The 57,066-nt window shown below is 58.5% G+C and carries 54 protein-coding genes (2 of these 54 only partly in view); 28 read left to right on the top strand and 26 right to left on the bottom strand.

Annotated features, from left to right (window positions below; genetic code table 11):
• A protein-coding gene (locus tag JJB09_RS08250) for a DUF4159 domain-containing protein (protein WP_425523697.1) crosses the window boundary here: on the top strand, positions 1 to 1,276 show its end. Its footprint begins 1,511 nt before the window's first position; 1,276 of the gene's 2,787 nt are visible here — the last part of the coding sequence; its start codon lies beyond the left edge, outside the window; it ends in the stop codon at positions 1,274 to 1,276.
• 1 nt (position 1,277) lies between these two features.
• Positions 1,278 to 3,347: a hypothetical protein gene (locus JJB09_RS08255; RefSeq protein ID WP_201655921.1), complete on the top strand. Its 2,070-nt coding sequence runs from the start codon at positions 1,278 to 1,280 to the stop codon at positions 3,345 to 3,347.
• Positions 3,348 to 3,419: 72 nt separating this feature from the next.
• Here JJB09_RS08255 and JJB09_RS08260 read toward each other — a convergent pair whose 3' ends face one another.
• Positions 3,420 to 3,959 carry a GNAT family N-acetyltransferase gene (locus JJB09_RS08260; protein ID WP_201655923.1) on the bottom strand — a complete coding sequence of 180 codons (540 nt, stop codon included), beginning with the start codon at positions 3,957 to 3,959 and terminating at the stop codon, positions 3,420 to 3,422.
• A gap of 250 nt (positions 3,960 to 4,209) precedes the next feature.
• On the opposite strand from JJB09_RS08260, the gene JJB09_RS08265 reads away from it, so the two are divergent.
• Positions 4,210 to 5,163, top strand: a complete 954-nt coding sequence (locus JJB09_RS08265) for a glutathione S-transferase family protein (protein WP_201655926.1) — start codon at positions 4,210 to 4,212, stop codon at positions 5,161 to 5,163.
• Positions 5,164 to 5,397: 234 nt separating this feature from the next.
• Positions 5,398 to 7,104, top strand: a complete 1,707-nt coding sequence (locus JJB09_RS08270) for a methyl-accepting chemotaxis protein (RefSeq protein WP_201655929.1) — start codon at positions 5,398 to 5,400, stop codon at positions 7,102 to 7,104.
• An 11-nt stretch (positions 7,105 to 7,115) separates the two neighbouring features.
• Here the strand turns inward: JJB09_RS08270 and JJB09_RS08275 are convergent, their stop codons facing one another.
• On the bottom strand, positions 7,116 to 7,607 hold the full coding sequence (locus JJB09_RS08275) for an NUDIX domain-containing protein (RefSeq protein ID WP_201655932.1): 492 nt from the start codon (positions 7,605 to 7,607) through the stop codon (positions 7,116 to 7,118).
• A 41-nt stretch (positions 7,608 to 7,648) separates the two neighbouring features.
• Here JJB09_RS08275 and JJB09_RS08280 point away from each other — a divergent pair, with 41 nt between their 5' ends.
• On the top strand, positions 7,649 to 8,560 hold the full coding sequence (locus JJB09_RS08280) for a metallophosphoesterase family protein (protein WP_201656799.1): 912 nt from the start codon (positions 7,649 to 7,651) through the stop codon (positions 8,558 to 8,560).
• Here the strand turns inward: JJB09_RS08280 and JJB09_RS08285 are convergent.
• Genes JJB09_RS08285 through JJB09_RS08300 form a run of 4 tightly spaced genes read right to left on the bottom strand, consistent with a single transcriptional unit; the run spans position 8,541 to position 12,214 of the window.
• On the bottom strand, positions 8,541 to 9,677 hold the full coding sequence (locus tag JJB09_RS08285) for an ABC transporter permease (RefSeq protein ID WP_201655935.1): 1,137 nt from the start codon (positions 9,675 to 9,677) through the stop codon (positions 8,541 to 8,543). The two genes, JJB09_RS08280 and JJB09_RS08285, sit on opposite strands and share 20 nt — an antisense overlap.
• Positions 9,674 to 10,591, bottom strand: coding sequence for an ABC transporter ATP-binding protein (locus JJB09_RS08290; protein ID WP_201655938.1), 918 nt, complete (start codon positions 10,589 to 10,591; stop codon positions 9,674 to 9,676). Before JJB09_RS08290 ends, JJB09_RS08285 begins: the two co-directional genes overlap by 4 nt.
• Positions 10,588 to 11,541, bottom strand: coding sequence for an HlyD family secretion protein (locus tag JJB09_RS08295; RefSeq protein WP_201655941.1), 954 nt, complete (start codon positions 11,539 to 11,541; stop codon positions 10,588 to 10,590). Before JJB09_RS08295 ends, JJB09_RS08290 begins: the two co-directional genes overlap by 4 nt.
• A 16-nt stretch (positions 11,542 to 11,557) precedes the next feature.
• A complete protein-coding gene (locus JJB09_RS08300) occupies positions 11,558 to 12,214 on the bottom strand; it encodes a CerR family C-terminal domain-containing protein (RefSeq protein WP_201655943.1) in 657 nt (218 codons plus the stop codon).
• 184 nt (positions 12,215 to 12,398) lie between these two features.
• On the opposite strand from JJB09_RS08300, the gene JJB09_RS08305 reads away from it, so the two are divergent.
• From JJB09_RS08305 to JJB09_RS08325, 5 genes are all read left to right on the top strand, one after another.
• Positions 12,399 to 13,004 (top strand): tetratricopeptide repeat protein, encoded by a 606-nt coding sequence (locus tag JJB09_RS08305; RefSeq protein ID WP_201655946.1) that lies wholly within the window; start codon positions 12,399 to 12,401, stop codon positions 13,002 to 13,004.
• 207 nt (positions 13,005 to 13,211) lie between these two features.
• Complete coding sequence (locus JJB09_RS08310) at positions 13,212 to 13,730, top strand: RNA polymerase sigma factor (RefSeq protein WP_201655949.1); 519 nt, start codon at positions 13,212 to 13,214, stop codon at positions 13,728 to 13,730.
• Positions 13,727 to 14,626: an anti-sigma factor family protein gene (locus JJB09_RS08315; RefSeq protein WP_201655952.1), complete on the top strand. Its 900-nt coding sequence runs from the start codon at positions 13,727 to 13,729 to the stop codon at positions 14,624 to 14,626. Before JJB09_RS08310 ends, JJB09_RS08315 begins: the two co-directional genes overlap by 4 nt.
• A 123-nt stretch (positions 14,627 to 14,749) precedes the next feature.
• Entirely contained in the window at positions 14,750 to 15,232 is a 483-nt protein-coding gene (locus JJB09_RS08320) for a CYTH domain-containing protein (RefSeq protein WP_201655955.1), read from the top strand.
• On the top strand, positions 15,222 to 16,124 hold the full coding sequence (locus JJB09_RS08325; protein WP_201655958.1) for a CHAD domain-containing protein: 903 nt from the start codon (positions 15,222 to 15,224) through the stop codon (positions 16,122 to 16,124). The genes JJB09_RS08320 and JJB09_RS08325 overlap by 11 nt, the downstream gene beginning before the upstream one ends.
• A 48-nt stretch (positions 16,125 to 16,172) precedes the next feature.
• Here JJB09_RS08325 and leuA read toward each other — a convergent pair whose 3' ends face one another.
• The 4 genes from leuA to JJB09_RS08345 form a co-directional block, all read right to left on the bottom strand.
• Positions 16,173 to 17,882: a 2-isopropylmalate synthase gene (gene leuA, locus JJB09_RS08330; RefSeq protein ID WP_201655961.1), complete on the bottom strand. Its 1,710-nt coding sequence runs from the start codon at positions 17,880 to 17,882 to the stop codon at positions 16,173 to 16,175.
• Positions 17,883 to 18,226: 344 nt separating this feature from the next.
• Positions 18,227 to 19,426 carry a benzoate/H(+) symporter BenE family transporter gene (locus tag JJB09_RS08335; RefSeq protein WP_201655964.1) on the bottom strand — a complete coding sequence of 400 codons (1,200 nt, stop codon included), beginning with the start codon at positions 19,424 to 19,426 and terminating at the stop codon, positions 18,227 to 18,229.
• An 86-nt stretch (positions 19,427 to 19,512) separates the two neighbouring features.
• Complete coding sequence (locus JJB09_RS08340) at positions 19,513 to 20,415, bottom strand: alpha/beta hydrolase family protein (protein WP_246748623.1); 903 nt, start codon at positions 20,413 to 20,415, stop codon at positions 19,513 to 19,515.
• A gap of 263 nt (positions 20,416 to 20,678) precedes the next feature.
• Complete coding sequence (locus JJB09_RS08345) at positions 20,679 to 21,266, bottom strand: ATP-dependent Clp protease proteolytic subunit (RefSeq protein ID WP_201655967.1); 588 nt, start codon at positions 21,264 to 21,266, stop codon at positions 20,679 to 20,681.
• A gap of 292 nt (positions 21,267 to 21,558) precedes the next feature.
• On the opposite strand from JJB09_RS08345, the gene JJB09_RS08350 reads away from it, so the two are divergent.
• Positions 21,559 to 22,128, top strand: a complete 570-nt coding sequence (locus JJB09_RS08350) for a HupE/UreJ family protein (RefSeq protein ID WP_201655970.1) — start codon at positions 21,559 to 21,561, stop codon at positions 22,126 to 22,128.
• A 47-nt stretch (positions 22,129 to 22,175) separates the two neighbouring features.
• Here JJB09_RS08350 and queF read toward each other — a convergent pair whose 3' ends face one another.
• From queF to JJB09_RS26605, 4 genes are all read right to left on the bottom strand, one after another.
• The gene (gene queF, locus JJB09_RS08355) at positions 22,176 to 22,640 is read right to left on the bottom strand and encodes a preQ(1) synthase (RefSeq protein ID WP_201656805.1); all 465 of its coding nucleotides are present in this window, start codon (positions 22,638 to 22,640) and stop codon (positions 22,176 to 22,178) included.
• 26 nt (positions 22,641 to 22,666) lie between these two features.
• Positions 22,667 to 23,569 carry a cation diffusion facilitator family transporter gene (locus JJB09_RS08360; protein ID WP_246748624.1) on the bottom strand — a complete coding sequence of 301 codons (903 nt, stop codon included), beginning with the start codon at positions 23,567 to 23,569 and terminating at the stop codon, positions 22,667 to 22,669.
• A gap of 157 nt (positions 23,570 to 23,726) precedes the next feature.
• Complete coding sequence (locus JJB09_RS08365; RefSeq protein ID WP_201655976.1) at positions 23,727 to 25,916, bottom strand: anthranilate synthase; 2,190 nt, start codon at positions 25,914 to 25,916, stop codon at positions 23,727 to 23,729.
• 255 nt (positions 25,917 to 26,171) lie between these two features.
• A complete protein-coding gene (locus JJB09_RS26605; RefSeq protein ID WP_246748625.1) occupies positions 26,172 to 27,833 on the bottom strand; it encodes a M10 family metallopeptidase C-terminal domain-containing protein in 1,662 nt (553 codons plus the stop codon).
• Between the two features lie 193 nt (positions 27,834 to 28,026).
• On the opposite strand from JJB09_RS26605, the gene JJB09_RS08375 reads away from it, so the two are divergent.
• Entirely contained in the window at positions 28,027 to 28,788 is a 762-nt protein-coding gene (locus tag JJB09_RS08375) for an extensin-like domain-containing protein (RefSeq protein WP_201656811.1), read from the top strand.
• An 82-nt stretch (positions 28,789 to 28,870) separates the two neighbouring features.
• Here the strand turns inward: JJB09_RS08375 and JJB09_RS08380 are convergent, their stop codons facing one another.
• The 3 genes from JJB09_RS08380 to JJB09_RS08390 all read right to left on the bottom strand — a co-directional run bounded on the left by JJB09_RS08380 (position 28,871) and on the right by JJB09_RS08390 (position 32,641).
• Positions 28,871 to 30,550, bottom strand: coding sequence for a formate--tetrahydrofolate ligase (locus tag JJB09_RS08380; RefSeq protein ID WP_201655980.1), 1,680 nt, complete (start codon positions 30,548 to 30,550; stop codon positions 28,871 to 28,873).
• 169 nt (positions 30,551 to 30,719) lie between these two features.
• Positions 30,720 to 31,649: a bestrophin family protein gene (locus JJB09_RS08385; RefSeq protein ID WP_201655983.1), complete on the bottom strand. Its 930-nt coding sequence runs from the start codon at positions 31,647 to 31,649 to the stop codon at positions 30,720 to 30,722.
• A gap of 95 nt (positions 31,650 to 31,744) precedes the next feature.
• A complete protein-coding gene (locus tag JJB09_RS08390; protein WP_201655986.1) occupies positions 31,745 to 32,641 on the bottom strand; it encodes a COG3904 family protein in 897 nt (298 codons plus the stop codon).
• Positions 32,642 to 32,887: 246 nt separating this feature from the next.
• Here JJB09_RS08390 and JJB09_RS08395 point away from each other — a divergent pair, with 246 nt between their 5' ends.
• Complete coding sequence (locus JJB09_RS08395; protein WP_201655989.1) at positions 32,888 to 33,418, top strand: TIGR00645 family protein; 531 nt, start codon at positions 32,888 to 32,890, stop codon at positions 33,416 to 33,418.
• Positions 33,419 to 33,883: 465 nt separating this feature from the next.
• Complete coding sequence (locus JJB09_RS08400; protein WP_201655992.1) at positions 33,884 to 34,693, top strand: helix-turn-helix transcriptional regulator; 810 nt, start codon at positions 33,884 to 33,886, stop codon at positions 34,691 to 34,693.
• Between the two features lie 65 nt (positions 34,694 to 34,758).
• Here JJB09_RS08400 and JJB09_RS08405 read toward each other — a convergent pair whose 3' ends face one another.
• The 5 genes from JJB09_RS08405 to JJB09_RS08425 all read right to left on the bottom strand — a co-directional run bounded on the left by JJB09_RS08405 (position 34,759) and on the right by JJB09_RS08425 (position 38,929).
• The gene (locus tag JJB09_RS08405; RefSeq protein ID WP_201655995.1) at positions 34,759 to 35,076 is read right to left on the bottom strand and encodes an ArsR/SmtB family transcription factor; all 318 of its coding nucleotides are present in this window, start codon (positions 35,074 to 35,076) and stop codon (positions 34,759 to 34,761) included.
• 112 nt (positions 35,077 to 35,188) lie between these two features.
• On the bottom strand, positions 35,189 to 35,938 hold the full coding sequence (locus JJB09_RS08410) for a HugZ family pyridoxamine 5'-phosphate oxidase (RefSeq protein ID WP_201655998.1): 750 nt from the start codon (positions 35,936 to 35,938) through the stop codon (positions 35,189 to 35,191).
• A 56-nt stretch (positions 35,939 to 35,994) separates the two neighbouring features.
• A complete protein-coding gene (gene choV, locus JJB09_RS08415; RefSeq protein WP_201656001.1) occupies positions 35,995 to 37,029 on the bottom strand; it encodes a choline ABC transporter ATP-binding protein in 1,035 nt (344 codons plus the stop codon).
• Complete coding sequence (gene choW, locus JJB09_RS08420; RefSeq protein ID WP_201656004.1) at positions 37,026 to 37,901, bottom strand: choline ABC transporter permease subunit; 876 nt, start codon at positions 37,899 to 37,901, stop codon at positions 37,026 to 37,028. Before choW ends, choV begins: the two co-directional genes overlap by 4 nt.
• A 77-nt stretch (positions 37,902 to 37,978) precedes the next feature.
• Positions 37,979 to 38,929, bottom strand: coding sequence for a choline ABC transporter substrate-binding protein (locus tag JJB09_RS08425; RefSeq protein WP_425523698.1), 951 nt, complete (start codon positions 38,927 to 38,929; stop codon positions 37,979 to 37,981).
• Positions 38,930 to 39,148: 219 nt separating this feature from the next.
• Here JJB09_RS08425 and JJB09_RS08430 point away from each other — a divergent pair, with 219 nt between their 5' ends.
• The 12 genes from JJB09_RS08430 to JJB09_RS08480 all read left to right on the top strand — a co-directional run bounded on the left by JJB09_RS08430 (position 39,149) and on the right by JJB09_RS08480 (position 51,184).
• Entirely contained in the window at positions 39,149 to 39,535 is a 387-nt protein-coding gene (locus JJB09_RS08430) for a c-type cytochrome (RefSeq protein ID WP_201656007.1), read from the top strand.
• Positions 39,536 to 39,772: 237 nt separating this feature from the next.
• On the top strand, positions 39,773 to 40,861 hold the full coding sequence (locus tag JJB09_RS08435; protein WP_201656010.1) for a coiled-coil domain-containing protein: 1,089 nt from the start codon (positions 39,773 to 39,775) through the stop codon (positions 40,859 to 40,861).
• A gap of 69 nt (positions 40,862 to 40,930) precedes the next feature.
• Complete coding sequence (locus tag JJB09_RS08440) at positions 40,931 to 41,815, top strand: prohibitin family protein (protein ID WP_201656012.1); 885 nt, start codon at positions 40,931 to 40,933, stop codon at positions 41,813 to 41,815.
• A gap of 14 nt (positions 41,816 to 41,829) precedes the next feature.
• Positions 41,830 to 42,975, top strand: coding sequence for a hypothetical protein (locus JJB09_RS08445; protein ID WP_201656015.1), 1,146 nt, complete (start codon positions 41,830 to 41,832; stop codon positions 42,973 to 42,975).
• Between the two features lie 257 nt (positions 42,976 to 43,232).
• Complete coding sequence (locus tag JJB09_RS08450) at positions 43,233 to 45,149, top strand: AAA family ATPase (protein ID WP_201656018.1); 1,917 nt, start codon at positions 43,233 to 43,235, stop codon at positions 45,147 to 45,149.
• A 66-nt stretch (positions 45,150 to 45,215) separates the two neighbouring features.
• A complete protein-coding gene (gene relB / locus JJB09_RS08455; RefSeq protein WP_201656021.1) occupies positions 45,216 to 45,449 on the top strand; it encodes a type II toxin-antitoxin system RelB family antitoxin in 234 nt (77 codons plus the stop codon).
• Positions 45,433 to 45,654 (top strand): type II toxin-antitoxin system RelE family toxin, encoded by a 222-nt coding sequence (locus JJB09_RS08460; protein WP_343229006.1) that lies wholly within the window; start codon positions 45,433 to 45,435, stop codon positions 45,652 to 45,654. The genes relB and JJB09_RS08460 overlap by 17 nt, the downstream gene beginning before the upstream one ends.
• Positions 45,627 to 45,701, top strand: a complete 75-nt coding sequence (locus JJB09_RS27030; protein WP_343229005.1) for a type II toxin-antitoxin system RelE family toxin — start codon at positions 45,627 to 45,629, stop codon at positions 45,699 to 45,701. Before JJB09_RS08460 ends, JJB09_RS27030 begins: the two co-directional genes overlap by 28 nt.
• Before the next feature lie 12 nt (positions 45,702 to 45,713).
• Positions 45,714 to 47,003 carry a DUF6638 family protein gene (locus JJB09_RS08465; RefSeq protein ID WP_201656024.1) on the top strand — a complete coding sequence of 430 codons (1,290 nt, stop codon included), beginning with the start codon at positions 45,714 to 45,716 and terminating at the stop codon, positions 47,001 to 47,003.
• 2 nt (positions 47,004 to 47,005) lie between these two features.
• Positions 47,006 to 48,127, top strand: a complete 1,122-nt coding sequence (locus JJB09_RS08470; protein ID WP_201656027.1) for a DUF2333 family protein — start codon at positions 47,006 to 47,008, stop codon at positions 48,125 to 48,127.
• Positions 48,128 to 48,506: 379 nt separating this feature from the next.
• Complete coding sequence (gene aptA / locus JJB09_RS08475; protein WP_201656030.1) at positions 48,507 to 49,835, top strand: omega-aminotransferase AptA; 1,329 nt, start codon at positions 48,507 to 48,509, stop codon at positions 49,833 to 49,835.
• Positions 49,836 to 50,077: 242 nt separating this feature from the next.
• Positions 50,078 to 51,184 carry an ABC transporter substrate-binding protein gene (locus tag JJB09_RS08480; protein ID WP_201656034.1) on the top strand — a complete coding sequence of 369 codons (1,107 nt, stop codon included), beginning with the start codon at positions 50,078 to 50,080 and terminating at the stop codon, positions 51,182 to 51,184.
• A 65-nt stretch (positions 51,185 to 51,249) separates the two neighbouring features.
• Here the strand turns inward: JJB09_RS08480 and JJB09_RS08485 are convergent, their stop codons facing one another.
• The 4 genes from JJB09_RS08485 to JJB09_RS08500 all read right to left on the bottom strand — a co-directional run bounded on the left by JJB09_RS08485 (position 51,250) and on the right by JJB09_RS08500 (position 54,866).
• Complete coding sequence (locus JJB09_RS08485; RefSeq protein WP_201656037.1) at positions 51,250 to 52,779, bottom strand: hypothetical protein; 1,530 nt, start codon at positions 52,777 to 52,779, stop codon at positions 51,250 to 51,252.
• A gap of 95 nt (positions 52,780 to 52,874) precedes the next feature.
• The gene (locus tag JJB09_RS08490; RefSeq protein WP_201656040.1) at positions 52,875 to 53,237 is read right to left on the bottom strand and encodes a hypothetical protein; all 363 of its coding nucleotides are present in this window, start codon (positions 53,235 to 53,237) and stop codon (positions 52,875 to 52,877) included.
• Positions 53,218 to 54,306, bottom strand: a complete 1,089-nt coding sequence (locus JJB09_RS08495) for a toxic anion resistance protein (protein ID WP_246748626.1) — start codon at positions 54,304 to 54,306, stop codon at positions 53,218 to 53,220. The genes JJB09_RS08490 and JJB09_RS08495 overlap by 20 nt, the downstream gene beginning before the upstream one ends.
• Positions 54,303 to 54,866: a hypothetical protein gene (locus JJB09_RS08500; protein WP_201656042.1), complete on the bottom strand. Its 564-nt coding sequence runs from the start codon at positions 54,864 to 54,866 to the stop codon at positions 54,303 to 54,305. Before JJB09_RS08500 ends, JJB09_RS08495 begins: the two co-directional genes overlap by 4 nt.
• A 430-nt stretch (positions 54,867 to 55,296) precedes the next feature.
• On the opposite strand from JJB09_RS08500, the gene JJB09_RS08505 reads away from it, so the two are divergent.
• Together JJB09_RS08505 and JJB09_RS08510 are read left to right on the top strand one after the other, a co-directional pair.
• Positions 55,297 to 56,325, top strand: coding sequence for a CorA family divalent cation transporter (locus tag JJB09_RS08505; RefSeq protein ID WP_201656045.1), 1,029 nt, complete (start codon positions 55,297 to 55,299; stop codon positions 56,323 to 56,325).
• A gap of 166 nt (positions 56,326 to 56,491) precedes the next feature.
• Positions 56,492 to 57,066, top strand: partial view of an adenylate/guanylate cyclase domain-containing protein gene (locus JJB09_RS08510; protein ID WP_201656048.1) — the 5' end (the start) only. Its footprint extends 652 nt past the window's final position; the window shows 575 of its 1,227 coding nt (coding positions 1–575); the start codon lies at positions 56,492 to 56,494; its stop codon lies beyond the right edge, outside the window.

Here is a 57,066-nt window from a genome sequence, read left to right on the forward strand (position 1 = left end):
CAACCTTCCGTTGTCGGGCGATTTCGTCGAGATGCTGCGCCGGATCGTGCAGATGTCGCACAGCGCATCCGGTACAGCATTGAACGCGGACGGCAAAGCTGTGCTCGCGCCCTACCGACTGCTGACCGCAGATGGCCAGCTGACGACGGAAAAGGGCCTCGCCAAGCCGATTGAAACGGCGTCCCGGCCAAAGATTTCCAGCGCCAACCCGCCCGGCCTCTATGGCAGCGAAGACGGTTTCGAAGCGCTGAACCTTTTCGACGAGACCGCAAAGCTGGAGCCATTGGCAATACCGGCTGATGTCCCCTTTGCACTGAGCGGCTTTGCCGGCGACGGCAGTCTTTCGCTGAAACCATGGCTGCTTTCCATAGCCTTGGCCCTCGCACTGCTCGATACGATCATCATGCTGTTTCTTGGAGGCGCATTTGCGCGCCGCGGTGCAACCGCCGCAGCAATGCTGGCCGTCGCCATCTTTATGGGAGGCATAGACGCGCCTCCTGCTCGTGCTGACGACACCCGTCCAGGCGATGCGCAATTGATGGCTCGCCTCGACAAGACCCATCTCGCCTATGTCATTACTGGCGAGGCAGAGGTGGACAGGATCTCGGAGCGTGGACTGACAGGCCTTTCCGACTACCTCTACTACCGCACCACACTCGAACCGGGGGCGCCGGTGGGTGTCGACATCGCCAGGGACGAACTGGCGGTCTTCCCGATTCTCTATTGGCCGGTGACGGCAACCGCTCCCATGCCTTCCGAAGAGACGATCAGCCGCGTCGACGCCTATATGCGCTCCGGTGGCACTGTGCTGTTTGACACCCGCGATCAGGTCTCGGCGATCACCGCAACCGGCAATGTCAGTCCAAATACCGAACGGCTGCGGACCATTCTCGCCGGCATAGACATTCCCTCGCTGGAGCCTGTGCCTTCGGACCACGTATTGACCAAGGCCTTCTACCTGCTGAAATCCTATCCGGGCCGCTATGCCGGCAGCCCTCTCTGGGTCGAGGCGCAGGCGCGCGGCAAGGCCGACCCGAACCGGCCTGCGCGCGCTGGCGACGGCGTGACGCCGGTGCTGATCACGGGCAACGATTTCGCCGGCGCCTGGGCGATAGACGGCATGGGCGCGCCTTTGCTGCCGCTGGTGCCACCCGACGAAAACCAGCGCGAAATGGCATACAGAACCGGTGTCAACATCATGATGTACATGCTGACGGGCAACTACAAGGCTGACCAGGTGCATGTGCCGGCGTTGCTGGAACGGTTGGGCCAGTGAGATGACACTGATTTTCGAACCACTTCTCCCGCTCTTTCTGATCGCCATACTGGCAGCGATCGCCCTGACACTGTCGGCCTTCGGGCTTTATCGACGCCAGCGCGGCGCGGTGTTGCGGGCAATTGCGCTACTGTTGCTGGTCGGTGCGCTTGCCAATCCGGTTTTTCACAGCGAGGAACGCGAAGCCTTGTCGACTGTGGTGGCGATCGCCGCCGACCGCAGCCACAGCCAGGAGGTCGGCCCGCGCAGGGAGCAGACCGACAAGGCCATCGCCGCACTCAAGGATGCACTCGGCCGCTACAAGGGTATCGAGACCCGCGTCATCGACGCAAGCGCCCTTCAGACCACGGACACACCGTGGACCCGGATCTTCTCCAGCCTTGCCAGCGCGCTCGAGGACGTGCCGCCATCACGCATCGGCGCAGTCATCGCCGTTACCGACGGCCAGGTGCACGACGTGCCTGAAGACGGCAAGGTCAAGGGCATCGACGCGCCTGTCCATGGATTGATCACCGGTCATGAAGGCGAATTCGACCGCCGGATCCAGATAGTCAAGGCGCCGCGCTTCGGCATCGTCGGCCGCGATCTCGAAATGTCGCTCCGTGTCGTGGACGATGGTGGCCAGCAGGCCGCACCGGCCGAAATCACCATCAGGATCAATGGCGAAATCGTCAACCGCCTGGATACGGCCCCTGGCGTGACCCGGACGGCACGTTTCCGGCTGGCGCGCGCTGGCAGCAACATCGTGGAAATCTCCGTCGCCGAAATCGATGACGAGGTTACCGGCATCAACAACCGTGTCGTCCAGACCATCGACGGGATTCGTGAAAATCTCCGCGTGCTGCTGGTGTCGGGCGAGCCCCATGCCGGCGAACGCGCCTGGCGAAACCTGCTGAAATCCGATGCCTCGGTGGACCTGGTTCACTTCACCATTCTCAGGCCACCGGAAAAGCAGGACGGCACGCCGATCAACGAGCTTTCGCTGATCGCCTTTCCCACCCGCGAACTGTTCGTCGAAAAGATCAAGGACTTCGACCTGATCATCTTCGACCGATACCAGCACCGGGGCGTGCTGCCGATCCTCTATTACGACAACATCGCGCAGTATGTGCGCGAAGGTGGAGCGCTGCTGCTTGTCTCCGGCCCGGAACATGCAGGCAGCGAATCGCTCGCCTATACGCCGCTCGAATCCGTTCTGCCAGCCAGCCCCACCGGCAGCATGAACGAGAAGGCATTCTTTCCCCGACTCTCCGAGGTTGGGGCAAAACATCCGGTCACGCGCGGCCTGCAAGGCGCCCAAAGCGAGCCGCCGCACTGGGGACGCTGGTTCCGCTCGGTCGGCGTCAGGGCGCCCGAAGGCAATGTCGTCATGGATGGGCCGGACGAGTCGCCGCTGCTGGTGCTGTCGCATAATGGCGAAGGCCGCGTGGCCATGCTGCTATCGGACAATGGCTGGCTCTGGGCACGTGGTTTCGAGGGCGGCGGCCCGCATGTCGACCTCTATCGACGTATCGCCCACTGGCTAATGAAGGAGCCGGCGCTGGAGGAAGAGGCGCTGACGGCGCGATCGCTCGGCCGCGAAATCGAGATCACCCGCCAGACCCTGGGCAAGACCGCCGAGAAGGCGATCGTCAGGAAGCCGGACGGAACGATTGCTGAGGTGACGCTTACACCCTCAGAGCCCGGATTGTTCCGCGGCACGCTGAAGACGACCGCCAACGGCCTGTACGAAGTCTCCAACGACGATTTCTCGACCCTCGTTCATGTCGGCGCTGTCGATGCGCCGGAGTTCCGCGAGATGGTTTCGACCACCGAGAAGCTCGCGCCCGTCGCCAAAGCCACCAAGGGCGTTGTGAAACGGCTGGACGACGGAAACGGCGGCATCACCTTGCCCCAGATCCTCACCGTGCGCGGACAGGTGCGGCTGGACGATCCGGACCGCATGGTCATCCGGATGACGGACGAGACCGCACTGAAGGGCATCTCTTCGCTGCCGCTGTTCTCCGGTCTGCTTGGCCTTGGACTGCTGCTGCTCGCGATTGCTTCGACGTGGTGGCGCGAAGGGCGATAACGTCGTGGGTCTGGCCATACGACGGTCCCTGCCCGAGCACGCCGGAAATAGCCCGTCCGGCATGGTCAGATTTCAGGCAACCGCCTTGGCCGTGGCCATCATCTCGCCGTCGCACTTGCGCCAGCCGATTTTGCCCTTGAGCCGCGCATGGACGCCGTCTGCATAGGGCACCACAAGCACCCGCCCCGGATCGACCGGCGCTGGAAACACCAGTGCGCCATAGGAGACCCGTTCAAAACCGAGCTGCATGTAATAGGGCGGATCGCCAACAAGAATGGTGGCTTCCGAGCCATGCCTGCGCGCCGCTTCCACCGCGATCCGAACAAGCTCGCGACCGATGCCCATGTTCTTGTGCGACGGCCGGACCGCCAGCGGACCCAACAGGTGTCCCTTGACGCCACCGGCAAGCACCGGCGTCATCCGCACCGATGCAATGGTCTCGCCCCGGTCAGCGCAGATAAAGGACAACGAAGCGTCATGCGGACCCTGCTCGCGAATACGCGCTGCTGCCCGCGCAAAACGGCCTGGCCCGAAGGCTTCTTCATTGATGAGTTCGATAGCGGCGTCATGCGACGCGTCTTCCGTCAGGTAGACAAGATCATGCTTTTTCATGGAAAGGACACGCAATTTTCGACTGACAATAACGATGATGCCGGCGCGCGTTCAGCGGCTGGCGAAAAAGCTTCATCGTGGTCGTCGTAGCAATGTCATGCCTGGAAAGGCCCCATCGTTTATTAGGTGAAAGCGCGATAGCAGGAAAATTCTTGTTCGCCAAGTCCTAAAACGCACTGTTCAACAAATCGGCTCTCGTAAAAGCCCCGGCTGACTGCGACATTAGCAGCAATTCAAAAGGAGAATTTTCATGGGGCTGTTGGTTGACGGCGTCTGGCATGACGTTTGGTACGATACGAAGACATCGGACGGGCAATTCGTTCGCGCGGCGTCGCAATTCCGCAACTTCATCACGCCGGATGGATCGGCCGGCCCTACCGGCAAGGCGGGCTTCAAGGCCGAGAGTGGTCGTTATCACCTCTATGTTTCCTACGCCTGCCCCTGGGCGCACCGGACCCTGATCTTCCGCATTCTCAAGGGGCTGGCGGACCACATTTCCGTTTCTGTCGTCCATCCGCTGATGCTCGAAAAAGGCTGGGTCTTCCACGAGGAGAACGGCGCTACGCCCGATCACCTGTTTGGCTCTGCCACACTTGCCGATATCTATCTGCGCGCCGACCCCACCTATTCCGGCCGCGTAACCGTACCCGTGCTCTGGGACAAGCATACCGGCACCATCGTTTCCAATGAATCGGCTGAAATCATCCGCATGTTCAATTCCGCTTTCGACGGCCTGACCGGCAATGAACTGGACTTCTATCCCGAAGACCTGCGAAACGAGATCGATGAGCTGAACAGCTATATCTACGACTCCGTCAACAATGGCGTCTACAAGTGCGGCTTCGCAACCAGCCAGGCAGCTTACGAGCGGAGCTTCGACTCTCTGTTTGCAGCGCTCGACAAGCTCGAAAGACGGCTGGAGGGTCACAGATACCTGGTCGGCGACCGACTGACTGAAGCGGACTGGCGCCTGTTTACGACACTCATCCGTTTCGATGCCGTCTATGTCGGCCATTTCAAATGCAACAGGCAGCGCATCGTCGACTACCGGAATCTACAGCGCTATCTGAACGAGCTTTACTTGATGCCGGGCATCAGAAAGACGGTAAACTTCGATCATATCAAGCGGCACTATTATGGTAGCCACAAGACAATAAATCCGAATGGCATCGTACCGCTGGGGCCGCAACTCAATATCGGATAATTTACGGCTTCGCCCCGCAATTTTGAGTATTCTCCGAAGAAGCCGACCGAGAGCTTTTCGATTTCGTTCGTATTTTCCTTTCTTGAAGCAAGGCAAAATGAAACGAAAGCCCACTCAACTATCTAAAATTGCTGTAACTTCAGAATGTTATGATAAACTTTCATTAACAGAGCAGGCGTAGAATCCGCCTCCAGCACCGATAAAACAATTCGTTTCGGTAGCCTGGGGGCAAATATGGCAATACTGGGTTTTGGCAGTCATGATGCGTCAAGTGAAATGGAAGCTATCGGCGCTTCGCAAGCAGTAATCAAATTCACCTTGGAAGGCATTATTCTCGACGCGAACGCAAATTTCTGCCAGGCGCTGGGCTATGATCTCAAGGAAATAGTCGGCAAGCATCATTCGATGTTCGTCGACCCAGACTATGCCAAGAGCCAGGAGTATCGTGACTTCTGGGCGAACCTGAAGTCCGGCAAGTTCGACCGCCGCCAATACAAGCGGTTTGGCAAAGGCGGCAAAATGCTCTGGATCGAGGCTTCCTACAATCCGGTGCTCAAGAACGGCAAGCCGGTGAAGGTGATCAAGATCGCCACCGACATTACCGAAGCCAAGCACCAGGCCTTGGAAGACGCCAGCAAGTTGGACGCGATTTCCCGCTCTCAGGCGGTCATCGAATTCACGCCCGCGGGCATTATCCTGAATGCAAACGATAATTTCTGCGGTGCATTGGGCTACGGCCGCGATGAGATCGTCGGCAAGCATCATTCCATGTTCTGCGATCGCGATTATGTGAAGACCGAGGACTACCGCATCTTCTGGCAGCGGCTGGCCAATGGCGAGTTCTTTTCCAACGAGTATGTGCGCTTCAGCAAGACCGGCGCAGCAGTGTGGATCCAGGCAGCCTACAATCCTATTTTCGACGACGCCGGTAAGGTCACCAAGGTGGTGAAATTTGCCACCGACGTCAGCCAGCGCATGAACGCCGTCGACAAGCTCGGTAGCGCAATTTCGCAAATCGCCCATGGCAATCTCACAGCCAGCATCGACCAGCCGCTGGTGCCGAGCATGGAGAAAATCCGCAACGATTTCAACGCGGCGGCAGCCAAATTGCGTTCTACGGTGCAAGGCATTCTCGAGAATGCCGGTGTGATCTCCAACAACGCCCAGCATCTGCAGGACGCATCGGGCACAATTGCCAAGCGCACCGAACAACAGGCAGCCTCGGTTGAGGAAACGGCCGCAGCGCTCGAGGAAGTCACCACCACGGTTGCCGATTCATCGCAGCGTGCCGTCGAAGCCGGCCAACTGGTCGTCGCCACAAGGATTGCGGCGGAAAAATCGGGGCAAGTTGTCCAGACCGCGATCCAGGCAATGGAGCGGATCGAGAACTCCTCCAAGGAAATCAGCAACATTATCGGCGTCATCGATGAAATCGCCTTCCAGACCAATCTGCTGGCGCTGAATGCTGGCGTGGAGGCGGCCCGCGCTGGCGAATCCGGCAAGGGCTTTGCCGTCGTCGCCCAGGAAGTACGTGAACTCGCACAGCGTTCGGCGAAGGCGGCAAAGGAGATCAAGGCGCTGATCAACATCTCCTCGCAGCAGGTCGATACCGGGGTGACGCTCGTCAACCAGACCGGTGTCGCACTCACCGAAATCGTCGGCCAGGTGGCGCGCATCGATCATAACGTATCGGCTATCGTCGATGCGGCCAAGCAACAGGCGATCGGCTTGAAGGAGATCAACAGCGCGGTCAACCTCATCGATCAGGGCACGCAGCAGAATGCGGCCATGGTCGAGGAGTCCAATGCGGCCAGCGACACGCTCGCCAATGAAGTCCAGTCGCTGATCGATCAGCTGCGGCAGTTCCAGGTTGACAACGATCTGGACCATCATGGCGGAACGCACAGTCGGCATGCACCGCGCCTCAGCGTGGTGCATTGACCATCAGGCGTTTACCAGAGTTCGTCATAATCTGCGGCGCCTGAAAGCTCCTTCAGGCGCCGCAGCGTTGCCGACGTTGTTCCCGCCGGCAGCGCATCGAGCGCAAAGAAGCCGCTTTCGACGATCTCCCTATCCCTGAGGCGCGGCGCGGTCTGCCGCACCCTGCAACGGAAGAACACCACGTGGTCGCGCTTGGAAGTTCGGCTGTTGAAATAGACATGAATGAGTTCGGCCGGTGCGGTCAGTTCGAGGTTGCCCTCCTCGCGCAGTTCTTTCTTCAATGCCTGCCTGACGGTTTCGCCCCGCTCGACACCGCCGCCGGGCATGTGCCAGCCGGGGATGTAGGAATGCCTGACGAGGAAAATCCGTCCCTGATCATCAAAGCAGGCAGCGCGCACGCCAATGGTCATGCCCTTGATGAAAAAATAGGCCGTATGGGCGACGCGCGTAAGGATCCGATACCTGAGCGCACTCATTTCAGGAGGCGTGACTTCATCGCTCATCGCTATTGCCCCACTCCTGCGGAAACCCTATGCTGCGGGGAATGTTTACGCTTGCCCACATTTCCGATGTTCATCTCGGACCTCTCCCCGACATTTCGTTTGGCGAATTGCTATCGAAACGCATCACCGGATATGTGAACTGGCAGCGCAACCGGCGCAAGCACCTTTTTGGCAACACACTGGAATTGCTGGTGGAAGATCTCTACGCCAGGGTGCCCGATCATCTCGCCATAACCGGCGACCTCGTCAATCTTGCGGCAAGCATCGAAATCGATGCAGCTGCAGCCTGGCTTCGGTCGCTCGGCAAGCCGCACGACATCTCCGTCGTGCCCGGCAATCACGATGCCTATGTCCCGAATGCGATCGACGAAGCCGTATTCAAGTGGAACTCCTGGATGAGTGGCGACGAGATGGGAGAGGGAGACCGTCGCTTCCCCTTCCTCAGAATCCGCGGCAAGATTGCCCTGATCGGTCTTTCCACCGCCACAGCCACGCCTCCCTTCATGGCATCGGGGTACTTCGGCAGCAACCAGGCCCGCCGCTTCGCCAACATTCTCAAGCAGACCGGCGATGCGGGGCTCTTCCGCGTGGTGATGATCCATCATCCGCCGATCCGCGGCGCCACCGCGAACTACAAGCGCATGATGGGCATCCGCCGCTTCGGTGCAGCTGTTCATATCGGTGGAGCCGAGCTGGTGCTGCATGGCCACACGCATCTCAATACCGTCAACTGGCTGCGCGGCCCGACCGATGCGCCGATCCCTGTCGTGGGCATCGCCTCGGCTAGTCAGGGCCAGGGCGGCAGGAAGCCTCCCGCCGCCTATAATCTCTTCCATATCGATGGCGAGAAGGGCAGCTGGTCGATCAAGCGCGAGCGCTACCAGTTGACCGGCGATGGTTCGGCATTCCTGCTCGACGAGACCAGCGCCTTGATCAATCCAGCGTTCGCCTGAACCGCAGGAGAGCCAACCCGGCATAGGCGAGGATGAAGACGATCAGCATCGTGACTTCGAAAGAGATCGCCTGCCAGTCCGAGCCCTTCAACATCACTGCCCGTATAATCCTGAGGAAATGGGTCAGCGGAAACAGTTCGCCCAGCCATTGCGCCCATTCGGGCATGCCGCGATATGGAAACATGAACCCGGAAAGCAGCAGTGACGGCAGAAAGAAGAAGAACGTAAGCTGCATCGCCTGCATTTGCGAACTTGCCAGCGTCGAAATCGTATAACCGAGCAACACCAGGGCCAGCACGAAGGCCAGAACCGCGCCGATCAGCAATGTCATCGAGCCGGCAAACGGAACGTGGAAAACGACCTTCGAAGCGACCAGCACCACCATCACCTGTACCGCCCCCACTCCGAGATAGGGCAGGATCTTGCCAAGCATGATCTCGAAAGGGCTCACCGGCATCGCCAGCAGATTTTCCATGGTGCCACGCTCGATCTCACGCGTCAGCGCCATCGATGTCATCATTACCATGGTCATCTGCAGGATGACGCCGAGCAAGCCCGGCACGATGTTGTACTGGGTAATGCCCTCGGGATTGTATCGTCGTTGCACGACGACCTCGAGCGCGTTGCGAGCCGCTTCCTCCGACTGAATCTCGGCGCTCTGCTCACGCAGCAGCGCCTGGCTGGCGACCGTCGCAAGCGTCGAGATCGCACCGGACGCGACGGATGGATCTGTCGCATCCGCCTCGATCAGAATCTGGGGGTGGTCGCCGCGATCGACCCGGCGGGCGAAATCCGAAGGAATCGTCACGACGAACGAAACCTGCCCGCTCTGGATCAGATGCTCGGCCATCTCCGCGCTTGTTCCCGCTGACACGAAGCGGTAGTAGCCGGTCAGCTCCAGTGCCGAAACCATCGCACGCACGTAGTGGTCGGACGACGAGGTAACCAGGGCTGCCGGCAATCCCTTCGGGTCGTTGTTGATCGCAAAGCCGAACAGCAGCAACTGCATCAGCGGCACGCCGAGCATCATCGCGAAGGTGATGCGGTCTCTTCGCATCTGGATGAATTCCTTGGCGAGCAAGGCAAACAGCCGCGAAGGGGACAGGATACGGTTCATGACATGTTGTCCTTGGACGCGCTCATGAACTGGATGAAGACATCTTCCAGACTCGTCTCGCCTTCTTCAATCGTAAGACCCGGCCGTTGCCGATAGGGGCGGAGTACCTCTTCAAGCTGCTCCCTGTCGCGGCCGACAACATGCAACTGTGCGCCGAAGGACGCTACCTGATCGATACCCTCGCGGGCGCGCAATTCCGCGGCGATGTCGCTCAGCCCCTCCCCGTCAACCACATAAGTGTGTAGGCCAGCATCGCGCACGACGTCTTCAACCGTCCCGCTTGCCAGCAGTTTGCCATAGGAGATGTAGTGGATCCTGTGGCACCGCTCGGCTTCGTCCATGTAGTGGGTGGAAACCAGTACTGTCAGGCCACGGGCAGCAAGGCGATGGATCTCATCCCAGAATTCCCGGCGCGCCTTGGGGTCGACACCGGCTGTCGGCTCATCGAGCAACAACAGTTTTGGGTTGTGCATGGTGCAGGCGGCCAGCGCCAGCCGCTGTTTCCAACCGCCGGACAACTTGCCAGCGAGCTGTTCTCTCCGCGAGGCGAGACCTAAGTCTTCGAGCGTACGGGCCACGTGTTCGCCAGCGGGCTTCAGTCCATAAAGACGCGCGACGAACATCAGGTTTTCCTCGATCGAAAGATCTTCGTAAAAGGAGAACTTCTGCGTCATGTAGCCGACTTCGCGCTTGATCTTCAGGCTCTCGGTTGCCAGATCGAACCCCAGCACCGAGCCGGACCCCGCATCCGGAGTCAGCAGCCCGCACATCATCCGGATCGTCGTGGTCTTACCGGAACCATTCGGGCCGAGAAAACCGGCGATTTCACCGGTAGCGACACTCATGGAAACATGGTCCACGACCGTTTTTCCCCCGAATGTCTTGACGAGGCCAGAAACTTCGATCGCGTTCATCGAGCAGTTTCCGGCAGTACTACATCGACGATCTGCCCCGGGTTCAACTCGCTTTCAGCGGTGTCTGGGCGGGCCTCGATGAGATAGACGAGCTTCTGACGGTTCTCGAGTGAATAGATCACCGGCGGCGTAAATTCAGGGCTATCGGACACGTAGGATATGCGCGCCGTCAGGCCCTTTCGGCAACCATCGCAGCGCACCGCGATTTCCGCTCCCAGCTTCAGGCCGGACATATAGCGTTCGGCGGCGTAAAGCCGGAGCTTGACAGCGCCATCAGGCAGATAGGAGACTACCGGTTGGGAAGGTCCCGCAACCTCGCCTTCCCTACGCACGATGTCATCGACAACCCCATTGTCGGGTACCCTGAGCTGGCGGTGGTCGAGCCGCCAATGGGCGTCGGCGAGCTTGGCTTCTGCCTGTTTGACCTGAGCCTCGGCCGCGGTGATCTCCATCGGCCGCGCCGGCAACCTTGCGACATCGAGATTGGACGATGTCTGGCTAACCAGCGCATCGGCCAGCTGCATGGCTGTCGATGCCTGGTCGAGATTGGCCTTGGTGCTGACGCCGCGCTCAGCAAGCAGGCTTTCCCGGTCAAACACGCGTCTGGCCTCGGCCGCCTGGGCTTTCGCCGACAACATCGAAGCCTCGATGACGGCGATTTCCTCCGGCCTCCTGCCTTCCCTAAGATTGGCGAGCTGGGCCCTCGCCTGCTCCAGCGCCGCTTGCGCCTCCTGTACGGCGATGTCGGCATCGGAAGCCTCCATCTGCACGATCAGATCACCCTTGACGACGCGGTCGCCGCGCTTTTTAGTCAGCGAGACGATCCTTCCGGTTTCCACCGGAGTGATGAGGACATACTCGCCCTCGACATACCCGGTGGCGAGTGGCGGAGGCGGTGCGCAAGCCCCAAAGAGGCTCGCGATCAAAGGCAGACTGCACAAGAATTCCATTTCATCCCTCCAGCCATCAGTTTCGAACGTTGCGATAACCCATGACGATCAGCCGCGCATTGCGCGCAAGCAGGGAAAAAAGCCGGTCGGCGCGCTCGTTTCCCAGTTCGTCCCAATCGAGCCGGCGCAGCAGCAAGCCCCCAGCCACCTTGAAATGAAACACCTGCCCCACGAGTGAAAAGACCGCCACCTTCACCTCCTCGGAATTTGCGTCCAGGCCGGTGGCTAGCCCGAACAGAGCGCAGAGACGAATATGCATCGGCTTCATCCAACTATTGTAGAGAAGTTCCGAGACTTCGCCGGGATTCATGATCTCGCGCATGAGGAAACTGACAAAGTCATGGCTTTTTGCGTTGGCGAGCCACAATCGGCAGAAGGCAAGAAGTGCTTCCCCTATCATTTCCAGGGCTTCGTCCGCGCTAACCTGCGATATGGGTTGCTGAAAAACCGGTTCTACCTGCGCGCGCATTTCTGAAATTACGTACTCCGCGCAGGCTCGATGCAATCCCTGCTTGCCGCCAAAATGGTAGGAAATGGAGCCGATATTTGCAGCGGCAAGGTCTCCGATTTCGCGCGTTGAAACGGCGTCATAGCCTTTTTCGCCGAACAGCCGGATTGCAGCCTCGACCAGCATCATGCGCGTAACTTCAGCTCCGGAACGCTGCTTGTCCATTTGCATCGCCTTTTCGACAATTTAGTCATTTGATTAATTTTTTGCAATAGCCGGGCCTAACGAACATTTGACCACGTGCCGCAAAGAAAACTGTTGCTACAAGCCCGGTTTAGAGCGACCCTTGGCCAAAGCGCTCGGCATAGCCACGCAGAAGGGACATCCCCCTACGAGAAGGAGGTCTTCAATGACTGGTCCGATTGTGAAGAGATTATCAGTTACCGCGGTTGCAACGGCTGCTGCGCTCGCCTTCAGCCTCTCCGCCTTCGCTGCCGGCGGCGGCGGCGGAGGTGGGGGCAGCGGAGGTGGTGGCGGCAATAGTGGCGGCGGCGGCAGCGGCGGCGACACGCCGACGAAAACCACCCAGCAATGCAAGAATGGCAAGGTGTGGAAGGAGAGCAAAAAGAAGTGCATCACCCCGACCAAGGCCAGCTTCAACGACAAGGAACTCTATGACGCGGGCGAAGAATTCGCCTATGCCGGCCAGTACGAGAATGCGATCACCACTCTCAAGCTCGTCAGCAACCAGAACGATCCGCGCGTGCTCAACTATCTCGGTTATTCCAACCGTAAGGCCGGCCGCATGGATCTTGGCATGAACTACTACGCGAAAGCGCTTTCCATCGACCCGGATTTCATTCTCGCCCGGTCCTATATGGGTCAGGCCCTGCTTCTGCAGGGTGACGTCGAGGGTGCGAAGGTCCAGTTGGTGGAGATTCGGGACCGCGGTGGCCAAGGTACCTACGCCTACCAGGCGCTGTATGACTCGCTCAAGCGCATCAAGAGTTATTAAGCAGCACCCCACTCAGGTTGCAACCTGTGGGAAATAAACAACAATTGCAACATGGGCGCGAGGTTTCGCGCCCATTCCCTTTTCAGCACTTGCGAATTGCTGGCAAAATGTTTCATACCTGCCGCGTCAATCCCTGTAAGACCCGCATAAATTTCGAATCACACCGAATAAACCTACAGTAAACCACGTCCTAAATTGCGAGAGGTCATGAGTAACCAAGCCAAGGCAGATCAGATTAGCCGAGAACTGGTAACCATGCTCCCAAAGCTGAGACGCTTTGCGATGACTCTCACGCGGAGTGCATCAGATGCAGATGATCTGGTGCAGGAAGCATGCGAACGGGCGATTACCAGAAGCCACCTTTGGAACGGGGAAGGGCGTCTGGAGAGTTGGGTCTATGCGATGACGAGAAACTTGTGGGTTGACGAGATCAGAAAAAGGAAAGTGCGAACCGGTGGCGGTACTGTCGATGCGTCGGAGCAGGACGAGCTGATCGTCGAGGCCAACGCCGAGAAGGCAATCTACGCCACGCAGTTGCACAAGATGATTTTGTCGATGCCTGAGGGGCTTTCCTCCGTATTTCTTCTCGTCAACGTCGAGGGCCACTCGTATAAGGAAGCTGCCGAAATCCTTGGGATTCCGATCGGCACTGTGATGAGCAGGCTTTCGACTGCCCGGTTGAAACTGGCAGCCATGATCAATGGCACACGGGAAGCAAGGGCATGACGATGGAAAATTTCAGGGAATTGCCGCTGGAAGTTCGACTTTCCGCCTATCTCGACGGTCAGGTCGACCCCGAAGATGCACGCGAACTCGAAGCGCTGCTTGAAAAGGACGTCCATGCACGGGATCTCCTGAATACGCTCAGTGCAGGATCTGATTTCGGCAATCAGGCATTCGACGAGTTGCTGAAGGAACCGGTTCCGCTCAGCATGGTCCGGGCAATCCGCGACACGTCGGCAAAGCCCCCGCCGGTTCAGATGGCCTCCAATACCAACACCATATCATTCTTTCGCTTCGTGCCGCAGGCTATTGCCGCGTCCGCAGTGCTGCTGCTGGCAGGCGGCTATTCCGGCTACTTCGTCGGCAAGAAGAGTGCAGCCGAGATGCCGCTGGAAATCTCGGAAACCACAGCCTTCGAAGCTCCAGGCGCGGTCAAGACCCGCGGCTTCAGCTTCGACACTCCGATAATGGTTGCGCCAGTCGGAGCCCCGCTGATCAGTGCCAACGATGTCGCCGACATTCATGATGTGTATTCGAAGCAAAGCGATCGCCTGGCCGAAATCCCCGCGTCGAATGCCAATGCTTTGATATCCTGGCTGTCAGCCAGTACGGGCATCAATTTTTCCATCCCGGATCTGTCCGCCGATGGCTTGCGTTTCGAAGGCGGCCGCCTCATTGCACTCGACGGCAAACCAGCCGGAGCCCTGTTCTACAAGAATGCCGCGGGCGAAGTCGTCGGCGTCTACTATGTCAAGGGCACGACGACTGATGCGCTGAAAACCGAGGGCGCGCACACGATCGTCTCAGGATCCAAAGGCCAGACGGCGTGGTTTGTAGCGGCTCCTGTCACAAGCGCATCGCTCGCCGATATAGCCGGAAAGGCTTCGGCCGCGCTCTGAGAGCAATCGGTCAATCTCCCCCTCTTAATAAAGCCTGGCAGGCTTTGACCGCGCTGCTTTTCGGACCGAAGTAATCGTGTTATTGCATATGACGCGTTATTTTCGGGATGGAGCATCGCCCGTATGCCGAAGGAAATCGAACGCAAGTTTCTTGTCGCAACGGATGACTGGCGCAAGAAGGCGGGCCCCGGCAAACGCATGCGACAGGCGATCATCATGTCGGAAGATCGTCGTTCACTCAGAATTCGCGCCATTGACCAGAAAAAAGCCCGCCTGACCCTGAAGATCGGCATCAGCGGCATGTCTCGCCACGAGTTCGAATACGACGTGCCGATCGATGAGGCCGAGGAACTCCTCACGCTCGCCAACGGCACCACCATCGCCAAGACCCGATACGAAGTCAAACATGGCAAATTTGTCTGGGAAGTCGATGTGTATGAAGGCGCATTGGCCGGGCTGGTTGTCGCCGAAGTGGAAATGAAGAGCGAAACTGACCAGCCCCAGTTGCCCCCTTGGCTCGGCCAAGAGGTAACGGGAGACAAGCGCTACTCCAACCAGTCGCTCGCGGAAGGCAGCCTCGGGGAGAACTTGCGGGATGGCATATAGAATCAATTTCAAGCACCCGTTCCAGCGGGAAGTCCGATCAATCGCGTCCGAGCAGTTGGCGATTGCCATCGACTTTCTCGAGGAGCAGCCCGACGGTCCGCATGAGGCGATCCACAAAGCGCGGCGTCGGATCAAGCGTACCCGCGCACTCTATCGACTTTGCGCCCAAGGCGCGAAAGGATTTGCGCGAACTGAAACGGAGCGATTGGGAAAAATCGCTGGGCGGCTTGCCCACCTGCGCGATGCCGCGGCACTTACGGAAACTGTAGAGTATATCAAGACCGAAATTGATGAGCCGAGCATTCAAATGGCATTCGATAAGCTGGGCTCGGTTCTAACCAGGCGTCGCGATCAGATGATGATCGACGAAGTCAGAATTTCGGATGCCATTTCGGACGCCGTCATCAATCTGCAGCAGGCAAGGAACGCGCTTGCAGATCTGAACCTTCCCGAACGCAACACCAAAGTCGCGGATTGCCTGGCCACTGGCTGGCGTAGCACGGGGTCGAAAGCGATGGAGGCGCTGATCGACTGCGCCGACAATCAGGAGGGCGCGGCCTATCACGAGCTGCGAAAACGCGGACAGGATCGTTGGATGCATGCCGCCCTCTTGCGGCGCCTGTGGCCATCAGCCATGCAGGCTATCCGCATCGAGACCGAGGCGCTGATTTCTCATTTGGGCCATGAGCACGACCTTGCCATGCTGAGCGCCCATCTGGCCGAAACCAACGACCTCGAGGAGAGTCACGCCGAAAAAGACATTCTCCTACTCGCCGTATTCGAGCAACGCCAAAGGCTGCAGAAGACCTGCCGAGAAGCTGCAGAGCTTGTCTTCGACGATAGGCCTGAGCGCGACGCCGCGCGCATCCGACTGCTGGTTCGGGAAATGTAGACGAAGGGAGCGGTTACCGGAGGCCGCCTTCGGCCTCCGGCGCGGGGCTCATTTGCTTGTGTCGTTGATCATCAAGTTGATTGCCGAGACGATGGCTTCGAGCGAGGCAGCGACGATGTTGGTGTTGATGCCGGCGCCGAAAAGCTTGCCCTTCGGCGTGTTCATCTCGACATAGGCGATCGCGGCGGCATTCGATCCGTGCTGCAGCGAGTGCTCGGAGTAGTCGTTCACCGAGATCTCTGCTCCGAGATAGATCGACATGGCGTTCATGAAGCCATCGATAGGGCCTGTGCCCTTGCCTTCGATGCGCTTGGTTTCGCCATTGTCGGTGATCTCGGCCGCGAGGATCCGCACACCCTTGTGGTCGACGTCCGGATAGGTGTGGTGATCCACGAACTTGAAGCGGCCCTTCGGCTGGTCGACATAGCGCTCGATGAAGCGCGCGTGGATGGCCTTGGACGGAAGCTCCTTGCCCTCTTCGTCGGTGATCCGCTGGATGTCGTCACGGAACTCCACCTGCAGATTGCGCGGCAGGTTGATGCCGTAGTCTTCCTGCATGATGTAGGCGATGCCGCCCTTGCCCGACTGCGAGTTGATGCGAATGATCGCTTCGTAGGTGCGGCCGACATCCTGCGGATCGATCGGCAGGTACGGCACTTCCCATAACGGCTTGTTGGCCTTCTTCAGCGCCTTCATGCCCTTGTTGATCGCATCCTGATGCGAACCGGAGAACGCGGTGTAGACCAGTTCGCCGACATAAGGATGGCGTTCCGGGATCGGCATCTGATTGGAATATTCGTAGACGTCCTTCATCCGCTCGATGTTGGAGCAGTCGAGCTGCGGGTCCAGGCCCTGCGTGTACATGTTCAGCGCCAACGTCACGATATCGACATTGCCGGTACGTTCGCCATTGCCGAACAGCGTGCCCTCGACGCGGTCAGCGCCCGCCATCAGCGCCAGTTCGGTCGCCGCAATCGCCGTGCCGCGGTCGTTGTGCGGATGCAGCGAGATGACGAGGTTTTCGCGGTTGTCCAGCTGTCGGCACATCCACTCGATCTGGTCGGCATAGATATTCGGCGTTGCCATCTCCACCGTCGACGGCAGGTTGATGATCAGCTTGTTGTCGGCGGTCGGCTTGACCTCGGCGATGACAGCGTTGCAGATTTCCAGCGCAACATCGAGCTCGGTGCCCGTAAAACTTTCCGGCGAGTATTCGAAGCGGAAACCGCCGCCGGCCTTCTCGGCCATGTCGGTGATCATCTTGGCCGCATCGACGGCAATCTGTTTGATGCCGCCGACATCCTTGGCAAACACCACGCGGCGCTGCAACTCACTGGTGGAGTTATAAAAATGCACGATCGGCTTGTTGGCGCCTTGAAGCGCTTCGAATGTCCGCGTGATCAGTTCAGGCCGGCACTGCACCAGCACCTGCAGCGACACATCATCGGCAACGTTGCCCTGCTCGATGCACCAGCGGGCGAAATCGAAGTCCGTCTGCGAGGCCGACGGAAAGCCGATCTCGATTTCCTTGAAGCCCATGTCGAGCAGGAGCTGAAACATGCGCGACTTGCGATCGTGGCCCATGGGATCGACGAGTGCCTGGTTGCCGTCGCGCAGGTCCACCGAGCACCAGATCGGTGCCTTGTCGATGATCTTCGACGGCCAGGTGCGGTCCGGCAGCGCGATCTGGCCATAGGGCTGGTACTTGATGGCGGCGTCGGACATGCCGTTTTTGACGGAATGAGTCTTCATAATCATGATCTTGTCTTCACCTTGGACCAATTGGCTCCGCTGATATCGTCTTTGCTTTGGTTTGACGACAGGAATCTCAGGCGAGCCAGGAGAATTTCGGGATTTTCGGCTTGGGATGAGGAGCGCTTCAGGCCTGGCAGCTTTTTCGGCCGCCGGGCGCTCCTCAGCGAACCCGGCAACCGCGCGTAAGGCCGAGGAGAAGAAGCGATGCAATGGCGCGCGAACGGTCCAAAGGTGCCTTATGGCCCTTCGCCGAATTTTCGCAAATCTGTGCGCCTGCTCTGATCATGAAACGGTTTATAGCTTCACGCCTTGAAGGGCGCAAGGGCCCCTGCCCTGTTCTTTGGCGTTCATTTTGCTTTCGGCCTGCCCTTCATCCGCCGCGCGACGGCGGCAAGTCCCATCACGGCGCCGCCCGCCAGCAGTCCCCAGAAAGCGCCGGAGATGCCGCCGAAGGAGATACCGGAGGCGGTGACGATAAACGTGATCGCTGCCGCTTCACGGCTTTCGGCATCCTTGAAGGCCGCCATGGCCGATCCGGAAAACGCCGCCACCAGCGCCAGGCCGGCAACTGCTTCGATCAGGATTTTCGGCGCCAGTGCCACGGCGGCAGTCACTGCCCCGGCGAGCAGCCCAAGGATAACATAGCCGATACCGCAGATCACCGCCGACCAGTATCGGCGCTTCGGGTCGGGATGCGCATCCTCGCCCGCGCACATGGCGGCCGTGATGGCGGCAAGATTGACGGCATGGCCGCCGAACGGCGCACTCAGCAGTGAAAAAATCCCGGTCGCTGTAAACAACGGGCCGGGCGGCGGCTCGTAGCCATTGACGCGCAGCACGGTGATCCCCGGAATGTTCTGCGAGGCCATGGTGATGATAAACAGCGGCAGCGCAATCGAGATCAGCGCCGCCCAGGTGAATGCCGGCAGCACGAAGATTGGTGACGGCATCAGGGAGTCGCCGACATGGGCCAACGCATCCGGTTCTATGTTGATGCCGAACACCAGAACCAGAACGAAGGCAATCAACGCTGTTGGCACAGCCAGCAGCCGGTTGACAGCGCCGCCCACGAAGAAGGCAATCACAATCGGCAGCCCCAGCCATGGATTGAACGCCACAGCCTTCACCGGCGCGAGACAAAGCGTGATCAGCACACCCGCCAGCATGGCATTGGCCAGTGGCGCCGGTATGGCTTGCACGACGCGATTGAGCGGGCGAAAGAGCCCGGCGGCAACGATCAGCAATGACGAGACGAGAAAGGCGCCGACCGCCACAGCAAAGCCACCGTCGAGCGTACCCACGCTTGCCAGAAACGCCGCACCGGGTGTCGACCAAGCTATCGAAATCGGCATCCGCTTCCATACGCTCAGCACGATACCGCAGAGACCCATGGCGATCGACAGCGCCATCAGCCCGGAAGCTGCCTCGGCATCAGTCGCCCCGGTGGCCTTTATACCTTGCAGAACCACGGCGAATGACGAGGAGAAGCCAACGAATGCGGTCAGCAGCCCCATCAAAAAGCTTTGCGGCGAAAGATCCCTGAGCATCGGCAAACCGTCCGGAACATATGGCTGGAGGTGATTTGAAAACGGCCGCTCCAGGGAGCGGCCGCGATAGGAAATTTATGTCAATATCAAAGGGTGCTGGCAAACCACTCCGCGGTTTTGGCGATCACGCCATCAGCCATTCGCTGGTCCGATCCCAGGACGCCATAGATATGATCTCCCTCGGGCACGATCATGACTTCCTTGTTTTGGCCCTTTGCCAACCCTTCAAACCGATCCGGATAGGCGGCCGAGAAATCCTTGGCGCCGGCGATTGCCAGATAGGCGCCGGAATAGCTGGCGATTGCATCGTCAAGCTTGTACTTGCCGAGGCTCTCAAAGAAAGCCTGCTTGAGCGCGATGGTCCGCCAACCAAGATCGAGCCCGACGACGCCGTCGTCCTTGGCGCGATCGAATGCCTTCTGGCCGAGCGAGCTGACGAAATCGGTCTGGAAGTCGCCCACCGACGACCACGTCACCAGCGATTTCACATCCCCCTGCGAGCCTGACGCCAGCAGTGTCGCAATGCCGCCACCCAGGCTGAAACCAAGCACTCCAACGCGGGTCGGGTCTACACCTTCGGTTTTCCTCAGCGCGGCAAATGCGACCTTTGCGGCATCCAGTTGCTGGTCCACGGTCGTGTCTCCGGCATCGCCCCCGCTCTTGCCGAAGCCGGGAAAGTCGATGCGGATCGACGCGATGCCCTTGTCGGCGAGCGCGCGCGCGGCGCGCGCATACATGCCGCCGACTTCATCCTTGGAACTGCCGAAGCCGTGCAGCATCAGCACAGCAGGAACAGGCCCGGAATGGCTGGGCATATTCAGGGTCGCGGAGATGCCGCCGTCGAGGGTCAACGCGCTTTCATCGGCGAGCGCAACCATCGGGGAGACGATGGCCGCGAAGGCCGCGACAGCGAGGGAGCAGGCTTTCCGGCTAAGTCTCGGCACGCGGAAAATCGGCCACCCGGCCACCGGCATCATGATTTCCAACATACGCGTCTCCTGTCTGTGTCATCCAGGCGCACGATCCCTCAAATCACAACCAGATCAGCGAAAGGATCATGCGCAAATTCAATAGCTGCAGGGACCCTTTGCGCGTCGATGTCGACGCACAGCAACCCACCGGCGGCGGAGACTAGGAGGAATTTGCAGCCGTTACAAGGCAGTAGCGGCGTGAGAATTGACGTGATCACAAATGAAATACCCCCGGAGCCGGGCTCCAGGGGTATCTTGCAATTTCCGAACTCAAGCCGGCCTTAGATGTCGGCCTGCGACGAGATGATGCGCGACACGAGGCCGTAGTCCTTGGCCTCCTCGGCAGAGAGCCAGTAATCGCGATCGGTGTCCTTGGCGATCTTTTCGACCGACTGGCCTGTGGCCGCGGCGAAGATCCTGTTCAGGCGGTCGTTCATGCGAATGATCTCGCGCGCCTGGATCTCGATATCGGACGCCATGCCGCGCGTGCCACCGGAGGGTTGGTGCAGCAGGAAGCGCGTGTTCGGCAGGCAAAGGCGCTGTTCCTTCGGAACGCTGACGAAAATCAGCGCGCCAGCGGACGCCACCCAGCCCGTACCGATGATATGAACCTTCGGCTTGATGAACTTGATCATGTCATGGATGGAATCACCCGATTCCACATGACCGCCCGGAGAGTTCACGAAGAGGCGAATGTCATCGTCGGACGCTGCCGCAAGGGCCACGAGCTGCGCGCAAACCTTGTGCGCCAGTTCCTGCGTGATGCCGCCATAGATGAAAATGGAACGCGACTTGAAGAGATTGGACTCGATGTCCTTACCCATCGGCGCCTCGGTCTTCTTTTCCTTGTCGTCGTCTTCGTCGTTCATCCAATTCTCCAGATTTCGAACCTATTGGCCTTGAGATAGGCCGACTCACATTGAAAAACAATGCAACAAAACGCGAATAAGCGAAACGGGTGAATTCCCGGTAAAGCGTTACCGGCTCGATGCTCGGGCGCCAGCTGATCTGCACAACAATACGGCATTATGTGCGCCAGTCTAAAATATCAGCAGAAAACTGACCGCTCCCGCAAGGCTCATATGGACAGCCGGCAATCGGCAGCGTTAGAAATGGTCGGCAATCGGTTCGCCGGCCATAGATGACATCCAGGGGCATTTGATGTTCAAACGTATTTTGATTTCGCTCGGCATATTCCCAGCCACTGCTGTTTCCGCATTTGCGCACCTGGATCCCACCGAGCACGGCTCGTTGCTGGCAGGCCTCACTCATCCGCTATCGGGCGCGGACCATTTGCTTGCCATGGTCGCAGTCGGCCTGTGGGCGGCACAAGTCGGTGGAAAGGCACGGTGGGTCATCCCCTCAGCATTCGTATCCGTCATGGCCGTCGGCTTCGCCCTCGCACTCGCCGGAGCGCTCCTGCCCTTCGTTGAACCGGCGATCCTCGCTTCCGTCGTCGGGCTTGGCCTGCTCGTCGCCCTCGCCGTACGCCTTCCATTGGCTTCTAGTGCCACCATTGTGGGCGCCTTCGCCCTTTTCCACGGCTACGCCCATGGCGGCGAACTCGGGACCGCTGCGGCCGCCAGATTTGGCACGGGTTTCGTGATCGCTACCGGAATCCTGCATGCAGTGGGCATAGGGCTCGGAGCTCTGGCGGGCCGTCATCAGATCATCGGCCGCACGCTTGGCGCACTGACCGTCATGGGCGGCGCCTATCTGATCTTTGCTTGATCAAGCAAAAGCCGGCCGGCATTGCGCCGACCGCTCACGTTGTCGCGTCATCCCCGCCCGCGATAGGGCGGAACTCCCTGATCGGGAAGCCACAAGCCTTCCGGGGCAGCACCGGTCTGCCAGAACACATCGATCGGCATGCCCCCGCGCGGATACCAATAGGCGCCGATGCGCAACCACTTCGGCTGCAGCAGTTCGACGATCCGCTTGGCGATATCGAGTGAGCAATCCTCGTGGAAAGCGCCGTGATTGCGGAAGGAATGGAAGTAGAGTTTCAGCGACTTGGACTCCACCAGCCACGCATCCGGCACATAATCGATGACGATGTGGGCGAAATCGGGCTGGCCGGTCATCGGGCAGACGGAGGTGAATTCCGGCATGACGAAACGCACGACATAATCCGTGCCCTGGTGGCTTGCGGGCACCCTTTCGAGGATCGCCTCTTCGGGGCTGGAAAACGCCTTGGTTTCGGAGCCAAGCTGGGTGAGATTGGAAACGTCAGTCTTGGGCATCATGCCACTACCTCTGAAAGATTGGACTACTGCATCTTGACGCGTATGCCGTGGGCTTTCTCGCCTTCAGGCTCGACATGGATGACGCATTGCGCGCCCGGATGCACCTCATGAATGGCTTCTTCAAGGCGATCGCAGATGTCATGCGCCTCGAGCACCGTCATCCCGGCCGGCACGACCATGTCGAAGACGACGAAGCTGACCTGCCCCGCACGGCGGGTGCGGAAATGATGAACATTCAATGCGCCATAGCCATGGCTGGCGATCGCCGATTTGATCGCTTCCTCATCGACCTCATCGACGGCCTGGTCCATCAGCCCACCGATCGAATGCGAGATGACCTTCCAGCCCTGATAGAGGATGTTGAGGGCGACGACCATTGCCATCAGCGGATCGAGAATCGCATAACCGGTGGCGAGCGCCAGCACGAGACCAACCAGCACCCCCGCCGATGTGACGACATCGGACCAGATATGCTGGCCGTCAGCGGTGAGCGCCGGAGAACGGTGTTTTCTGCCTGTTCGAATCAGCACACCGGCCCAGATCGCGTTGATGACCCCGGCCGCCGCATTGATTGCCAGACCCAGAACCGGCGCTTCAGGCAGGACAGGATGCCACAGGACCTTCGCCGCTTCTGACACGATCATCAGCGCGGCGACAACGATCAGCACACCTTCGATAACCGCCGAAATGTATTCCGCCTTGTAGTGGCCGAAGGGGTGATCATGATCGGCCGGCTTGGCCGCGTAGCCGACGACCATCCAGGCGACGATGGCGGCGATGACGTTCACAGTCGATTCCAACCCGTCGGAAAGCAGCGCTACTGACCCCGTCACATACCAGGCCACGAGCTTGAGCCCCATGACGGCAAAAGCCAGCGGAATGCCCCAGAAGGCAATGCGCCTGACCGTCGTGTTTGCCTGAACCATTGTCGTCGCCCCTTCACGCAAATGCGAATGAATAGCAAAACCCTGCATTTTCAACGCGAAACCGCGCGAACGGAGGGCCGTTCGCGCGGTTTTTGATGAGGTTGCTATCGGCTAATTTAGACCGAAGGTCAATATGCCAATTGTCTCATTACACAGTCTATGCCGCCTTCACCTTCGCCCGCTTGGCAAGATGCGCCACGACGTTCTCGATCATCCGCATGCCGGCGTCCGAGCCGAGCGTCATGATCGATTCCGGGTGGAACTGCACCGCTGCCACCGGCTCCGTAGTGTGCTCGATACCCATGATCGTGCCGTCTTCGGCTTCGGCGGTGATCATGAACTCGCGCGCCAGAGTGGCGGGGTCGGCAAAGATCGAGTGGTAACGGCCGACAGTGACTTCCTTGCCCAGCCCGGAGAAGACGATGCCCGGCTCGAGCACCCGGATGCGCGAGGGCTTGCCGTGCATGGGAACGGCGAGATGCCGGAGTTCTCCGCCGTAGGCTTCGGCAATCGCCTGCAGGCCCAGGCAAACCCCGAAGATCGGCAGGTTGCGCGCCCGCGCCTTCTTGATCGTCGCCTTGCAATCGAAATCGGACGGCGAGCCGGGTCCCGGCGACAACACGACGAGATCCGGCTTCATCTGGTCGAACACCTCTTCCGCCACCGGGCTTCGTACCGTGGTGACGGTTGCACCCGTCTGGCGGAAATAGTTGGCCAGCGTATGTACGAAAGAGTCTTCGTGGTCGACGAGCAGGATGTTGACCCCCTGCCCGACCTTGGCGACATCACGTTTGGTCATGGAAGCATTCCCAGATCTGGCATCGCGGATCGCGGCGATCATCGCCGATGCCTTAAGTTCGGTTTCGGCCTCTTCGTCCTCGGGGATCGAATCGTAGAGCAGGGTCGCCCCTGCCCGCACTTCCGCGATCCCGTCCTTGATGCGGATGGTGCGCAGCGTAAGACCGGTGTTCATGTCGCCATTGAAGCCGACCCAGCCGATCGCGCCGCCATACCAGACGCGCGGGCTGCGTTCGTTGGCCTCGACGAAGCGCATTGCCCAGAGTTTTGGCGCGCCGGTGACGGTGACGGCCCAGGCATGGCTCAAAAAGCCGTCGAAAGCGTCCATGTCGTCGCGCAGGCGGCCTTCGATGTGATCGACCGTGTGGATCAGGCGCGAATACATCTCGATCTGGCGACGGCCGATGACCTTGACCGAGCCCGGCTCGCACACACGGCTTTTGTCGTTGCGGTCGACGTCCGAGCACATGGTCAGCTCGGACTCGTCCTTCTTGGAATTCAGGAGCTTGAGGATTTGCTCGCTATCGGAGATCGCGTCGTCACCGCGCTTGATGGTACCGGAAATCGGGCAGGTCTCGATGCGGCGGCCCGACACCCGCACGAACATTTCCGGCGAGGCTCCCACCAGAAATTCCTGGTTGCCGAGATTGATGAAGAACGAATAGGGCGACGGATTGACTGCCTTCAGACGCCGCGAGATCGCCGACGGCTTGGAATCGCAGCGCTCCATGAACTTCTGGCCGGGAACCACTTCGAACAAATCGCCGCGGCGAAAACTTTCCTTGGCCCTGGTAACCAGTTGCGCATATTCGCCGGGATGATGATCGCCACGTGGCGGAATGGTGTCGGTCGACTTGAAGGGTTCGGCAGGAATATCGCCAGCCTTGCCGAGCGTCGTCCTGCCATCCCGAGCAAACTCATAGCGGTCGATCCATGCCTTGGCGGAATAGTTGTCGACCACGAGGATCTCGTCGGGCAGGAACAGCACCATGTCGCGCTGGTCTTCCGGGCGCTTGAGCTTGAGCTCGATGGCGTCGAACTGGAAGGCAAGGTCGTAGCCGAAAGCGCCATAAAGGCCGATCTGCGCATCCTCGGGCGAATGAAACAGCGCCGTGATCGCCCGGAGCACCGTAAACACAGTCGGGATCTTCGAGCGTTCTTCCTCGGTGAACACCCGGCTGGGCTCGCTGACCCTCAGATCCAGACGACGGACCGTCCGGCCGCCGAGCGTGATATCGGCCACCGACTGCAGATGCTCGGTGATGATTTCGAGCAGCACTTCGCCGCGCTCGTTATAGGCTTCGATCCACATGTCGCGGCCGAAGGAGGAGATGCCGACCGGCGGATCGCAGACCGCCACGTCCCAGCGTGTATAGCGGCCGGGATACTCGTAGTTGGACGACAGCACCGCGCCACGGCGCTCGTCGAGCTTTTCGATGTAGCTGTCGATGGCGTCGGCATAGCTCGTCTCGCGCCGCGAGCGGGTGATCGTGATCCCGCCCTTGGTCACATATTGTTCGGACCCATCGTCCAGCACGCGCGTTCCCATTCCTCTACTCCCGTGTTGGCCCGAACCTCGCGCGGCCAGATACGAAAAAAGCCGCCTCAGATCGGGCGGCTTCCTGGTCGTGTCTTTTCACATGACTGGTCGAGGCCGCGTTTTCAGCGAGCCCACCACCATGCACCAATGTTCAAAGACGTGTTCATGGACACTACAAATACCGTAGTTTTCGCCGTTGACAAGGGGGCCGACGCATCGGCACCCCGAGATTCAGCAAGGCGTGTTGTACACGACACAGCATCATCAGAAGGCGAAGTAGAAATCGATCGGGCTCATATCTGCGATCTGATGACCCTTGATGCGCAACTGGTCGCTGCCGACCGTAATTACAACATCTCCGCTGACCTCGTCATTGGTCATGTGGTTGTCAACAAGATCCTCGAAGTCCACCACTCCGGACAGCCCACTCAGGTCGATGGTATCGGTACTCCCATCGAAATCGGTAATCGTGTCGCTCCCGTGGCCGGTCGAGAAAAGAAAATGATCGTATCCAGCGCCACCGGTAACCACGTCATCACCCGCGCCACCGACGAGCGTATCGTTGCCGGCCCCCCCGTTAAGCACGTCATTGCCGACACCGCCGACAAGTGTATCGTTGCCTGTGCCGCCATCAAGCGTGTCGTCGCCAATACCGCCGATAAGCGCATCGTCCCCAGTACCGCCATCAAGCGTGTCGTTGCCTGTGCCGCCGTCAAGCCAATCATCCCCCTTGTCGCCCAGCAGGGTGTCGGATCCTGCCGACCCCAGCAATGTATCTTCCCCACCGAGCCCGGCGAGCCTGTTGTCCTGTTCATTGCCCATCAACAAGTCACCGGCATTGCCACCGATTGCGTTCTCTATTTCCGCTCCGTTGGCGATGCTGAAGCCGCCATCGAGGCCTTTGTATCCCATTATGGTGTAGTCGAGAACCTGCGAGAAAAACCCACCGGCATGGTGCCATTCATTCATGATATCAGCCCGAAGAGCCTTGGACATCATAAGGTAGAAGTCCGACGCTTTCAGTTGCTGGAACAATTCCTGCAGATCGGCACTTATGTTGCGTGTATTGAGCGTGGCATCGTTGAGGTTGATCATGACAGCCCTGCCGGCACCCTCATAGTTGACAGTATCCTCGCCGCCGGAGTCCCATATGCAGTAATAGGCGCGCCCGATCGAAACATCGCCCTCGCGAAGGCTCATCGGCCCACCCTTGGGATTCATCAACGAATAGCTGGATGCACCTGCAGCGTTGGTTTCGGCGCCATAAAGCGCCTGGATCGATGCGACATCCAGCGCCATGAAGCTGACGGCATGGCCATAAGCGAGGCCATCCGATGCGCCGTTATAGGACATGACAGAATAGCGCTCGTTGTTCATGTATCGGCCTACGGTCGGGAGTGCAGGCAGGCCCCTCTTTTCCTGATGTGTATGCAAAAGCCCCAGCCCGTGGCCAATCTCGTGCAATACGGTCCAGTTGGCGTATTCGCCACCACCGGCTTCCGGCCGCGTGCGCATGTAAGAAAAGCCGCTGTTGAAGGCACCGATCGACCAGGCGTCCCTGCCTCCCGTTCCATCGTGAGTGGAATTGCCCGGAAACTCGAAGAAGCCTTCGAGATCGGCATTCGGCCTGTTGGCGCTGACAAGGACGTGCTCGGCCTGGCGGGCATTTCGCGTCTCGGAAAAATCGAGCGCAGTGACAGAGTCGATCATGCTGTACGCTCGTGTCGCCAACCTCTCGTAGGCAAACTGGGCGTCCGGCGTGTTGCCACCCATATAAGCGCGGAACGCACTGCGAAACTCGCCATCGAGCGCCAGCGAATTCTTCCCGCCGAAATAGTACTGAACGTCCGTCGCGTTCCAGATCTTGTTTCTCGTGATGGAGTCGAGCAGAGGAGCCAGATTGGGCTTCGTCGTCAAAGTTGCCATGTCAATCCCTTACCGAAATGTCCATTCAATTGTTTTGAGTCTTCGCGGGAAGGAAACTGATTTGCCGTTCATTTGCAAGCAGCGGATGCATTGAACCAAAAATGGCACTCTCTTTGCCCCAATGTTCGGAAACGATGAAACTCTCCCGTTTGAACGACGTTTAAGCCCTGATGTTTAATCCGAGGGTTTTGCGATTTTCAGACAAATTCCTGTTCTCCTCGCAGCAATCTCATTATCGACAGGAGTAACCCTGCCGGAACAGGGGCCGGTGCCGATCAGTCGGCCCGGTCAGGAAAAAGCACCGGCAGATCAGCCGGATGAGCGGCAGAAGGTGCCTGATGCCAGCAAACCCGACAGCCAGGTGGAAGTCGAAGAACCTGTCCAAATCCAGACAGAGGACCCAGCGCAGTTTGCCGCTTGTCTCGCCGACCTCAGGTCGCTCGGTGTCATCTTCGAGCAATCTGACCGCATCGACGATGGCAACGGCTGCGGTATTGACCTTCCCGTCACGGTCACCTCGCTGGGGAGCGGCGTTTCACTCAAGCCGAAAGCGCTGTTGCGCTGCGCGACGGCGCTGAAGCTTGCAGAATGGACTGCCCAAGCCGTCGTCCCTTCCCTGAAGGTAGCAAGGCCGAAGGAAACGCTCGCAGCGATCAATCAGGCATCCGGCTACGTCTGCCGCAACCGTAACGGCGCAAAGGACGGCAAGATCTCAGAGCATGCACGCGGCAACGCGGTCGACGTGGCGGGATTCACCTTCAGGAGTGGCAAGACCTTCTCCATCGAACCGCGCATGGAAGACTCGACCATGGATGGAGCATTTCAGCGCGCGATCACCGCAGCGGCATGCCTGCACTTCACCACCGTTCTCGACCCCGGCAGCGATGCAGCCCACGAAACGCATCTGCACCTGGATATCCTGCAAAGAAAAGGAGGCTACCGCTATTGCTGGTAGCCTCCTCATAGATCGCGGAGCGTTCCCCTTTCGGGGCATCCTCAGCCTTGTTGAGCCGAGAATGACCCCAGGAAGAGAAGTATCAGAACAGACCTTCGATCTGGCCGAGATCGTTGAGGAAGATGCGCTCCGACGAAGGCGACTTCGGCAGGCCCGGCATGGTCATGATCTCGCCGGTGACGACGACGATGAAGCCGGCGCCGGCAGACAGACGCACTTCGCGAACCGGAACCGTATGGCCTTCCGGCGCACCGCGCAGGTTCGGGTCGGTCGAGAAGGAATACTGCGTCTTGGCCATGCAGATCGGCAGGTGACCATAGCCCTGGTCTTCCCAGGCACGCAGCTGGTCGCGGACAGACTTGTCGGCGATGACTTCGCCGGCATGGTAGATGTCCTTGGCGATCGTTTCAATTTTCTGGAACAGCGGCATCTCGTCAGGATAGAGCGGCGCGAACTGCGAATGACCGGATTCAGCCAGTTCCACGACCTTGTTGGCGAGATCCTCGATGCCAGCCGAGCCCTTGGCCCAATGCTTGCAGAGCACGGCTTCGGCGCCGAGCGTTGCCACAAAGTCCTTGATCGCCTGGATTTCGCCTTCGGTGTCGGAGATAAAGTGATTGATACCGACAACGACAGGAACGCCGAACTTCTTGACGTTCTGGATGTGGCGACCGAGGTTGGCGCAGCCCTTGCGGACGGCTTCGATGTTTTCGCGGCCGAGGTCTTCCTTCTTGACGCCGCCGTTCATCTTCATCGCGCGCGCAGTTGCCACGATGACCGCTGCATCCGGCTTGAGACCGGCCTTGCGGCACTTGATGTCGAAGAACTTTTCGGCACCCAGGTCGGCACCGAAGCCGGCTTCGGTGACGACATAGTCTGCGAGCTTGAGCGCAGTCGTGGTGGCGACAACCGAGTTGCAGCCGTGGGCGATGTTGGCGAACGGGCCGCCATGCACGAAGGCCGGGTTGTTTTCGAGCGTCTGGACCAGATTCGGCTGCATCGCGTCCTTGAGCAGCACGGTCATGGCGCCGTCGGCCTTGATGTCGCGGGCAAAAACCGGGGTCTTGTCGCGGCGGTAGCCGATGATGATGTTGCCCAGGCGCTTTTCGAGATCCTTGAGGTCCATGGACAGGCAGAGAATTGCCATGACTTCGGAAGCAACCGTGATGTCGAAGCCTGCTTCGCGTGGATAGCCGTTGGCCACGCCACCGAGAGAGCAGACGATTTCGCGCAGCGCGCGGTCGTTCATGTCCATCACACGGCGCCAGGCAATGCGGCGGAGGTCGATGTTCTGCTCGTTGCCCCAGTAGATGTGGTTGTCGATCAGGGCCGAAAGCAGGTTGTGGGCCGAGGTGATGGCGTGGAAGTCACCTGTGAAATGCAGGTTCATGTCTTCCATCGGCACGACCTGGGAATAGCCACCGCCGGCAGCACCGCCCTTGACGCCGAAGCATGGGCCGAGCGAGGCTTCGCGAATGCAGACGATTGCCTTCTTGCCGATACGGTTGAGGCCATCGCCAAGACCGACGGTCGTCGTCGTCTTGCCTTCGCCCGCCGGCGTCGGGTTGATCGCGGTGACGAGAATCAGCTTGCCGCTCTTCTTCTCGCGCTGGGCGGCGATGAATTCGGCGGAAATCTTCGCCTTGTCATGGCCATAGGGCAGAAGATGCTCGGCTGGAATATTCAGCTTGGCGCCGATTTCCATGATGTTCTTCTTGTTCGCCGCGCGAGCGATCTCGATATCGGATTTCACCTCTGACATGAATGTAATGCCTCCCATTTGCCATTCAAAAGTTTCAGTACAGGAAATATACTTTCCTGAGGTATAAGCCAAATGTGGCCCGAAGCAAGCTCCAAAGCAGCGCCAAAGGCTGTCGCGGAGTGAACAATACGCAACTTTTTTGAGTTGGGTCCACTTTCCGCCCTGCTTGCTACATCAGAATGAAGGCGCGCGCCTGTGGCAAAGGCGGCAGATTGGTCTCGCCAAGCGACTCCCGGAGATTTATTTCGATCGTCTCCGCCATGGCAGAAATCGCCAGCCCGTTGGGAATATCGGCGAACGGCGCCTCGAGATGCTCACTGAGCGCATCCAGGCCGAAAAATGCGTAAGCCGCAAGCGCTGTGGCAAATGGCGTGGCCCAACCAAGCATGTCGGCAAAACCGAATGGCAGCAGAAAGCAGAACACGTAGGCCGTGCGATGCAGAAGCAGCGTATAGGCGAACGGGACCGGCGTATTGGACAACCGTTCGGAGGCAGCCTGCACCAGCCCCATTCGCGACAGCGTTCCATCCAGCGTCTGAAACAGGATGTCGCTGATCGCACCTGTGGAGCGCAGTCGAGCGAGTTCACGGCCCATAAGCCTCAACACGGCATCCGGCCTGTTGCGGCTGGCTTCGATTGCGGCCGCGTCATCGGCACTCAACCAGGAAGAGGAGTCGGAACGGCTTGCCGACGATGGTCGCAGGTGCCGGGCAAGCGCCCAAGTAAAGGCAATGGCGAGCCGCACCAGCCTGCCGCGACTTTCTATTCCATCGTGTCCGGGAATTGTTTCCAGCGCCAGACTTTGGCGCGCGAAGTTGCGGGTCAGGAAAATCAGTTCGCCCCATTGCTTGCGCGCCTCCCACCAGCGGTCGTAGCAGGCGTTGTTGCGAAAACCGAGAAAGATCGACAGCGCGATGCCAACGAGAGCGAACGGCGCCCCGTCGAACACCGGAACGAACTGTGGCCAGAGCCTGTGAGCGCCGACAACCGCGCAGGCGATGAGTGCTGTGCAGACGATTTGCCCGACAATATCGGGAATGATCGAGCCGCGGAGAATGAAGAAAAGCTGCAGGAAATTCGGACGCGGTCGAACGATCATGAAATAGGCCTCGATGTCAGCAATCGTCGCACTTTATCGCGACCGGCACATCCGGACGCTTATGATTGCGACGCGAATGGATCAATAAAGCGAGATCAATTTTGCACCGGCGGAGCCTGGGCCGTGACAACCGTTCTGGGCGCTGGATTTCTCATGATGCAATAGTCCGGCGCCCCCTTTTGCCCACAAACCTGCGGATCCACGACAAGGTCTCCCGCAGTGACCTCGGTGACGAGGCGCATCTTCAACATCTCGTCCGGCGACAACCTGCGAATCTTGTCGGGCGGCGTGGAAAGCATTGCATCGAGCAGCACCCTGTCGATACCCATGTCGCGGAAATAGGCGGTCAGCAGTTTGCGGGTGGATTTCGGCAGCGTGGTCGTGACCTTCGTGCCCGCCTTCTTCCGATTGACGATCTTGCGGCTGACGAGCTTGCGTTCGCCGTTCACGACCCGGAACCGCTCGCGATAGAATACCTTCTCGCGCTGATAGACCGTGGTGACTTGATGAACGCCGGTCATCGAGGCCGGATCGGAGAGCCGCCTTACGCCGCCGGCCAGCACCAGCGGGCAGGCCGACCAGCAAAATGCACCCTGAACAAGTGCCATTCCCCGGAATTCGCCCGGTAGTGGTCCGTCTCCCCTGCAGCCCTGGTCGCGCGGGCGGCAGCCGGCAAAGCCGGTAAAGCCGACTTGCACCACCATTTTTCGCTTGCGAACAATTCGCCCCATTTCAATTGCGGCATGGACGTTACCGCCAGGAGACACGATCAGCAGAGGCAGATTGCGTTCACCCGCCTGCTTCAGGACCTTCCTGAGGCGCGAAGGCGTCTTTGCATCGATCTGGCCCTCAGCATAGATCCATTCCGGACAATTGGGCTCGCAGAAACCTGCATTGCTCCGTACAATAGCAAAAACCATCGGTTCATCGAAAGGATTGACGGGCTTCTTGTCCGACGCCATCGCCACTGCCGAGATAGATAAGCAGACCATGAACACCGCCACCGACTTTCGGCATATGCAGAGCAGAGGGACGAGAGCTTCAAAAATGTTTTGCTTCACTTGCTGACCGGCAGACAGATACGCATGTTGGACCAGCGCCCACAATGTGTCGCCGGCGGCAAATATGCAAGACATGACATTAACCGGCGCATCTGGATACCGCATCGCAGCATTGCACTTCGCAAATCGGTTGGCTAAGAGAAAACAACCCGAAAACTGGAGTCAGGACCGCCACGAATGAAATCGCTCGAACTGTTTGTCGAACGCATCATCCTTTCCAGCCGCTGGATTCTCGTAGCCTTCTATCTGGGGCTGGTCGCCGCCCTGGCTGTCTATGCCGTTTCCTTTGCTTACAAATTCTGGAAGGTGGCACAGAATGTCTTCGCTTATGACGAAGCCGATATGATCCTTGCCATGCTCGGATTGATCGACGCCGCCCTGGTGGCGAGCCTGATCGTCATGGTAATGATCTCCGGCTACGAAAACTTCGTCAGCAGGTTCGACGAAGAAGGCGATTCCGATGTTTCGTTCCTGGGCAAACTGGATGCCGGCAGCCTGAAGATCAAGGTTGCCTCTTCGATCGTAGCGATCTCCTCGATCCACCTTCTGCAGGTCTTCCTCAACGTCAATCAGTACGAGACATCCAAGCTGATCATGCTGACCTCGATCCATTTGGCATTTGTGGTGTCGGCTCTATTCCTCGGGGTGCTGGAGCGCATCATGACTTCGCTCAAGGACAAGTCCAAGGAAGCAGACAAGGGGCTTTGACCCAGTCTTGCAGGCGCAGCCGGCACGCCGGCTGCTCGCTAAGGCAATAATGACCGGCCACGCCGTACGCCTGCGGCAAGAAACTCAACTATCCCCCCAGTCACTCGTGCAGTATTCCGCGGACATCGACAGCTCTTCTTCATTTATAACAACGAGGCCGGCTCCGCGCGGGATGGCGAAAAGACCATTTCCAAGTTCTGGCCTTTCGATATCATAAAAAACATTTGCAAAGACCGTATCGGTTAGCTAAAAATATTTAGTGTAGCTTCAATTTCATATAAAAACGATAAAAAAACATGTAAATCACAGCTATTGCAAGTACTGCATTTCATGCCCTCCGTGCCTATCAAGAAATAAATATGGAGAGCACTTCAAGTTCGGGAACAATACAAAAACGAATTCCCGGAATATTGGAGATGAATTCGCGTGCGACTGGGTATCTTGTGGCAGTATTTCCGCTGCTAGATGCCAAATCATGACAGCGGCGCGATACTTTTTTGGGGGGTGTACGGTGATTATAGTTGTGGTGCGTGCAAGGTGATGCGAAACTCGGGGGGAGAACGCCATCAGCACCTTTATCGTGCAATCGCGCAGGGCAATTCCAAGGCTGATCTGGCACTAGCGTTTTTTGAGCTGGCGTCCGCATTCGGCTTTTCTCACGCCAGCCTGATGATCATGCCTGCCAAGACCGACCGTACGATCGGCGCGCTGATTTTGGAATCGACGTTGCCTTTGCCGTTCTTCCAGAAGTTCGATCAAGTCTGCCCGGCGCATAACTGCCAGTATTTCCATGCGGCGCGCAGCTCCATTCTACCTGTGACATGGTCCCATCAACAGATCGCGAGGCAATTCATGCTGATGAATGCCGAGGAGCCGCCAGTGCTGGCGCTCTATCGCGAGTATGGCCTGACTGGAGGAATTCTGTTTCCCTTGTCCTCCATAGATGGAGCGCGTCATCTGATGCGCTTCGATGGCGATCGGGAGATGATGCAGCAGGAAGAGATCAACGATCTGGCAATGCTGGGCATGCACATATTTGAAGCCTACGATAGGGCCCGCTATCCGCTGCGTAACAATCCGTGCGGTTTGACAGAACGCGAACTGGACGTCGTAAGATGGAGTGCCACGGGCAAGACCTCTTCCGAGATCGGCCAAATCATGTCCCTGTCGGATCACACCATTAATGCTTACATGAACAACGCGTTCAAGAAGCTCGATTGCGTCAATCGTACGCAACTCGTCGCCAAAGCGCTCAGGATGCGCATCATCAGCTGATAAGCAGAGACCGTTGTGCTCGCATGCGGCTTGCCGGATCAAAGGTCCGGCGCCGCATCCCTTTTTCAGGCAGCGTTCTTGTTGAGTTCGGTATCGACGTAGATAGTTTCGAGAGCCGCAAGCAACGTGAGCACCTGTGATGAATTGCTCGAGTAGTAAATCGTCTGCGCATCGCGACGCGTCTTCACCAGCTTCTGAGCCCGCAATTTGGACAGATGCTGAGAAAGTGCCGACTGGCTAAGCCCAACCTGGTTGGCAAGCACGCCAACGGGAATTTCACCATTCACCAGGTTGCACAAGATCAACAGTCGTTTTGGATTTGCCATTGCCGAAAGCAAGGCAGCAGCCGGATTGGAATGTTCAGATAATTTCTTCATTTTCATTGCAATAAGTTCCCCGCAGCCATTGGCTGACCGTTCAATGAATTGCCCCACAGTCTTGATATTCAACGAAAAAATATTAACAAGCGAAATTGATGTCTGTACATTACTAATTTTAGCGTATGTCTTTTAGAATTCTTGAATACACATCAATCAGCGCGTTAGGATCCTCGACAGACGCGTCAAGTTGCACGCGAAATATTTTCTCCTTTCGCGCGAGTTCCACCCCTTCGACATCCACGCCGACGATCCGCCAATTATCTGTTTTTTCTTTGAAATAGTGCTTCACCAGTAAATCCGGAACTCGTTCTCCAAGCCCGTTGATCTGGTCAATAAAGTGCAACTCATTCGCTGCAATAGCGTGTGTAGCTTTGTTTCGTATCACAAGCTCTTCGCCTGAAATTTTATAAGCCTTTCCGAAACCACCGTTCATTGCTGCCGATTTTGGCACAAGTCGGAAGAATGAAAAATCGCCGAAATCAGCATAGAGTTTCGATTTGGGATGGCGATTGAGAAATCTTTGCCGAATGCGGACACGTGATTCGCTATCTTCAGCAACGCGTTCGGCCTCGGCAAGGACAGTCAGCCGCGGCCAGGCCAGCGGATCACCCCGGCCCGGCTCTCCGACCAGCAGCGAACAACGCGGGTCCGCCAGCACGGCTCTTGTATGGGTCGAAAGTTGAGAAGACAGCATGACGGGCACTCCGTCTGCATCGGTGGCGAGCAGCACCCGGCTGGCAAAGGGATAGCCGCTTTCCGGCTCGATGACCCCAAGCGCGCCGAAGCGCGCGCCCCTCAACAGTGTGCGTGCAAGTCGCAGGGCCTCGGCGTCAGTCGGCCGTATCGGAGATAGTCTGTCGGCCATGGCAACGTTCCGTTTGTGATGCCCCGCCGACACCGCCGGCGGGGCCATGACACGCTCTACATCTTGCGATGGCGAGTCAGGCCGTTGACGACGTCCTGCGCCGATATGACCCCAACGACATTGCCATTGTCCACCACACCGACCACGCCAGGCTGGCGCGCCATGGCATCCAAAACATCAACCAGTCGCGCATCGGGCGTGGCCGTACCGGAGACGGTGGCACTTAGATCGGTGCCAGGGCGCATCACATCGGCCGCCGTCAGCATGTTGATCGGGTTCAAGTTCTGAACGAAATCGGCGACATACTGATTGATCGGATTGCGCACAATGTCCTGTGGGGTGCCGCACTGGACAATGCGGCCGCCTTCCATGATGGCGATGCGATTGCCGATCCGGAATGCCTCATCCAGATCGTGACTGACGAACAGGATCGTCTTTTTCAGACGGCGTTGAAATTCGAGCAACTCATCCTGCAAACGCGTGCGGATCAGCGGATCGAGTGCCGAAAACGGCTCGTCCATCAATAGGATAGGCGCGCCGGTCGCAAAGGCCCGCGCAAGGCCCACCCGTTGCTGCATGCCGCCCGAGAGCTCCTGCACCTTTCGGTCGGCCCATTTCGACAGATTGACGAGTTCGAGCTGTTCGCCGACCCGTTTCTTGCGCTCAGGTTCGGATACGCCCGCCAGCTCAAGTCCGAATCCGACGTTTTCGGCCACAGTACGCCAGGGCAGCAGCGCAAACTGCTGAAACACCATCGATACGGTGTGCATGCGAAGGTCACGCAGATTTTGGCCAGTGCATTTATAGGGATTGGTTGTGTTGCCGCCGGAAAACACCTTGACTTCGCCCCGTACGACGGGGGCGAGAGCGTTGACAGCGCGCAGCAGCGTCGACTTGCCCGAGCCGGAAAGGCCCATCAGCACGAGGATCTCGCCCTCCTTGATGTCGAGCGACGCATTGGCGACGCCCAGCACCAGACCGGTTTCAGCACTGATCTCGTCGCGGGTTTTGCCCTTGTCGGCCATAGCAAGAGCACGGCCGGGATCGTTGCCGAAGATGATCGAGACATTGTCGAATTGAACCGCGGTCATGCAGACACCTCGTCATCGGAAGAACGGAAGATGCGATCGAGGATGATTGCAAGGATGACGATGCAGAATCCTGAATCGAACCCCTTGGCAATCTGCACGGAGTTGAGCGCTCTCAGGACGGGGACCCCCAGTCCCGGCGCGCCAACGAGCGCCGCGATGACAACCATTGAAAGCGACAACATGATTGTCTGGGTCAGGCCAGCCATGATCTGCGGTTGGGCAAATGGCAGCTCGACCTTGGTCAGTACCTGTTGCTTGGTTGCGCCGAAAGCCTCGGCGGCTTCCACCAGAGACGGCGGCGTAGAGATGATGCCGAGCCGCGTCAGCCGGATCGGCGCGGGAATAGCGAAGATGACCGTGGCTATCAGCCCGGGCACCATACCGAGCCCGAAAAGTATAAGTGCGGGAATGAGATAGACGAAGGTCGGAATCGTCTGCATCAGATCCAGAATCGGTCGGATGATCGAGTAGAGCCAGGGGCGGCGCGCAGCCGCGATGCCGATCGGAACGCCGACGACCATGGACACACCTGTCGCGGCCAGAACCAGCGCCAGCGTTTCCATCGTCTCCTTCCAATAACCCTGATTGTAGATCAGCAGCAATCCGAGCAGGGTGAACAATGTCACACCGACCGAGCGCCGAAAGTACCAGGCGATGGCTGTAAATGCGAGGATCACGAACAGGGGATAGAAATGGTCCAGCCCCGTCCCCTTCAGGTAGGGCGCCTGCAGGAGCGTCAGAATCCCGTTGATGGAGGAGCCGAGCACCAAGGCTATGAAATCGAAAAGCCCCTTGAAAGAGGTTGTAAGCCAATCGACGACCGTCTTGGCCCCCGCCCCGATCGGGATTTTATATTGCGTCAGCCAATCCATGAATCTCCCCCGCGCTCGAAAGCGTCACCATCCCTTATGAACATTGGAGCGGCTTTCGCCGCTCCATGCATTCGGACTCAGACGCCCAGAGCGCTCTTGATGGCTGCAACTGCATCGCCGCCATCACGGGTGGTAACACCCGCAAGCCAGGGTTCGAAGGCAGCCGGATTGGCCTTCAGCCACTCGGTGGCAGCCGCTTCAGGCTCCATGCCGCCATCGATGATCTTCTTCATGACTTCATTCTCCATCTGCAGGGAGAACTTCAGGTTCTTGAGGAAAGCACCGACATTGGAGCATTCGCTGGTATAGCCCTGGCGAACATTGGTGTAGATCGTCGCCCCACCGAAGTTGGGACCGAAGACGTCATCGCCGCCGGACAGATAGGTAAGCTTGAAGTTGGCGTTCATCGGGTGCGGTTCCCATCCGAGGAAGACGATCGGCTTTGCATCGCCGTTCAACTTGGCAACCTGCGCCAGCATCCCCTGCTCGGAGGATTCCACCACCTCGAAGCCCTTCAGACCGAACTTGTCGGCATCGATCATGCCTAGGATCAGCCGGTTGCCGTCATTGCCCGGCTCGATGCCGTAGATCTTGCCTTCAAGCGCATCCTTGTTCTTGGCAATATCGGCATAATCCTTGATGCCGAGCTTGGCGCCGGCCTCGTTGGTGGCCAGCGTATATTTCGCGCCTTCGAGGTTTTCACGGACGACCTCGACGGTCTTGGCTTCGCGGAAGGGCTTGAGATCCGCTTCCATTGTCGGCATCCAGTTGCCGAGGAAGACGTCGATATCCTTGTTGGCGAGCGACTGGTAGGTCACCGGCACCGAAAGCACTTTCACATCCGTTTCGTAACCGAGCGCCTTGAGAACGACAGATGCCGTACCCGTGGTTGCGGCAATATCGGACCAGCCGACATCGGCAAAATGAACCGTCGCACAGCTATCGGGTTCTGCTGCATAAGCCGCCCCTGAAAACGCCGCGAGCGACAAGCTCAACGCCAGGGCAGTTTTGGAAATCATCATTTTCATGCAAGTTCTCCCTCTTTTTTTGATGGACTAGCCAAGCATCATTGTGAATCAAATTCAAGCGGATAGGCGGCGTCGACATGCCGATTAACGACCCTAACTCGTCGCGGATCGCAATGTCGTCGCAAATTCGCCAGATCGGCTCGTTCCTTACAGGATTCGCTGTCACTTCCAATGCCATCTGTTATATGCTTCACGCGTGGCACGAAGAGGGCAAAAACCATGGACAGGATCTTCCTGGTCGGTATCGGCATGCTATGTCTGATTGCTGAAACGGCATATGCCGGAGGCGACCCGACGAAGGGCGCCATCGTGTTCAGGAAATGCATGTCATGCCACAGTATCGACGAGGGTAAGAACCGCACGGGCCCAAGCCTGTTCGGCGTCGTGGGCCGACCGGTAGCCGGTATTGCAGAGTTCAGATACTCCAATGCCATGCGCACATTTGCCAGCGATGGCAAAGTCTGGGACGAAGCGACACTGGCGATCTACCTGCCCGCACCGCGCGATGTGGTTCCCGGCACAGCCATGGCATTTGCGGGCCTTCGCAAACCCGAGGATGTCGCCAACATCATCGCCTATCTCAAGGACCCCGCCTCGGCGCAATAAGCGTGCGGTCTGGCGCGCAGGAGGCTTGGAGCAACGCTTTCGGTCGATTTTCTGAAAGCGAATAATCCCTTACCCTTGCGCGTCACGCCTGTGGCACCAAATTAACACGCACGAGGATCCAACCTCAAGGTTTTGCGAGAAATCGGTCAACGGGTTTCAAATAGCCCAAAAATCGATATTGTCTCGCCAAGCGCTAATTTTCAACTTCCGCGTTCCGCGGACCAAGGGGACATGACCATGGCCACGCTGCAATCCTTCGATGCAGAAATCGAAAAGACCCGTTCGACCATCAACGACATGCGCGGCAAGCTCGATGCCTCAACCGGTGTGTTGGACCAGTTCGCCAAGGCCGATACGAAAATCGGCGCCGCCAATTTCGACATTGAAAATGCCCGCATTCAGGATGTCATCAACCAGCAGAAGGTCATGGAAGGCAATATCGCCGACCTGATCATCGGCCTGGAAGACGCCACCAACGTTTTCGGCTCCGAATTCGAGAGCATGAAGAGCCAGACCGGTTGGGAAAAGTTCATCGGCATCTTCTCCAAGCAGCAGGCAACGCGCATGCGCACCGAGCGCGTCCGCAACATGTCGCTCGCCGGCAATCTGCAGGAACTGCTTGCCAAGTCCGATTCCATCGTCGGCATGCTGAAGGAACAGAAAAACATTCTCGACCAGCGCTACAAGACGTCCGAAGCCAATCTGATCCAGGTCATCCAGCGTCGCAAGAACACCATCACCAATCTCGAAGCCGTCCAGAAGCGCATCGAGGAACTGAACCCGGCGCTGCTGGACATCGAAAACAAGATTGCCGCCAGCACCGACCAGATCGCCCGCACCGACCTTGAGGCAGAGCGCTCCAAACTGGCAACCGAATACAACGAACGGCAGGCCAAGGAGCAGGAGCTGCTGGCGGAAAGCCAGACACTCGAGCGCTACACCTCGATGTTCCAGACTTTCGTCGATTCGCTCAACAACCAGATCGCTGCCCAGAACACGCTGATCAACAAGCTGACCATCGATACCGAGCAGCGCATCGTGCTCTACAAGGCGCTGGAAGATTCGTTGAAGACTGCAGCCCAGCAGGATGTCGCCCACAAGATCAACACGCTCGGCAGCCAGGTAGACACTGCCGCCGAGGAAACCATGGCCGGGATTGGCGCCGCCTCCCAGAAGCACATCGGCGACCTCCTGGAAATGCACGAGAAGAACATGTTGTCGTCGCAGGATATCCAGCGCCGCAAGAAACTTGCCGACGATGCATTCGCGCGCCGCTTCCAAGCCGTGATGGACAAGCACAACTCGGCCAACTACGTCAAACAGTAAGAGCGTCAGCCGATGTTCAAACTCCAGCGGACGGCAAAAGCCCGTCCGCGCGCCCCTCGGGAGGATCCTATGCCTGACAACTCTGCGGTGGAGACGCCCAGAAAACGTTACCTGTCGACCGCGATTGTCGGCGGCGCCATTGCCGTGGCCGCCCTCGTCGTATTCGGCGGCAGTTTTTATACGATCGACGAAGGTGAGCGCGGTGTGGTGCTGCGCACTGGCGCCATCGCCGGCACGGCTGAACCCGGCCTTGGTTTCAAGTTGCCTATCATCGATCGCGTCGTGAAGATTTCCGTTCAGAGCCGCGCCCAGATCTATGATCAGGTCGCTGCCTATTCACGCGACCAGCAGGCAGCTGTGATCAACATGTCGGTGAACTACCGGCTGCCGGCCGATCAGGTGGAGAAGATCTATGCGGAATATGGCGGCGAGGAAGGCGTGGTCAACCGCCTGATCGACCGGCGCGTGTTCGAGCAGACAAAGACTGTGTTCGGGCAGTTCAACGCCGTCACCGCCATACAGGAGCGCTCACGACTGAACGCGGAAACCGAAGAGGCGATCCGCAAATCGGTCCAGGGGCCTGTGATCATCGACAGCGTGCAGATCGAAAACATCGACTTCTCCGACGCCTACGAACAGTCGATCGAAAACCGCATGCTGGCCGAGGTGGAAGTGCAGAAGCTTCGCCAGAACGCCGAACGCGAAAAGGTGCAGGCGCAGATCACCGTGACCCAGGCAAATGCCCGCGCCGATGCCACGCGCGCCGAAGCTGAGGCCAACGCCGCAGCAACCCGTCTTGCCGGCGAGGCCGAAGCCGATGCCATCAGCGCCAAGGGTGCCGCTCTGCGCGACAACCCCTCGCTTATCAGTCTCACCGCCGCCGAAAAATGGGACGGCCGCCTACCGTCGACCATGGTTCCCGGCTCTACCGTGCCCTTCATCGGCGTAAAGTAATTCGGACAGAGAAAATGAATGCCATCGAACCATCCGTCGGCCAGTATTTCCAGACCGTGAGATCGGCATTTGACGGCCTGGAACTCTATCTTGATGACGTGAACCGTGGCCAGTCTATGAAGGACCTGACCGCGACGCTGATCATGAAATATGTCGAGCGGCTGAAGACGTCGCTCGGCTGCTGGGAAAACAAGATCGGCTTCATGGACCATTTCCGCATCTCGCGGGCCGAATCCGGTTTTCCTGTGTACCAGAACGTTCTGGAACTGGAGATCGACCGCAAGAGTGCTCCCGAACGGCTTTCCGCCCTGCCCGAGGCTGCCAAGCTGCGCGCCGAGATGGTGGATTTCATCCTGCGCACCAAGGCTTTTCCGGAAACGCTTCAATCGCGCATGGCAGAACGGCTCTATCTGGAGGAAGTGGTCAAGGGCGACGTTTTTTCGCCGGTGATCCTGCCGGAGACCTCCGCCGTCACCGTCAATCCGGAAAACCAGCGGCCGTCCTGCATCGTCAACTGGGCAGCCTTCGACGGCAGCCAGACGCTGCCGATGATCTATATCGCCCGTATCGAGGACTCCTCCGAGAACATGGCGCGCATGCTGGTGACGCGCGATGGCACGCTCAACACCGATATCGACATCCCCCTGCCCGTCGGCGGCTTCCTCAATCCGGAACTCGCCGCCCGCTTCGACGATTTCGTCATCCGCAACAACAGCTACGCTCTGTCGCCGGTCACCATCGCCACCAATATGGACAAGGATTTTCCGACCCTGCACCCCAAGCAGATGCGGCGGGTCGTGCTGGGCCCGTTCTATTCGGCGGGCATCACCGAGAACAATGCGACGATCAACGGCATCCTTTCGCGCGTCAAGAAGCCGGAAAACGCCTGGCTGATGACCTGGACCGTGCAGGAAGTGTTCTCGAAGAAGGAAATTCCGGCTCAGAAGGGTTTTTTCTCGTCCACGCCCGCGACCCAGGAATTCCATATCGATACGACCGATCTCGAAGCCTCCCGGATGGGCGTCAGCGCCTATGAGAAACATGCACTGGTTCCGCATGAAGCCTATACCGCGCTTTATGCCTCGGGCGAGGCCGCGAGCATCTTCGCCGGCTACAAGGTGCATGTGATTTCCGGCAACCAGGTCACGAGCGAGGTCTAGCGCATTGCGCTGATGGTACCCCTCAGCAAGCGCGTCCAGCGATCGGCTGCGAGAGGTAAAGTGCCACAAGAACGGCTTTCCCGCGTGGCAACGCGGTGCCGCAGACTGACCTCTCCCCCCTGTGGGCGAGGATACGAAGGCCGGGTGAACGTAGTGAACCCTTGGCCGAAGTTGGTGAGGGGTAACCCCACCGAGTGCAAATATTCCAGACGAAGGGCACATCCCTGCCCCGACTGATCGAGAAAAGGAAAAGCCCCATGTCCCTGAATACCGGTCTGACGGCAATCCCCGAGGATGACATCGCCAAGCATCTGGCGACCGCCCAAAGCCTCGTCACCAAGATCGTCGTTCTCGAAAACGACGGCGGAACTGCCGGAACAGCGCTTGCCGGCACCGGTCGCCGCTTTGTCTCCACCGTATCCACCGGCTCGGTGCGCCGCACCCGTGAGGTGGAATTGACCCGCACGATCCAGCAGGTGCGCGCGGCCGACCAGATGCTGTCGCCCAACCAGCACACGCTGCTGTTTCGCGCCCGGCGCGGCGTGATGGTGGGGCTTGCGATTGCCGATGTCTTCAGCCGTCAGACCAATCTGGAGGGCCTGCAGGCACGCAATGCAAGCGCGCCGCTGACCGGGCCCGACGCCGACAATTTCAAGAGCCTGCTGTCAGCAGCGTCCTACATCACCGCCTTTTCGATCGCCGCTTATCTCTCGGTCACCTTGCCGGGCGAAGGCGAACCCGCCGAGGACGTGCCCGAACCGGATTTCCTGTTCGACACGCCGCAGGATGCGGCCAAATCGATGATTGCCGGGCTGGATCGCGCCATTCAGGGTGCGCCTGATGATCTGGCGCTGATCAGCCGTGCGCGCGCCTTCGCCCGTGTGGCAATCGCCGGCCTGACCTCGCGCAAGGCGCGCTTCACAGGTCTTGCCGCCTTCGAAAATGTCCATATTCGCATCGAACAGGACGATTTCGACCTCAACGGGTTTGATGTCACCCCCGGCCAGAAGCGCAAGCCGCTGACCATGACCTTCAAGAAGCCGGACGAGGTCATCGGCAATCACATCGCCAAGTATCAAGGCATGAAGCTTGCCAAGATGATCATGGCCTACGATTTCGGCAGGCAGATGAATCCGTTCGTCGAGTTGGGCGGCTTCCTCTTCACCTTCATCGGCGACGGCATGCCCGGCACTGGCAAGACGACGCTGATCCAGATGATCGCCGGCCTGATCAACGACTATTGCGAGATCGCCGGCTACGCCTTCCACTACGAGAACTTCGGCGTCGACCAGATTTCATCCTATCAGGGCAAGTCCGGCCAGAACTGCAAGGACTTCATCAACAATATCCTGAACCCGAAAACCATCGGCTTCGGCACCATCGACGATGTCGACCAGGTAGCCGCAAAACGCTCCGACGACCGCGCCTCCGCCGGCCAGCAGGAAGTCACCGCCGTGCTGATGGAGAGTTTTGCCGGCGCATCGACCGTCGTGCGCGGCAATGCCACCTTCGGCATGTTCTCCAACTATCCGGAAAATGTCGACGACGCGCTGCGCCAGCGCGCCGGCGCCCGCTGGCTGGTGGACGGGCCGCAGTCGCGCGAGGACTATATCGACATCTTCGCGCTGCTTGCCGGCAAGAACCACACGATCCCGCTCGGCGACCATGCGCTTTATGCCAATCAGGAAATCACCAAAGCCGTTTCCGAGACCTATGAGGCGCACGAAAAGCCGCACGAAGAGGGCCTGGCAGCCGTCTGGGATCGGTTCCAGAAGGACAAGGGCAGCCTGAAGACGATCGCCGATGTCGGCACCTACCTGCACATGATCCGGCTGGCCGAACCCCGCTTCACCGGCCGCGCGGTCAAAAACATCACCGACGCCGTCAAGATGCGGGCGATGGACGTGGAGCTACCGGACGACTGGTTCGAAAAGCCCGAGACCTTCATGCACAAGCCCTACGACGAAAAGAAATCGATGATCGAGGACCTGCGCGGGCCGATCACAATGGACATGATCCTGCAGGAGATCAACCGCTACGCCGACTCGGAATTCCGCTACACCGACAAATCCGACGACGCCGCGATCAACGACATCATCCGCCGCGAGCGGCAGCGCGAAAAGGCTATTCGCGAGATCGAGGAGATGAAACGGGACGGCAGGTGGAATGCGTAGTGTTTGCGATGTCGCGACAATCCGGATATCTTTTCGTTACGTCCCCGAGCCGATGAGAAGCGAACCATGACCATCCAGACCGCGATACAGTTGCCGGAGGAAGTTTTCGAGCGTTTGAAGTTGCTCGCCGATGCGACAGGACAAACACCTACCGATTTCATCTCCGAAGCTATTCTCGAGCACATCGAAGACCTTGAGGACGTCATGCGCGCCGAAGAGGTTCTAAGAAAGATCGAGGCCGGGGAAAGCAGGACATATACCTTGGAAGAGGTAGAGCGCAGACTTGGTCTGGACAGTTGAAGTCGATGCGAACGCGGAAAAGCAGCTCGGAAAAATCAATAAAAGTGACGCCGTGCGCATCCGCGACTTTCTCCGCGAGCGGTTGGTTGGCACCGATGATCCACGACGAATCGGCAAAGCGCTGGTTGGCAAGCAATTCAAGAATCTTTGCGATACAGGGTCGGAGACTTCAGAATTATCTGCCGCCTCCAGGACAATAGGCTAGTAGTCCTCATCATCGAAATTGGGCACCGTCGTGAAATTTATAGATAGAACTGGCACCGTATGAAACGCTTGCTGGAAGCAGAACTGATTTACGGACGGCTTTTGCCGGTCACCGAACCGCACCTGATTGGCCGGTACAACAAGGCTTTGGATGCGTTCGGGCTCAAACAGACCGCGCTGACCGAGTTCGACATCGACATGACGGGATTTTCGCCGCAGATCGCCGACGAACTCGGCGACCGGGACTATCTGGACCCCAACCGCGTCAACCGCCGCTTCATCATCCTCACGCCCGAGCAGGAATTCCTGCCGGTGGTGCATACGAGCTTTTCCAACACCGCCGGCCTGATGCATGAGTTCTTCCACGCCAATGCGCGCGCGATCAGTGCGGTGACGATCAAGGACGCGCTTTACGGCGAGATCGAGGATTCGGTGGCGGTCGTGGACCACATCGAAGATCTCCTGTCGATCAACGAAGTGACGTTCAAGGTTCACTCGGCCGAAGATATTCTTGGCAAGGCCGCCGAACTGCGCCAGCTTTCCGACCGCCTCATCGCCCAGCCCGATGCCTGGCGCGACGACGACATGCTCAATCGCATGGTGGAGCTCGCCAAGTTCACCGGCGACATAAGGCAGAACACCCTGGTGCCGGACCAGCTGGTGTTCAGGCACGACGCCTTCTGGGCCAACCATTTCGGCGGCGTCTATGTCTTTCACGATGGCCGCAACACGACGGTCATCTGCTCGTCCACAGCACCGGGTTTCCGCAAGGCCCGCCCCTGGCAGGTATCCTATATCGACATCGACGACTTCGATACGATCTACGGCTTCCTGGCCCGCACCAAACGCCTGGAGCTGCCGCAAGCGTCGTGGATCCAGCAGTCGGGACTCTATCAGCTTCGCATGCGGATGATCCTGCTGGGTCTTGCCAACGATCACGACCCGAATTTCGATCCGGAGCGGGCCGACACGGTCTGGCTGCAGACCTGGGCGCATATGAACGCCAACCTCGTCTCGCAGGACGGCAGCTATCCCCTGCTCAACGAGATGTACCGTCTCGTCAGCACCACGGGCAGCATCCGCATGCCCGACGTCGCCGCCCGTTATCGCTTCCTGCTCGTTCGCGCCGAGCCAACCCACCCCGACCAATGGCTGGTCAATCGGTTGCTGTCGCAATTGCAGCCCTATGATTTCGTCTCGCGGTTCATCTTCGACAAGCAGGGCTTCTACGAGGCATATGAGCGATACTCGGAAAAGTTTCGCGAACACGTTGTGAAGACCCTTGAGAGCACATATCTCCAAGACAAATCGGCCTTCCGCCGAGGCCTGTACGGCATCAAAGAGGATTGACCATGCTTGACCCGATCATCCAGTTCATACAGGGCATTTTCAGCGCCATCGGCCGCGGCGTAGGAATGGTCATTGCATGGATCCTGTATCCGTTTCTCAGTGCCAGCCGCTGGTACGCCTCGCGCGGCATGATCTTAAAGGCGATCGTCGGCCTCTTTTTGCTGCTGCTTGTCGGGATCTATGGTCATTTCATCTGGGAGACCCAGGCCTGGACAGGCTTCAATCCGGATTTCGTCAATGACTACAAGTTCGGCGATCGCAAGTTGGCCGCTGGCGCCGACGTTCCCAATGCCGATGCGGCTGCGCCGAAAAAGTGCCAGACCTCGGCAATTGTCGATGTCGCCGCCGGTCTGATCGATATGGAGGTCAACCAGAACAGCTGGATATCGTCCATGCCGACCTACAAGGCGGGATTGTTCGGCCTCGATTGGGACAGCACGCCATTCCTCGACAACAAGGCCAGCTTCCAGCGCGGTGTGAACCAGACCGTCCGCCGCACGACTATCGAACTGGTTGATACGCTGGCGCGCGTGCGCGCCACCTCGGGGGTGAACAGGAACCTTCAGGACGCACGCCAGAACATGCAATACAACGAGGAATCCTGGTATATCAGCTTCTCGCCATTCGGGTTCCGTACGCCGACGCCGGCAATATATCGGCAGGCGATCACCGAACTGCGCGACTTTAACAAGGAACTCGGAGACTGCCAGGTAACGTTCGACGGACGCGCCGACAATCTGCTGCAGTTCCTCGACCGCATTTCCAACGACCTTGGCAACACCTCTGCCATGCTGAAGGAGCGTTCGGAAAAGTATAATGCCGGCTGGTTCGATACCCGTGCTGACGATCGCTTCTGGTTCGCCTATGGCCAGATGTACGGCTATTACGCGATCTTGACGGCCGCGCGCTCGGATTTTGCTCCGGTCATCGCAGAAAAGAATCTCGGCCAGCTCTGGCAGCAGATGCTCGGTCGTTTCCGCGCTGCGCTCAACATCCAGCCGGCGATCATCTCCAACGGCCGCGAGGATGGCTGGATCATGCCGACCCACTTGGCGACGCAAGGGTTTTATCTGCTGAATGCGCGCAACAACCTCGTCGACATTCGCGACGTCCTAGATCGGTAGGATCCCAGGCGACGACAAACAGAAACTCCGTTTCCCCGGTCATTGGGAAACGGAGTTGGTTTTTGGCTTGCCGCCTTTTGGAAGGAAAATCCAGTGGTGTTTGCCCCACCAGTGGTTGTCCCTTCCGGTTGCGATGAGTGTCACACGAATCTTGCGCCGGACTTGTAAAGTGGCCGGCCGCGTCAAAAATCAATTCCTGTGATAACTTATGAAATTCGTTGCTATACCCCGGCGGTGTATTGACCATGGCCAAGCGCTTGATAGGTTGGCATCCACTTGCAAAATCAACGAAAAAACCGCTCTGCTTGCCGCCTGAGTGGCACTTTCAGCGGTTAATCGGAACGTTTTGCGTAGAGTTTCGGCCAATTCGGAGAAAAAAATGTCGAACCGCCTCAACACAACGCCCAACGACATGCGGGCGTTCTGGATGCCCTTCACCGCCAATCGCCAGTTCAAGAAGGAGCCGCGGCTCTTCGTCAGTGCCAAGGACATGTATTACCAGACGCATGACGGCCGCACAGTGCTCGACGGCACGGCGGGTCTCTGGTGCGTCAATGCCGGTCACTGCCGCCCGAAAATCACCGAAGCCATCCGCCAACAGGCCGGCGAACTCGATTACGCCCCAGCCTTCCAGCTCGGCCATCCCAAGGCATTCGAGCTTGCAAACCGTCTCGTCGATATCGCGCCCGAAGGCATGAACCATGTGCTGTATACCAATTCCGGTTCGGAATCGGTCGAAACAGCGCTGAAGGTCGCACTCGCCTACCATCGCGTTAAGGGCGACGGTTCGCGCACCCGTCTGATCGGCCGCGAACGCGGCTACCATGGCGTCAACTTCGGCGGCATTTCAGTTGGCGGCATCGTGAGCAACCGCAAGATGTTCGGCACCCTGCTGACAGGTGTCGATCACATGCCGCACACCCATTTCCCGGACAAGAACGCCTTCACCAAGGGCGAGCCGGAATTCGGCGGCGACGTCGCATCCGAACTCGAGCGTATCGTCACCCTGCATGACGCCTCGACTATCGCTGCTGTTATCGTGGAACCGGTCGCCGGCTCCACCGGCGTCATCCTGCCGCCGAAGGGCTATCTCAAGAAGCTGCGCGAAATCTGCACCAAGCACGGCATCCTGTTGATCTTCGACGAAGTCATCACCGGTTTCGGCCGCCTCGGCACGCCGTTCGCCGCCCAGTATTTCGACGTCATGCCCGACATGATCACCACGGCCAAGGGCCTGACCAACGGCGTGATCCCGATGGGCGCGGTGTTCGTCACCTCCGAGATCCATGATGCGTTCATGAACGGCCCGGAGCACATGATCGAGTTCTTCCACGGCTACACCTATTCCGGCAACCCGATCGCTTCGGCCGCCGCACTCGGCACGCTGGACACCTACAAGGAAGAAGGCCTGCTCACCCGCGGCGCCGAACTCGCATCCTATTGGGAAGACGCGATCCATTCGCTCAGGGATTGCCCGCATGTCATCGACATCCGGAACATCGGCCTGATCGGCGCGATCGAACTCGCACCCATCGCCGGCGAACCAACCAAGCGCGCCTTCAACGCCTTCCTCAAGGCGTATGAAAAGGGCCTGCTGATCCGCACCACCGGCGACATCATCGCGCTTTCGCCGCCGCTGATCATCGAGAAGAGCCATATCGACGAGCTTTTCGGCAAGCTGCGCGAAGTGTTGATCGCCAACGCCTGATTGAACGCAGACATTACCCTTCGCCACCCGTGGCGAAGGGCTCGCAACCCGGCGGATGCCTTTGACTGATTGCCGCATCCGCGACATAGATAGGCCCTGCTTGCCGTTGTATAAAAAGGCAGGGCAAAATTGACCATGGAATGCACGGCCGCCCAATTTCCTGCCATCCCGCCTCGCCTGCCTGCACGGCAACCGATCGCGGCGAATGGCTCCCATCATAGCGGCATGCAAAGGAGTAGATCATGAAGCTGAAATTGTTGACGGGCACTGCCCTTATCGCCACCCTGGCATTTGCCACATTCGCGCGCGCCGATATCGTAATCGGTGTTATTGCCCCACTGACAGGCCCGGTCGCGGCCTATGGCGATCAGGTGAAGAACGGCGCACAGGTCGCCGTCGATGAGATCAACAAGAAGGGCGGCATCCTCGGCGAGAAAGTCGTGATCAAGTTTGCCGACGATGCGGGCGAACCCAAGCAGGGCGTCTCCGCCGCCAACCAGCTGGTCGGGGATGGCATCCGTTTCGTCGTCGGCCCGGTGACCTCTGGTGTCGCCGTCCCCGCCTCCGACGTCTTTGCTGAAAACGGCGTGCTGATGGTGACGCCGACGGCCACCGCGCCGGCCCTTACCGCACGCGGACTGACGAACATTCTGCGCACCTGCGGTCGCGACGACCAGCAGGCCGAAGTGGCCGCGAAATTCGTGCTCGACAAATACAAGGACAAGCGGATCGCCATCATCAACGACAAGGGCCAATATGGCAAAGGCCTTGCGGACGCTTTCAAGGCTACGCTGAACAAGGGCGGCGTCACCGAGGTTCTGGATGAAGCTCTGACCCCTGGCGACAAGGATTTCAGCGCACTGACGACCCGCCTGAAGGCGGAAAATGTCGATGTTATCTATTTCGGTGGCTATCATCCCGAAGGTGGTCTGCTGGCCCGCCAGCTGCACGACATCGCGGTTAAGGCGCTGATCATCGGCGGCGACGGCCTGTCGAACAGCGAGTTCTCGAACATCGGTGGCGATTCCGCTCAGGGTACGATCTTCACCAACGCATCTGACGCCACGAAGAATCCCGATTCCAAGGCTGCCGCCGATGCGCTGACTGCGAAGAACATCCCCGTGGAAGCCTTCACGCTGAATGCCTACGCCGCCGTCGAGGTGATCAAGGCCGGCATCGAGAAGGCAAAGACCGCCGAAGACACTCAGGCCGTCGCAGCCGCATTGAAGACCGGCGAACCGATCTCCACGGCAATCGGCACTGTGACGTATGGCGAGACTGGCGACATGACCTCGCAGAGCTTCTCGCTCTACAAGTGGGAAGGCGGAAAGATCGTCCCGGCCGAATAAGCCTTCGCATTGCAGGAAACACGAACGGGCGCCCGAAAGCGCCCGTTTTTTTCTAAAGCTCTGGCTCAGTTCAACTGTGCCACCTTGTTCCCAAGACTCTGTTGCGCGATCTCGGCAATGAAGAGTTCGATCCTCCGTTTTCTGAACCAAACCAAAATCGCCAGAGACAAGAAAAGCAAGGCCGGGAAAATCAGCGCGAGCGCTGCAATAATTAGCTGACTTGAGATCGAGCGGAACACATCCGGACTGGCGAGTGGCTCAGCTTCAGCCGAGAGTTCAGCACCATTCGCTTTCAGCCAATCCTGCATGATCGCAAGACGCCACTGCACAGCAGGAATGTTCCAGTACTGCGGAATACCAAGAGCTTCGAGGTGATGAACTGTCGAGCGCTGATCGCCTATGCGGTAAGCAACTTGCGCCAGTGTATATTCATAGGCTTCCCGGCTTCGTTCATCCCGCTCAGCCAAGGGCCTTTCGGCCGTTGCGAAAATGGAAAGGCGGTTTTCCATTGAAACGAGAGTTTCAGTCCTGATGTCAGACACCGGCAATTCTACGAGGCCATCGCGCGTTCCGGCAAACAGGCTGTAGAAGACGTAGAGCAGACCCAAGAAGAGGAGCGCCAGAGCGTAGCGATAGCGTCTGAGGGCAAGGAAAACCACAAACACAACCGCACCAGCATAGGGCGCGAACATACTGAAGAAGGAAGGCAGCACCAGGAAATCCCGCGTATTCGCAGAGACGTTACTGTAGCCCGTCGGAAAATCAGCAAATACCGGTGGCAGCATATGAATGGTCGAAAAGCCTTCGTTGCCAGCAGCGATGGGAACTGAAAAGTGCAGTGCGACCGCGACAAGTACGATCGCCACGGTGGCAAACGGAGCAGCAGCAAGGCCCAACCACCAGATCCGCTTCCGCAGCCTATGAAGGCTTTCCGCTTCAATTGATAGCGCAGCTTTGGGGACGCTGGTTTGCTGGGCTCCTTTTGGCTCGATCTGACCGCGGAGTTTTTCAATTCGCCGCATTCGGTCGACGATTCGTCCCGCCAGCATTTCCAGAAAACTTCCAGCAAGGATGAAGATGACAGCCACCACAATGAATATGCCGGTCCATATCCTGAAATTGCTCACTCGACCGTCATACGCAAAGATGGCCCCTCGCATACCGATACCGCGCGAGGCAAGGAAGTTTTGAAGTGCCGCCAAGCGCCCGTTTTCAATACTCCCGGCCGAAGTGTTTAGCGCCATTGCGGGCCCCAGATGGGCTGCGACGATCTGAGGGTCATTCCGATAAAAACCCTCCTGAGCGAGCGCATAACTCCGGGCTGCCGCGCCTTCGGGCGTCACTGCCCCAAGATCAGCAAATGTCGTCAGCCGCGCCCCCTTAGGGGTTTGCTTGCCGGGCTTGTCTTTCTGGACCAGCGCAGCATAGCGAACCACTGGCACCCTATTCTCGCTTCGCCAAAGGTCCATGTCATCAAGGGAAAAGTAAAACCAGGTCGCCGCGAGCGCGGCCGTAAGCGTCAATAAACTCCTGCGGTCGGCCCGGCGCCATGCCGCCGCTAACTTGTAGATGAGGATCAATATGGCAGCGACCATTGTGCCTGGCACTACAAGGCCGAAAAATGGCCACGGCAAAACGCAAAAGCCGAATATGCCCCACGCCAAAGCGTGCCTTTTGCGCAACAACGCACTCAGGGTCGCGAACAAAGCATGGCGGTAAAAAGGCCATTGCCAGCTGGCATATTATAGAAATCCGCAAGAACCTGATATTCAAGTCGAGGCTTGGTAAAGCTATAAGCGCCAGCCAGCAAGTGCGGAAGGTGTATCGCGCCATCGCGCAAGTTATCGAAGCCGGATATCTGGCGATAAAGAAGCAACCCGACAAGCAGCGCCATCAGACCGCAGAATTGAACGAACTCTCCCCCGAGCCGCAATGCGTTTTCGCGCTTGTTCAGCGGATCTGATGCCTCACCAGGAACGAGCGGTGATGCGTTACGATCGAACAGGTTGGCAGCACGCCGCGACCGTCCAACCTCAACGGGGTTCAGCGCCAATGGCTTTTACCCCTTCAATCATTTCGGCACGCAGACGGCCGATTTCGGACAGCGCCTGACTGCGAGAAACTTCTCCATCAACATGGATGCGACGGACCTCCCGCAGGGTCTCGAGAATGTTGTCATGCACGGATTTCAGCGTGCTGACATCGATAACGAGGCGCTGGTTCGATTTCGCGACGGCAATCGAGTTCTGTTTGAGCAACTCCGCATTGCGCGTCAGCATTGCATTGGTGGCGTCGTCGATTGTATCGGCTAGCCCCACCGCTTCCTTCTGTTCGTTGAGTGAAAGCGCAAGCAGGAATGCACGTTTCCACGCAGGAAGGGTGAGGCTTCTGATTGTCGTGAACTTGTCGATAATCGCGAGATTGTTGGACTGAAGCACCCGAACCATGGGCAGCGTTTGCATCGCTGAGTGCTGCAACACTCGCAGGTCGTCGGCGCGTTTCGAAAGTGTTTTCCTCGCCGCCTCCAGAACGCCGATCTCTTCGAGCGTCGCCATGTCATTTCTCTTGCTATCCAATCCGGCAAGAGATTGATCGAGTTCCGCCATCCGCCGCGTGATCGCCTCGATATGAAGACCGAGATTTTCATATTCTTCGCGCACACCGCTATACATGGCCTGAAAATCGGCATCTCGGCGCTGTAACTGCCCTGCGGTAGACTCCACGGTAGCGACCAATTTGTCCACTTGCGCCTTGACCGTTTCGAAGCGGGCCATGACGCGCTCCTTCGACATCATAAGGGACTTGAGAGCAAAACCGATAACCGGAATACGTCCCCATGGATTGTCAAAGGAGTTCAAGTCGAAAGCTTGCGCCGCCGCCACGATCTCACCGAGCTTGCGGCCTGTGTCGTCAAGATCGCCAGCTCGTGCCTTACCGAGCATATCGTCAGTATAGTGATTGCCCCGCTCCGCCGCTTTCGCGCCAAATTCGAGAATCGTCTTAGGGGAGAAGAAATCGATCTCTGTGGCAAGGGCGCTGATTCGACGCTCGCGCTCCGCATCGATTTCGTTGCGGACCTCTTCAACCATTGAGGGGTGCTGGCTCTTCATGACAGTGTTCATGTTCTGGCTTCTCCGACGAAGTATTCTTCAAGGGCGGAATGACATACAAAAAAGCTTGCGACGTCCGGATCGTTGCGGCGGAGCCTCCCGGAGGCATGCAGGAGCGTAAAGAGGTGCTGTTGCCACAGGGGAATCAACAGGCTGGCAATTTCCGAATAGCGATCAAGGAGCGCAGTAAGATTGTTCTCGGCAAGTTTAAACTGCTCGATTGCCATGGCGTTTGCCGCGTGCATGGCATTAAGATTGGCGACGCGTCGATCAAAGCGTTGAACCAGATACTCGTCTGCATGATCCCGCGCACCAGATAGGCCATCTGCATAGACAATAGCTGCTGCGAGCGCCTCCTGCTCTTCTCCCAGCCTGATGCGTTCCACAACCATGGCCTTGATCAGCGCGCGTGCTTGATCAGCTGCCCCTTTCAGCCTCTCGAATGCAAGGTTGACCTGCTTCGCAGAAAGCTCGAATCGAAATCGCGCCTCGACGTCGGCGCCGGTGAGTCTGTCGAACCAGCGCTGCCGGGAAAGCAGTTTGCGAAGGTCTAGTTCTGTGATAACTTGCATTGCTTTGCGGACTGCATCGCGGATGCCTTGCTGACGCTGAGCAAACTTTCATCGATTTGCAACTGTGAACCGACACGGTCGAGCCACGAGAGCGCGTCCTGGCAGAGCACCTTCGGCCTGTCTTCGATCTGCATATGAGAGTTGTTTGCCGACGCCATGTTTCCCCATCAGTCACCGGTAGTGGAATTATCATTTAAAACTTAAGATGGCGGTAATCGGTTTACGAAAATTGCAGTCAACGCTCTGCAATGGCACATATGAAATGAGCCGGAGTTGAAACCAACTGCAGATCCGCACGTTTCGATGACCTTCCAAAGAGGCTTCACCAGCAACGTTTTTACGAATACGGTTGGTGCGCAGCGTGTTGTCCCAGACATGGGCGAAGCACGCGTCCCGGGCGGATACCCCTTTCCCTTGGAGATCGCTGGCCATGCAGGAGCATTTGAAACCGACCTTGGCCTACGGCGAGGAACCCGGATTGCGCTTCGCGCTGCTGCTTGACGGTCAAGGCGGCGGCAAGGCACTGACCATGGCGCAATTGTGCGAGTGGCAACCCGAAGATGGCATCGGCTGGTTTCATTTCGAACACAACCACCCGGCCACCACGGACTGGGTATCGACAAAGGGCGGCTTTGATCCGCTGGTCGCCGAAGCACTGCTGGCCGAGGATTCCCGACCGCGTGTCGAGCCTGTCGACAGCGGTTTGCTGATCATCCTGCGCGGGGTGTGCGCCACCCCACCCGAAGAGGCGGAAAACCACTCGCCGGAAGTCGACCTCGTTCCACTTCACGCCTGGGTCGACGAGCGCCGTCTGGTGACGTTGCGCGACAGCGGCCACTATATTACCGCCCTTCGCGATATTCGGGTAGCACTCGAAAAGGGCAAGGGGCCGAAGCAAATCGGAGAACTGCTCGCCATGGTCAGCGACAAGCTCGTGCGCGATCTCGAGCCGGTGCTCGATGCCATGGACGAGGAAGTGGATGAACTGGATGAACTGATTTTCCAGGGAGATGCCGGCGAGGTGCGCCAGCGCCTCAAACTCCTGCGCCGGCGGTCGGTGCAACTTCGCCGCTATCTCGCCCCGCAGCGCGATGCACTCAGCCGGATCGAGCATGACGATGCTCCCTGGCTGAAGAAACCGGACAAACTGCGTTTTCGTGAAGTGATCGACAAGCTGATGCGCTTCATAGAGTATCTCGACGCCATCCGCGATCGCACCGGAATCCTGCACGACGACCTTTCCACTGTCATTGGAGAAAGGATTGCCCGGAGTTCCAACCGTTTAGCCGCACTGGCCGCACTGCTCCTGCCGCCCAGCGTCGTCGCGGGCCTGTTCGGCATGAATGTCGGCGGCATCCCGGGGGTCCACGATACCTGGGCGTTCGTGGTCATAGTCGCCTTTGTGTCAATCACGTCCATTGCCACGTTGATGGTGCTCAAGCGGATCAACTGGCTCTAAGGAAGGACGCGGATACGACCGGCAGGCTGGAGGAGTGAAAATACGATTTTGCGCGACCGGGCAGAAGTCTTGTCACAATCGAGCACCATGATTGCGTCCGCTGTATTCCCCCTGACTGCTACCCATATCAGAGCGACAATAATCCAACACCCACAGGGCTATGCACATGACGATGATGACAGATGAGGCGATCCCTACAGAAGCCGAAGATGGCGTCTGGCCTGCCCGCAGGCGCAAGGTTCTCGACTGGCTGGTCAATGACACTCGCCAGCAGCGATTTGTCGACAACATCCTGATTGGAATGTGCGAGCGCCTTGTCGATGCCGGAGTGCCCGTGGCACGCGCCTCCTTCCATTTTCAGGCCAACCATCCGCAATGGCGTGGGGCCAGACTGCTGTGGCGAACCGGAATGGACGAGGCAGACGTGGATTTCTACGGATATGAGGTCGAGAAGACGCAAGCCTTTCTCATGAGCCCGTTAAAGGTCATTCATGACGGAGCGGATGAATTGAGGAAGAACCTCGAGGAGCCGGTCATCGATCCTGGTTCGGAATCGTCGCTTTATGCCGAACTGCGCGCGGAAGGCTTGACCGAATATGTTGCCTTGCCGCTCGATCACACGCTCGACAAGCGGCATGTCGTGACATTCTCGACAGCCCGCAAGGGTGGATTTGCCGAACCGCATATCAGCTTCCTCAGAGATCTGCTGCCGGTTCTTGCGCTCATCACGGAAATCAGGGT

This window comes from Phytoamicus setariae (genome assembly GCF_016722925.1).
Classification (GTDB): Bacteria; Pseudomonadota; Alphaproteobacteria; order Rhizobiales; family Rhizobiaceae; genus Rhizobium_E; species Rhizobium_E setariae.

Bases quoted from the DNA above. Each gene is read 5' to 3' on its own strand.
- JJB09_RS08255 (WP_201655921.1), top strand. From the start codon at position 1,278: ATGACACTGATTTTCGAACCACTTCTCCCGCTCTTTCTGATCGCCATA.
- JJB09_RS08260 (WP_201655923.1), bottom strand. From the start codon at position 3,959: ATGAAAAAGCATGATCTTGTCTACCTGACGGAAGACGCGTCGCATGAC.
- JJB09_RS08265 (WP_201655926.1), top strand. From the start codon at position 4,210: ATGGGGCTGTTGGTTGACGGCGTCTGGCATGACGTTTGGTACGATACG.
- JJB09_RS08270 (WP_201655929.1), top strand. From the start codon at position 5,398: ATGGCAATACTGGGTTTTGGCAGTCATGATGCGTCAAGTGAAATGGAA.
- JJB09_RS08275 (WP_201655932.1), bottom strand. From the start codon at position 7,607: ATGAGCGATGAAGTCACGCCTCCTGAAATGAGTGCGCTCAGGTATCGG.
- JJB09_RS08280 (WP_201656799.1), top strand. From the start codon at position 7,649: ATGTTTACGCTTGCCCACATTTCCGATGTTCATCTCGGACCTCTCCCC.
- JJB09_RS08285 (WP_201655935.1), bottom strand. From the start codon at position 9,677: ATGAACCGTATCCTGTCCCCTTCGCGGCTGTTTGCCTTGCTCGCCAAG.
- JJB09_RS08290 (WP_201655938.1), bottom strand. From the start codon at position 10,591: ATGAACGCGATCGAAGTTTCTGGCCTCGTCAAGACATTCGGGGGAAAA.
- JJB09_RS08295 (WP_201655941.1), bottom strand. From the start codon at position 11,541: ATGGAATTCTTGTGCAGTCTGCCTTTGATCGCGAGCCTCTTTGGGGCT.
- JJB09_RS08300 (WP_201655943.1), bottom strand. From the start codon at position 12,214: ATGGACAAGCAGCGTTCCGGAGCTGAAGTTACGCGCATGATGCTGGTC.
- JJB09_RS08305 (WP_201655946.1), top strand. From the start codon at position 12,399: ATGACTGGTCCGATTGTGAAGAGATTATCAGTTACCGCGGTTGCAACG.
- JJB09_RS08310 (WP_201655949.1), top strand. From the start codon at position 13,212: ATGAGTAACCAAGCCAAGGCAGATCAGATTAGCCGAGAACTGGTAACC.
- JJB09_RS08315 (WP_201655952.1), top strand. From the start codon at position 13,727: ATGACGATGGAAAATTTCAGGGAATTGCCGCTGGAAGTTCGACTTTCC.
- JJB09_RS08320 (WP_201655955.1), top strand. From the start codon at position 14,750: ATGCCGAAGGAAATCGAACGCAAGTTTCTTGTCGCAACGGATGACTGG.
- JJB09_RS08325 (WP_201655958.1), top strand. From the start codon at position 15,222: ATGGCATATAGAATCAATTTCAAGCACCCGTTCCAGCGGGAAGTCCGA.
- leuA (WP_201655961.1), bottom strand. From the start codon at position 17,882: ATGATTATGAAGACTCATTCCGTCAAAAACGGCATGTCCGACGCCGCC.
- JJB09_RS08335 (WP_201655964.1), bottom strand. From the start codon at position 19,426: ATGCTCAGGGATCTTTCGCCGCAAAGCTTTTTGATGGGGCTGCTGACC.
- JJB09_RS08340 (WP_246748623.1), bottom strand. From the start codon at position 20,415: ATGTTGGAAATCATGATGCCGGTGGCCGGGTGGCCGATTTTCCGCGTG.
- JJB09_RS08345 (WP_201655967.1), bottom strand. From the start codon at position 21,266: ATGAACGACGAAGACGACGACAAGGAAAAGAAGACCGAGGCGCCGATG.
- JJB09_RS08350 (WP_201655970.1), top strand. From the start codon at position 21,559: ATGTTCAAACGTATTTTGATTTCGCTCGGCATATTCCCAGCCACTGCT.
- queF (WP_201656805.1), bottom strand. From the start codon at position 22,640: ATGCCCAAGACTGACGTTTCCAATCTCACCCAGCTTGGCTCCGAAACC.
- JJB09_RS08360 (WP_246748624.1), bottom strand. From the start codon at position 23,569: ATGGTTCAGGCAAACACGACGGTCAGGCGCATTGCCTTCTGGGGCATT.
- JJB09_RS08365 (WP_201655976.1), bottom strand. From the start codon at position 25,916: ATGGGAACGCGCGTGCTGGACGATGGGTCCGAACAATATGTGACCAAG.
- JJB09_RS26605 (WP_246748625.1), bottom strand. From the start codon at position 27,833: ATGGCAACTTTGACGACGAAGCCCAATCTGGCTCCTCTGCTCGACTCC.
- JJB09_RS08380 (WP_201655980.1), bottom strand. From the start codon at position 30,550: ATGTCAGAGGTGAAATCCGATATCGAGATCGCTCGCGCGGCGAACAAG.
- JJB09_RS08385 (WP_201655983.1), bottom strand. From the start codon at position 31,649: ATGATCGTTCGACCGCGTCCGAATTTCCTGCAGCTTTTCTTCATTCTC.
- JJB09_RS08390 (WP_201655986.1), bottom strand. From the start codon at position 32,641: ATGGTCTGCTTATCTATCTCGGCAGTGGCGATGGCGTCGGACAAGAAG.
- JJB09_RS08395 (WP_201655989.1), top strand. From the start codon at position 32,888: ATGAAATCGCTCGAACTGTTTGTCGAACGCATCATCCTTTCCAGCCGC.
- JJB09_RS08400 (WP_201655992.1), top strand. From the start codon at position 33,884: ATGCCAAATCATGACAGCGGCGCGATACTTTTTTGGGGGGTGTACGGT.
- JJB09_RS08405 (WP_201655995.1), bottom strand. From the start codon at position 35,076: ATGAAAATGAAGAAATTATCTGAACATTCCAATCCGGCTGCTGCCTTG.
- JJB09_RS08410 (WP_201655998.1), bottom strand. From the start codon at position 35,938: ATGGCCGACAGACTATCTCCGATACGGCCGACTGACGCCGAGGCCCTG.
- choV (WP_201656001.1), bottom strand. From the start codon at position 37,029: ATGACCGCGGTTCAATTCGACAATGTCTCGATCATCTTCGGCAACGAT.
- choW (WP_201656004.1), bottom strand. From the start codon at position 37,901: ATGGATTGGCTGACGCAATATAAAATCCCGATCGGGGCGGGGGCCAAG.
- JJB09_RS08425 (WP_425523698.1), bottom strand. From the start codon at position 38,929: ATGAAAATGATGATTTCCAAAACTGCCCTGGCGTTGAGCTTGTCGCTC.
- JJB09_RS08430 (WP_201656007.1), top strand. From the start codon at position 39,149: ATGGACAGGATCTTCCTGGTCGGTATCGGCATGCTATGTCTGATTGCT.
- JJB09_RS08435 (WP_201656010.1), top strand. From the start codon at position 39,773: ATGGCCACGCTGCAATCCTTCGATGCAGAAATCGAAAAGACCCGTTCG.
- JJB09_RS08440 (WP_201656012.1), top strand. From the start codon at position 40,931: ATGCCTGACAACTCTGCGGTGGAGACGCCCAGAAAACGTTACCTGTCG.
- JJB09_RS08445 (WP_201656015.1), top strand. From the start codon at position 41,830: ATGAATGCCATCGAACCATCCGTCGGCCAGTATTTCCAGACCGTGAGA.
- JJB09_RS08450 (WP_201656018.1), top strand. From the start codon at position 43,233: ATGTCCCTGAATACCGGTCTGACGGCAATCCCCGAGGATGACATCGCC.
- relB (WP_201656021.1), top strand. From the start codon at position 45,216: ATGACCATCCAGACCGCGATACAGTTGCCGGAGGAAGTTTTCGAGCGT.
- JJB09_RS08465 (WP_201656024.1), top strand. From the start codon at position 45,714: ATGAAACGCTTGCTGGAAGCAGAACTGATTTACGGACGGCTTTTGCCG.
- JJB09_RS08470 (WP_201656027.1), top strand. From the start codon at position 47,006: ATGCTTGACCCGATCATCCAGTTCATACAGGGCATTTTCAGCGCCATC.
- aptA (WP_201656030.1), top strand. From the start codon at position 48,507: ATGTCGAACCGCCTCAACACAACGCCCAACGACATGCGGGCGTTCTGG.
- JJB09_RS08480 (WP_201656034.1), top strand. From the start codon at position 50,078: ATGAAGCTGAAATTGTTGACGGGCACTGCCCTTATCGCCACCCTGGCA.
- JJB09_RS08485 (WP_201656037.1), bottom strand. From the start codon at position 52,779: ATGGTCGCTGCCATATTGATCCTCATCTACAAGTTAGCGGCGGCATGG.
- JJB09_RS08495 (WP_246748626.1), bottom strand. From the start codon at position 54,306: ATGAACACTGTCATGAAGAGCCAGCACCCCTCAATGGTTGAAGAGGTC.
- JJB09_RS08500 (WP_201656042.1), bottom strand. From the start codon at position 54,866: ATGCAAGTTATCACAGAACTAGACCTTCGCAAACTGCTTTCCCGGCAG.
- JJB09_RS08505 (WP_201656045.1), top strand. From the start codon at position 55,297: ATGCAGGAGCATTTGAAACCGACCTTGGCCTACGGCGAGGAACCCGGA.